Genomic DNA, 57,671 nt, shown 5'->3' on the forward strand with positions numbered 1-57,671 from the left:
AAAAAAAAAGCCCTCCGTAGGAAGGGCTTAAAGCAGGTTAGCTCCAAGAGAAGCTCATTACTTCAGGGTACTGCAGGGGTACTACTTCATCGGTAGTCGCTGCGTACAGCGCTACAACTAAATGACTGCACCTGATCAACTACACCTAGTCAACTACACCTGGTCAGTCTGAATCCGCGTTGCGGGCGACTTTGCCTCGGTATTCAGCGGCCTTGTCTGTCAGGGCTTTTACGCGGTCTTCTGCCTGACGGCGATAGTCCACCAAACGGGGTTTCAGGTTCTGCTCGTAGGTTTCTTCCACCTTGGTCAAGGCATAAGCGCTCAGCATATGGGCGTTCCACGAGAGCTGCTTGCGTGCATCGTAGGTGGCGGCGTCGAGATTGAGCAGGAGCGCTTTCAATGACGGGTTGCGTTCCCGCAACTGGCTGACCAGCTCTGACAGCGAATGGGTTTGTTCGGTATCGGCACCAAGCTGTTTCAGCATGCGCCGCAATTCCTTGCTGGCACGATCAATCTGAGGACGAAACTGTGTTTCCAGTTTGTCTCGCAGGTCGGTGACCTGGCGCAATGAGGGCTGCGATTTCAGTTGTAGCATGGTTCGGACTCGCACGGTGATTCGTCATTGGCGGGTTAAACCCGCAACTGAGTCCGACTCTACGGAAAAAAATTAGAATAATCAGCCTAGCGACATCAGCCCGCTGGTTTGTAGCCCAGCCGGTCCAGTGTCTCGACGATGACCTGTGTCTGGCTGTCGATTTCGAGGTTGATGGTCTCGCCGACTGACAGGTCACCCAAGCAGGTGGCCCGCAACGTTTCCGGAATCAGGTGGACATTGAACCCCTCGTCGTCAACGTCTCCTACCGTCAGGCTGGCGCCATCGATAGCAATAAAGCCCTTTGGAAAGATATAGCGAAGCCACTCGGGTGCAACCTGGAAATAGAAGGTGCGATTGTTTTCGCTGGTGCGGATATCGGCCAGTTTCGCCTGCGTGTGCACATGACCGGAGAGCAGGTGCCCGCCGATCTCGTCGCCAATGCGCGCCGCCCGTTCGAAATTGACCCGGTCGCCGATCTTATAATGCCCCGCCTTGGTAATCCTTAGTGTTTCCTGCATGACATCGAACGTCAGGCAACTGCCGGTCTGGCCGGTAACGGTCAGGCAGGTGCCGTCGATGGAGACCGAAGCACCCCTTTCCACGGCATTGACGGCCTCAGCGGGGAATTCGATAGACAGTGTAGTGAGCCCCGGCCGGGACTCGATGTCAACGATAAGGGCGGTGCCCTGAACGATACCGGTAAACATGCAGATCACCTTCAAGTGCAGTGTGGATCCCGCGGCCCTGTCGATACCGACGGTCGGGGCACACCATACCGGGGTTGTCGCGCCTTGCCAATGTCGAGGCTTCCCTAGATACGGTTTTCCGAGGTCATGCGAATCGCACTCAGGGCCTTCAGGACTTCGGTACGGGTGATGATGCCTACAACGCGTCCGTCTTCACACACCGGGTAGAGCTTGGGGTGGTGCGCCACCATGTCTTCGGCAAGGTGCATGATATCCATGTCGGGCGATACCGAAACCGGTTCCTTCGACATGATATCGGCGGCGATCTGGTGGTCCTGGGAGTAGTAGCTGTCGTTGAGAAGCTGTTCGAGGCAGTCCCGTTGGGTAATGAAACCCAGCATTCGGGAATGCTCGTCAAGGACGGGCGCACCCATAAGATTGTGCCGGGTAAGCTGACCCACCACCTGTTCCAGATTGCTGGTCGGGCTGAAGAAAACCGTCACCGATTTCATGTAGTCGCGAACGAGGATCTTGGGTGTCTGCATGTGCGCGGTCTCCGTGATAAGCCGGTAGCGGATGGGTGCGTCGATGGGCCGCACACGACAGCCTTGTCCGGCAGTGGCACGACAGTGGTTGAGTCCTCTTGTTCAGTATCGTCCCAAATGCGAGCAGGTGCGAGCCCTGCTGGCCGGACCTGCGTCGCTGGCTGGGCCATAATGCACCGGAATGGGCTGGAGGGCTCCGTTTTAGGGCGGGTCTGTGGTTCCCGGTGGACGGCTGAAGCAACCAAAAGGTAAATGCTAATTCCTTGATTAGTAATGTGTTATTTGGAAAATTTGCGCTATTGGCACTAACCCTGCATTGGTAAAACCTGAAACGGGACGAGTCGTCACGACTCGCGACTGAGCACACAGGATGAACACTCAGGCGAACTAGGGTTCCGGTCTGCCACGGCAGATGACTGGTCCGAGAGTTCTCCGGCTTCCAGGAGCGGAAGCTACACGGCGGGACAAAAGCCCGGGAGACCGTCATGACGACGTTGTCCCGTGCCGTGTCCACCTTGTAGGAGTAAAAATCCATGAATGCGTTGCTGCTTGGTCCTCTCCGAAAAGTTCTGGCCGTCGCCTGCCTTTCTGTGGCGACAATGATTCTCCCGCTGGCGGCTCAAGCTGCCGACTCCCTCAAAATTGGAACCGTCGTCTGGATCGGCTATGGGCCATTCTATGTGGCCGATAAACTCGATCTCTATAAGAAATACGGCGTGAAGGTCGACCTGAAATTCTTCAATGATCCCGCGCTGATTCCCACCGCCGTCGCCAGTGGCGCCGTGGATGGCGGCATGCAGACCTATGATCAGGTGATCGGCTCCGTCGCCAAGGGTCTGAAGCAAAAGGTGGTGATGCCCATCGACTTTTCCAACGGTGCCGACGCCATTGTCGCCGACAAGTCGATCACATCTGTTGCCGACTTCAAGGGCAAGAAAGTGGGCTTCAACCCCCTGTCGCCGTCCGACTTCCTGCTCGCCTATGCATTGCAGACCCATGGCATGACCGAAAACGATATCGATGCCATCAACATGACGCCGGAAGCGATTCCCGGAGCCATGGCATCCGGCACGCTGCCGATCGGCGTCACCTATGAACCTAACGTCTCCCAGATCCTGGCCATGGGTAACGGCAGCAAGTTCCATGTGGTGTATTCGTCCAAGGATGCACCAGGCCTGATCACCGATGTGCTGGTCTTCGACCAGAAGATGATCTCGGCACATGGCAAGGAGGTTTCCGCGATTATCAAGGGTTACCTCGCCGGCCTGGACTACATGAAGAAGCATCCCAAGAAGTCCGCCGAAATTATCGGCAAGGTTCTTGGCGTTTCGGCGGCTGAAGTCGATGAGCAGATGAAGGGCGTCTACAACATCCCGCTCAATGAGATGTCCCGCAACTTCGAGAAGTCGAAGGCGACAACCTCCTTCTATGGCAGCGGTGACGTTATTGCCAATCTCCTGGTCAAGAACCAGCAGATTCCGGCAGTTCCAGACTTCGCCAAAACCTTCGATGGCTCCTTCGTAAAAGCCCTGAACCACTAAATCCCCGGCGTGGGCGCCTCGTGCGCCCGCATGCTGTCAGGAGTTGTCATGTCCAAATCCAAGCCTTTGTTTCGCTATGCGGATGGCCGGTTATGGAACAGCTTGGCCATGTTCTACAGCCTCGGCGGGTACCTCTTAGGCATTGGCCTGCTGTTGGCGCCGTTCTGGGGACTGAAACTCGTCGGAACGCTTCTCCTGGGGCATGCCATGGTGATCGGTGCGTACCTGATCCATGAATTTGCCCACGGAACCATCTTCGCCGCCCCCGCGAACAATGCACGAGCCGGAGAGGTGTTCAGCTGGATGACCGGCAGTTGCTATGCCGACTTCCAGAGCTTGCGGCGCAAGCATATGCGCCACCATGTCGATCGCGCCGATGTCATTACCTTTGACAGCAAGGCCTTTATCAACGGCCTGCCGGTTTGGGTCCGCAAACTGATTCTTGTGTTGGAGTGGGCCTACATTCCGGCCGTGGAACTGATCATGCATTTCTATGTGATTGCCATGCCGTTCATCGGGCGTACCGAAAAACAGCGTGCGCGACGCGGCAAGGTACTTGCGATCCTGTTGGTTCGTGGCGCCGCTTTTGCCCTGTTGGGCTGGTATTCGCTCAGTGCTCTGGTGCTATACGGCGTGGCCTGGATGTTGATGTTGACCGTCCTGCGTTTCGCCGATGCCTACCAGCATACCTATGACGCCTTCGCGGTGCTTGAAGAAGGGGATATCCCTGCTGACAAGGTGCGGGATCGCGCCTACGAACAGAAGAACACCTTCAGCAACGTGGTATCGCTGCGTTGGCCCATCCTCAACCTGCTGGTACTCAACTTCAGTTACCACAACGCCCACCACGAAAAGCCTGTTGTGCCCTGGTACCGGCTGCCGAAGTTGCATGAGGAGCTGTATGGCTCAGCTTATAGCCAGGTCGTTCCGATGAAGGAACTCCTGCCCAGCTTTCACCATTATCGGTTGCACCGGGTAGTGAGTGACGACTATGGCGTGTTCGGTGATGGGCCAGCGCGTGCTGAACGCTTTTACGGCGCCGTTGGCGTGTCGTTCCTGACGGCGGTGTAAGGCATGCAGACGCTGGATTATCAAGGTCGTCATGTCGTCATCACTGGCGCAGCCAGTGGTATAGGGCGCGGATTGGCCGAGGCCTTTGCGCGACAGGGGGCTTCCCTGGAATTGCTGGATCGCAATGGTCCCGGGCTTGCAGCGGTCGTTGAGTCGCTTGCTGGGGTGGCGGACGTTAAGGGCACCGTCGTCGACCTGGCCGATGATACCGACGTCGCCCGTTACGCCGCCTCGTTGCGGGAGCGCTGGGAGCGGCTGGATGTGCTCGTGAACAATGCGGGGATGGAACAGCCGACGCCCATTACGGATGAGGGGCCGGAGGCAAATGCCGGCTGGGCGAAGCAGCTGGATAACAACGTCGTCTCCATGGTGCGCCTGACGAGGGCCTTGCTGCCTTTGCTTCAGGCGGGGAGCAGCGTGATCAATCAGTCATCGATTTGGGGGCTGAGTGCGGTGGCAGGATTTTCAGCCTATGTCGCCAGCAAGCATGCGGTGATTGGCGTGACCCGCTCCCTGGCTTGGGAGCTGGGGCCCAAACGGGTACGCGTCAATGCCGTTTGTCCCGGCTGGGTAGGGACGGATGCTGCGATGGCGTCGTTGCGGACCCTGGCGGAAGAAAATGGCCGTTCCGAGGGCGCCGAACTGGCCCATGTGCTGGCCCAGCAGGCGGTTCCTGAACTGCTGCGTCCGGAGGACCTGGCCGGCACCTTCCTGTTTTTGGGCAGTCCCTCGGCCGCGGCAATTACGGGACAGGCTATCGCCGTCAGTCACGGCGAGGTGATGCATTGATGAGGGATTTAGCGTCTTGTCCGCCTGAAGTGCCGGTACGGAACGGCTGGGCGGTCCTTCATGGTTTCGAAGAGGAGTCTCCTACATGACCAGTGTCTACATGGATCAGATCAGTTGGGTGGAATACCAGCAGCGTGTTAACGACGGTACTGTGGTATTCCTGCCATGCGGAGCGACCGAACAGCATGGTCCCCATTTGCCGCTGGGAACCGACGCCTTGCTGTCGACGGCGATCAGCGCTGATGTCGCCGGGCGACTGGGCGGAATCGTGGCGCCGGCGTTGGCCTATGGCTACAAGTCCCAGCCCAAGTGTGGCGGCGGACAGCATTTCTGCGGGACTACCAGTCTCGATGGCGGCACGTTGACGGCGTTGGTACAGGATGCCGTTCGCGAGTTCGCCCGTCACGGCGTTAAACGGCTGGTCCTTGTGTTGGGGCATTACGAGAACCAATGGTTCGTGGCAGAGGGAATCCAGTTGGCGCTGCGTGAACTCGGGCCCTCCTGCGATCTGCGTGTGATGCGCCTGGAGCACTGGGATTTCTGTCAGGAGACGACCTTGACGGATATCTTTCCGGACGGATTCCCAGGGTTCGCCCTGGAGCACGCTGCCGTCATCGAAACGTCGCTCATGCTGCATTACCACCCCAACCTTGTGTCGTTGGAGCGCATTCCGAACGACCCTCCAGCCGACTTCCCGCCCTACGACATTTACCCCTCCAGAACGGAGTGGGTACCCCCGTCCGGGGTGCTGTCTTCCGCCAAGGGTTCTGATGCGGAAAAGGGGCGGCGGCTGGCCAGCGATATCGTCGGCGGCATTGCATCCGCGGTGGCAACTGAATTTGGCCTGGAGTCCTGATCGTGTCCCTTGTGTCGCCTCCCTCACACTGTGCGCTGCTACTGATCGATATGCAGCGCGATTTCTGTGCTCCCGGTGGGTATGCCGATCTGGGTGGGCTCGATATTCAGCGGCTGAGGACGCCTATTCCGGCTCAGCAGGCTTTGCTGGCCAGCGCCCGGCGTCTGGGCATGCTGGTTGTTCATACGCGGGAGGGGCATCGTGCCGACCTCAGCGACCTGCCGGAATGGAAGCGTGAGCGCGCGCAGCGTGCCGGCGCACCTATTGGGTCCCCTGGTCCTATGGGGCGTCTGCTGGTGCGCGGTGAATACGGTCATGACCTGATCGATGAATTACAGCCCGCCGCGGGGGAGCCGGTCATCGACAAGCCGGGATATAGCGCCTTTCCCGCGACGGACCTGGAACTCATTTTGCGCACCCGGGGGATTGAGCAGTTGCTGATAACGGGTGTCACCACCGAGGTCTGTGTCAGCTCGACCTTGCGTCATGCCATCGATCTCGGTTTCCGTTGCCTGACCATCAGCGATGCCTGTGCTTCGTCCGATGCTGATCTTCATGATGCTGCACTACGCATGATTACTGTCGAGGGCGGTATTTTCGGTGAAGTCAGCACCGCCGATGCCGTGTTGAGCGAGCTGGAGGGCAGAGGATGATGACAGTGCCGGCTTCCTACCTGGGTGTTTGGCAACGCACGCTGTTGCGCACATCTGAGGGAGTGGAGGATCGAACCACACGGGTTTTCTGGATGCAGACCAGAATGCTGCATGCCGATATCCGGGTGCCGGATCCTGAGCCTCAGGACGGTGCCGGCAGGGCGCGACTGGCTGGTTTTGCCGGGCTCACCCAGGTTCGCGGCGAGCGCTGTCAATGGCACCGCCTGATCGATTTCCATCCCAATAGCGGTCAGGACATCGGCCGTATGCAGTTCATCAATAGTGAAGAGGTGCACGAGCGCGCCCTGGACGACAGCTATCTGGAAGTGTGGCAGCGACTGCCGGATTCCCGTGGTGAGACCCAGGCGCAATGGTTGCGGGCCGCCGACAAACCGGAGCGTCACGCGTGTCTGCTATTGGCCGGAGACTATTTTCTGTTTGCCGCAGACCGTCCAGAGCCACTGTCGCCGGGTGTGTCCCTCGAAACGCGTTTATCCGTCGTCGATCCGTCCCATAGCGAGAAACTGCTGGCGTTCGAGTTGTCCTTCGGGCGCATCCGGGAGGGGAGCCGTCCATGGCGTATCGATCTGTCGTCGTTGCCGGGGCGCGCCGGTCAAGCACTGGTTTCGCCCGAACCATGCGCGGATTTGAGCCGCTGGCCCTGCGAGGTGTGGGAGACGCTGGGTGTTTATCCGCCGAAGGGGGGGTGGCTGAAATCCGCCCTGCCCAGTGATGTTTTCTCTCAAGCCGATAGTCTGGTTTCCATGTGACGGAACGACCCGCTTGCGGAACGATAACTGAGTGGAATTACAGCTTAACGGAACCACTACTGATTTTGCCGAAAGAGGAGAACCTGGCATGAACGCACCGCTACAGTTGCCTGGTACCCAGGCCGTCGATAAGCCGGTCAGGCGTCGGGCTAGGATCTGGAGGATTCGGGGGGAGTTGTCGTCCCGGACCGTTGTCATTCTCGGGGCTATCGGGCTCTGTGCGCCTTTCCTGGCGTGGTGGTTATACACTGCGTTGGGCTTCGCCGATCCCATCTTTATGCCGGGACCGGGCGCTGTGCTCGAACGGATCTGGCATTGGTGGAACAACGAAGGTCTGTTGGACGATATCGGCATCAGTGTCTATCGGGTCATGGCCGCTTTCGTGATTTCCGCCGTGATTGCCTTGCCCATGGGGCTCTACATGGGCACCTACAGGCCGGTACAGGCGACGCTCGAACCCCTGATAGATTTCATTCGCTACATGCCGGCTGTCGCCTTTATTCCCCTGGTCATGCTCTGGGTGGGAATCGACGAGAGCTCGAAGATCCTGATCATTTTCATCGGAACCTTCTTTCAGATGGTCTTGATGGTCACTGAGGACGTGAGACGAGTGCCCATGGCGCAGATAGAGGCGGCCCAGACGATGGGGGCCACCCGGGGTGAAATCATCAAGCTGGTGATCCTGCCCTCGGCACGCCCCGCATTGCTCGATACGCTGCGTATCACTGTGGGCTGGGCCTGGACCTATCTGGTGGTGGCGGAGCTGGTGGCCGCGAACTCCGGTTTGGGCTACGCCATCCTGCGGGCCCAGCGTTATATGCATACGGATAAGATTTTCGCCGGGATTCTGCTGATCGGTCTGATCGGATTACTGACGGACCAGGCCTTTCGCTGGATTGGGCGGCGCGCATTTCACTGGCAGAAGAGGTGATCCATGGACAAGCCTTGTATCAGTATTCGTCAGGTTGGAAAGCAGTTTGGCACGCGAACCCAGACCATCGAGGCGCTGCGCGGGGTCAATCTCGAGGTCATGCCGAACGAGTTCATTACCTTCGTGGGCGCATCCGGGTGTGGTAAATCCACCTTGCTCCGTATCCTCGCGGGTCTGGAAACCCACACCAGCGGCGACATCCTGTTGCGTGACCAGCCCATCGACGGCCCCGGTGTGGACCGTGCGATGGTTTTCCAGCATTACAGTCTCTACCCCTGGCTGACGGTGATGAAAAATATTCAGTTCAGCCGCAGCCTTAAGGTGACGATGGACAGTATTCAAACCCAGGGCGATGTAGAGCGGGCAAGCGGACGGGCCGACGCACTATTGAACCTGATGGGGCTTAACGCGTTTGCGGATGCCTATCCGAATCAACTGTCCGGGGGCATGCAGCAGCGCGTCGCAATCGCCAGGGCGCTGATGCCGCGACCGGATATTCTGTTGATGGACGAACCTTTCGGGGCGCTGGATGCTCAGACCCGGGAAGTCATGCATGACCTTATCCGGCATGTGCACCGCTTGGAAAAGACCACCATCCTATTCGTAACGCATGACGTCGAGGAGGCGATTTACCTGGGGAGTCGTATTGTGTTGATGGCACCCAGACCGGGGCGGATAGAAAATATCTATGATGTGCCGTTACCGGCGGAGCGAAATCAGGACATGAAGTTGGAGCCGGCCTTTATCGAGCTCAAACGGGAAATACTGTCACGTATTCGCGAAACCTCTGGCGTGCAGACCGATCTCGATCAGCTCTCACGGCTGACCCAGGGGGCAGATAAGTGAGAATGACACTCGACTAGCACATGCTCTCCTGTGAAGATGGGCGTATCGGGCAGGCTTTCTGCCAGGCCGTGCGCCCAGACCTGTAATGCCATTTCCTGACCATTAGGCAGGTTTGTCGCCTCAAGGTTTCCTGCCCGTGAACGCTATAGTTTATAAGAGCACTGTCGGCGACAGGCCGGTGGATGCCAAACGTTCATCAAATGTGACAGGTACATGGCTGATCCCAACCATCCGAGTGTGCGGGTACCCGGCGATCTCCGGCAGGTCAAGCCGGAAGCCACTCCTGTCTTGCGCCAGGGGTCTTCGCCGGAACATGAAGACAGCCCTGAGACCCCAGCGAGCGATCAATTGCACTTTTCCGGCAACGATATCGCTGCCGAGGTTTCCGATGGGCCGACCGAGCGGGATGATCGCGAGCAAGAAAAACTGCTTTTCATGTCCCAGCAGCACCGTCGCCGTCAATTGTTGCGCAGCTGCGAACGTGTACTGATGATCGAGTTCGACGTGTTATCGATGCCGGATTGGCCCGATAACTTCGCGTTGCTGCAAGCCCGTCGCCGCCGCGACTACTGGCTGATGGCCGCTTCGGTATGCGCTGGCCTGTTTCTTCTGGGCATGACCGACCTGGTGCCGGCCTGGCTGGCAGGAACGGGATTTGGTGCCTTTGCTTTGCTGTGTTTGCTGGCACTGCCTCCGGTTCGTCATGTCTTTAGTGAACGCCTGTCCTATGCGGAATTATTGCTCGAACGCTATCGGATATTGCGCCGTGCACGGGAACATGTGCGGCACCTCGAAGGTGTTGAGGGACTGGCTTGGCAGTGTGCGCAGCTATCGGAATTCAATCCGGTTCTGCGGCACTCCCGTTTCGCCGGCCTGTTACGCTTGTCGGAAAGCGGTGCCCTGGCCGGTTCCCTGAAAACCCGCGGTCATATGAGGCTATACCTGATATTTCTACTTGAAGCCGAAAAAGGCTATACGCGCTTGCAGGAGGCTTATCTCCACGGGAGAGACCGTGCCTTGGAAGAGGGCTGGATCGAGACGCCGACGCGACGACCGGTCGGACGTGAGATGGAGCAACCCCGTACCTCGAATATAGAGGGGGCGAGTGATACGGTGGTTCGCAATAAGGATGAATCCTCGCCGTCATCCGGGGAAAGCGGGATTGCAGGCGAGGCGTCTTGATTTTTCTCAGGACCTTGGCGGCTGGTGGCGCCGGTTCCTGCTCCTTGCCAACGGCCGAACCCGCCTGCGCTCAGGGAGGTGTGAGATGACTCGGATTGCGCTCAACGTATTACGTGGGGATATCACCAAGCTCTCTGTCGACGCTATTGTCAATGCTGCCAATGAGCACCTTGTGCCCGGCGGTGGCGTTTGCGGGGCGATTCATCGCGCCGCAGGGCCGGGGCTGGCGGCCGCCTGTCGGGACATAGGATATTGCGAAACCGGCAATGCGGTGATGACCGATGCTTTCGATTTGCCGTGCCGGTATGTGATTCACGCTGTAGGCCCGGTTTGGCATGATGGTGCTCATAGAGAGCCTGAGCGGCTTGCCAGCTGTTATCAGCGCGCCATAGCGCTAGCCGAAGATCGCGGTCTCGCCACTATTGCTTTTCCCGCCATCAGTTGTGGCATCTTTGGCTACCCTCACGAACTGGCCGTGCCTGTCGCGATCCGCGCAGTGACTGCTGCGACGGCGTCCGCGAAGCACCTCCGCGAAGTGACCTTCTGTGTCATGGATGATGCATTGGAATCCTGTTACCGCCGATACCTTTCTCTCTTAACAAGCGCTTCATGATGGTGCGCAATATCATTCTGTGCTTAATAATGGTGCGTTTTTGACGTCGTTATTCATCTTCGATACTGTTTCGAATCCCTTCCAGTGCCTATAAATCCCGACCGTGTTCCATTGTGGAACGCTTTTTGAATGTAGCGCGTCGTTACGGTGCATGCCGACCCGTTCTTTTGCACCAATCATGGGCGGGATGAGGTGAAGGAAAGGCATGCCGCGCCATATAACAGCAACGAAGCGGAGAGTGACACAATCGTGGAAGTCAACAGCGCAGTCCAGAGCCTGATGCAAAGCGCCAACACGCTTTTCATCCTACTCGGTGCCATCATGGTGCTTGCGATGCATGCGGGATTCGCCTTTTTGGAGGTGGGAACCGTTCGGCACAAGAATCAGGTTAATGCCCTGGTCAAGATCATGACCGATTTCGGGGTATCCACATTAGCCTACTTTTTCATTGGCTATCACATCGCCTACGGCACCAGCTTTTTTGTCAGCGCAACGCAACTGACGGCCTCAAATGGCTATGACCTGGTCAAGTTTTTCTTCCTGCTGACGTTTGCGGCAGCGGTCCCGGCTATCGTTTCCGGTGGTATTGCCGAGCGGGCGCGCTTCTATCCCATTCTCTTGGCCTCGACGTTGACCGTAGCCTTTATCTATCCATTTTTTGAAGGGATGGCCTGGCATGGCAATTACGGTTTGCAGGACTGGTTGCAGCACAAATTCGGTGCGCAGTTCCATGATTTTGCAGGCTCCGTGGTCGTACACGCAGTAGGTGGCTGGGTGGCCTTGGGGGCCATTCTGCTGCTGGGGCCTCGCAATGGACGTTACAGAGGTGGAAAGGTGGTGGCCTTTGCGCCGTCCAATATCCCGTTTTTGGCGCTAGGTTCATGGATTCTGACCGTAGGCTGGTTTGGCTTTAACGTAATGTCGGCACAGACCCTGGACAGTATCAGTGGCTTGGTCGCCGTTAATAGTCTTATGGCGATGGTAGGCGGTATCGTTGTGGCGATGTTGGTCGGCCGCAGGGATCCCGGCTTTATTCACAATGGGCCACTGGCGGGCCTGGTGGCGGTTTGCGCCGGGTCGGATCTAATGCATCCCATTGGCGCCTTGATCACGGGCGGAATTGCGGGTGCCCTTTTTGTGTACCTCTTTGAGTGGGCGCAAAACCGGATGCCGAAATTGGACGACGTGCTGGGTGTTTGGCCATTGCACGGTATGTGCGGTGTCTGGGGCGGTATCGCCGCCGGTATTTTCGGCCAGAAAGCTCTTGGCGGGCTGGGTGGGATCAGCTTCATGTCCCAGTTGTTGGGTACGCTGACCGGCGTCGTTATCGCCACGGTCGGCGGCTTTCTGGTCTATGGCGCCATCAAGCGCATTTTTGGCTTGCGGCTGAGCGCCGAGGAGGAGTTTGAAGGGGCGGACCTCAGCATTCACCATATTGGGGCAAACGCTCTGGATTAGACGGATGTCGGACTAACAAGCCCGCCTTTACAGGCTAGACTCCGCGCCCAGGTACTTTCGCGGTGTGTCTGTAAGGGCGGGCTTTGTTGTCTATGCGACCCTTTCTTGACATTGTCACGTATCAAACGTATGTTTTAAACAAATGTTTGTTCCGACCAGTCAGCGGGTAGCAATGGCGCAGTCAGATACGGTGGACCGCATTCTTGATGCGGCTGAAGAGTTGTTCGCAGAGCGGGGATTCTCCGAGACGTCGTTGCGGATGATTACCAGCAAGGCGAAGGTCAATCTTGCCGCAGTGAACTACCACTTCGGGTCCAAGAATGCGTTGATCCATGCGGTGTTCGCGCGCTTCCTGACGCCTTACTGCGAAACGCTGGAGCATTCCTTCGACAATCTGGAGACAACGCTGGGTGGGCAGGCGCCGACTCTGGAAGCGTTGCTCAGCGCCTTGATGGAAAGCGCGATTCGAATGCCTCATCGCAATGCCTATGGCATTTCGATATTCATGCGCCTGTTAGGTCTGGCATACACCCAATCCCAGAGCCACCTGCGTCATTTCCTCGAGAACGAATATAGCGCGACCTTCTCGCGCTTTATGCGCCTGCTGAAAGAAGCCACGCCTCAATTGAGTGCCGTGGACCGCTATTGGCGGATTCAGTTTATGCTGGGTGCTACCGCCTTCACCATGTCGAGCAGCCAGGCCCTGAGTGACATCCTCCAGAATAAGCTGGGTGTCGAGACCCGGGTGGAGGAGATTGTCTCCCGGCTGGTACCCTTCCTTGCCGCAGGAATGCAGGCCCGTCCCAACAGCCCCCTGTCCCAGTCAGCCTGACCGCCGTATAACCGCGCGTTGCGTAGTGGGGGGACTCCGGTCTACCCTTGGCCGGATAGCAGCTTATCCTGAGGCGTCCATGCCACCTTCGGCATCCGATCTGACTGTGTTGATCGATATTTCACAACAGTGCCTGACCGTTCAACAGGACGGTGTCCCCGTGCGCTCGTATTCGGTGTCTACGGCGAGAAATGGCCCGGGAGAACAGATGGGCTCTGGCTGTACGCCTCGTGGTCGGCATTATATCCGCGCCTGTATCGGCGCGGGCCAACCCGAGGGCACAGTCTTTGTCGGTAGACGGCCGACGGGAGAACGTTATTCAGCGGCTCTGGCACAACGATATCCCGAGCGTGACTGGATATTGAGTCGTATCCTCTGGTTGTGTGGCCGGGAGCCGGGTATCAACCGCCTCGGACAGGTCGACTCGCAGCGGCGTTTCATTTACATTCACGGCACGCCGGACGACCAGCCTATGGGCGTCGCTCTTTCGCACGGATGCGTCCGAATGCGTAACCGTGATGTCGTCGAACTCTTTGATCTGGTCCGTCCCGGAACGTCTGTTGTGATCCGGGAGTAAACCGCTCGATCTCCCGGCGTTCGGCACTGGCCGGATCCACACCATTATCGTTTGAGACAGGTTGAGGAGCGACATGCCTACTCCCGGTTCCTTGATGTTAGACCTGCAGGGGCTTGCGCTTACCGATGAGGAAGCAGAGCTGCTGCTCGCGCCGGAAGTCGGCGGCGTTATTTTCTTTAGCCGTAATTTCCAGTCGACAGAACAGCTGGCCGCGCTGGTCGCCCAGGTCAGGGAGCGGCGTCAGGATATTGTGCTGGCGGTGGATCACGAAGGTGGGCGCGTCCAGCGTTTTCGCGAGGGCTTTTCCCGGCTGCCGCCGATGGCGGCACTTGGGCGTTGCTTTGATGCTGCGCCGGGCGAGGCCCTGAGCCTGGCTGCGGAGTGTGGCTGGGTTATGGCTGCGGAACTCCGGGCTTTTGATATTGACCTGAGTTTTGCGCCGATACTGGACCTGGATTACGGCACCTCAACGGTTATCGGTGATCGCAGTTTTCATGCTGATCCACGAGTCATCAGTCAGCTTGCGACGGCGCTGATGGCCGGTATGCATTCTGCCGGCATGGCCGCTACAGGGAAACATTTTCCGGGGCATGGCTATGCCGTTGCTGATTCCCATGTGGCGGTACCGATCGATGAACGGCCGCTTTCAGAGATTCGGCGGGATATCCAGCCATTCCAGACGCTGATTTCCGCAGGTCTCGATGCCGTGATGCCGGCACATGTGATCTATTCGAAAGTCGATGACCGGCCGGCCGGTTTTTCGAGGCTTTGGTTGCAGACGATTTTGCGGGAGGACATGGGGTTCGACGGCGTTATCTTTAGCGATGATCTGAGTATGGCCGGTGCCGGTGTGGTGGGCGGTTTTGAGGCGCGGGCCGAAGCCGCGCTCTCTGCCGGGTGCGATATGATCCTGGTTTGCAATGCCCCGGAGGGTGCCCGCGAGGTTGTACGTTGGCTGCACGCTTCTGCGCATCGGCCGAGCTCCCGCCTTGCAACCCTGCGGGGCGAGCCGACGAAAGTTCTGGGGCTGCAGGCGCTGCAGGCTTCTGATCGTTGGCGTCATGCCCAGGATGCCATTCGGCGTATCGGCGATCTGGCAAGTGCCCACATGAATCCACTCAGAAAAGGTGAGGGAGGCGAATAAATGAAGCAGGGATACCTCGACAAGCTGTTAACGTCGATGGGCATCATGGAAGTGGAAGCCCGGGCGACGCTGTTGATTTTTGGTGTTGTGCTGACCACCGCCCTGACGGCGTTTATCGCGAGCCGGATCGTGCTGTTTCTGGAAAAACGGGCGAGTCACAGCAGGAACCTGTGGGACGATGCCCTTCTACACGCTTTACGTAAGCCAGTGGTGTTGGCCATCTGGCTGGTTGGGCTCTACTCCGCGGCGGAAATCGCTTACCGCTTTTCCAAGGCGGAGATCTTTAAGGCCAATGATGTCGTCTTTCGTGTCGGTGTGATCTGGCTGATCTGCTGGTCTGTCGTCCGTTTCATTCGAGAAGCGGAAAAAATTCTGGTTTCGCCGCAGAAGGTCAAACGACCGATGGACCTGACGACGGTCTCGGCGCTGGGTAAGCTGACCCGCGCCGCGGTAATCATTACCGCGGTGTTGGTGATCATGCAGTCCCTGGGATACAGCATTTCGGGTGTTCTCGCGTTTGGCGGTGTCGGTGGCATTGCCGTGGGCTTTGCGGCCAAGGATCTGCTTGCCAATTTTTTTGGTGGTTTGATGGTCTATATGGATCGCCCTTTCAAGGTAGGGGAATGGATCCGCTCGCCGGATAAGAATATCGAAGGTACCGTCGAGCATATCGGCTGGCGCCTGACCCGAATCCGCACTTTCGATCAGCGGCCGCTGTTTGTGCCTAACTCCACCTTCACGAGCATCTCGGTGGAGAATCCGTCGCGAATGAGCAACCGGCGGATATACGAAACCATCGGGCTGCGTTATGACGATGTGCACTGCATGGGGCAGGTCGTCAGCGACGTCAAGAGCATGCTCGAGGACCATCCGGAGATCGATACCGCTCAGACGTTGATGGTCAATTTCAATACATTCAATGCGTCATCGGTGGACTTCTTTATCTACGCTTTCACCAAGACCACGAATTGGGTCCGTTTCCATGAGATCAAGCAGGAAGTGTTGCTGAAGACTGTGGAGATTATCGACAGTTACGGCGCGCAGATTGCGTTCCCGACCCGTACGCTGCACATGGTCGAATCTTCGTCTGCCGACAAAGAGACGCCCGTGCAGGACAAACAACAGCCCCAACATGCTGGCGAAGACACGGCGAGTCCGATCCGCCAGCGCGATCGTGAGGATCAGCTATGACACAGGAAGCCTTGTTGGCCATTATCGGCGGTACCGGCCTGACCCAGCTGGATGGATTGGTTATCGAGGAAGAGCGTCATTGTGAGACACCCTGGGGGGCGCCATCTGCGCCTCTGCAGTTCGGTCGTCTGGGCGACACGCCGGTGGTGTTTCTCGCTCGCCATGGGAATCCTCACCGGATTCCGCCCCATGAGGTGAATTACCGGGCTAACCTGTGGGCCTTACAGGATGCCGGGGTGCGGCGGGTGATTGCCGTCAACGCCGTGGGCGGTATTCATCCGCAGATGGGGCCGGCACGGGTTGTGGTGCCGCATCAGGTAATCGATTACACCTGGGGGCGTGACCATACCTACTTCGAAGGCAAGATCGATTCGACGACCCATATAGATTTTACCCATCCGTATACGGAGACCCTGCGTCAGCGTCTGTTGCAGACCGCCGGGCGTGAAGGGGTGGCCTGCGTCGATTTCGGCGTTTACGGCGCCACCCAGGGGCCCCGTCTGGAAACTGCGGCGGAAATCGTGCGTATGGAGCGTGACGGTTGTGATCTGGTGGGTATGACCGGAATGCCGGAGGCTGCGTTAGCGGCAGAGCTGAAGCTCGGCTATGCCTGTCTGGCTCTGGTCGTGAATTGGGCTGCCGGTAAGTCGGACCACATCATCACTATGGAAGAAATCGAAGCCGCAATCGACGAGGGCATGGGATACGTCAAGCGTATTCTGCGGGGCATGCTGACCGACGGCTGAATCCATCCCACGGCTCGGCCTGGTGCCGAGCCGGAGTTAACGCCGGTTTTATTGTTGGGCAGGTTGCTGCTGGGGCGTGTCGCTGCTGGCGTCATCCTTCAGCGGCTCGAAGTAGATCAGCAGGCCAAGCGTTGGCGAGTCGAGGTAATGCAATTCCTGACTGCGCATGCGGCGGTTTTCCCGTAGCCATGTGATGACCTGGGGGACCCTCTGATCGGCACTTTGATCGGTCAAAGGGGCGACAACAGGGACGCTGGCGCTATCGCTCTGCATGCCGGATGTCAGCGAGTCCGGCAACGGCGGCGCGAGCGAGGGTTCGATGAATTTCAGGGACGTCAGATTTGCCGTGACATGCAGGTAGCGCTGGCGGGAGATCTGGATATAACCTTCGGTGGCGCTATGTCCATCGGCCTGCTCGCCAATGCGGATCAGTAGTGGTGGGCTTTGATAGCCTGGCGGAAAGGCATCGTCCCATCCGGTGAGCATCAGTACCTTGTAGTTGCCGCTACGCGTCAGACGTTCGGCCGCCTTCTGCAGATACAGGTCCTTGGCATCGACAAGCTGTAAATCCGTCTGCACCTGACCGTCCGGTCCTTCTATCCAGAGATTCTTTGCATCTGTTGTCGGTAGCGTCGGTACCGGCTTGTCAGCCATTTGCTCGGTGAGGGCATTGGGGTCGACGAGGCGCTCGAACAGGAGTATTTCTGCCCGGTAGCGGTCGGAACCCGCGGCATGGGCCGATAGACTGAAAAGGCCGCTGGAGAGCGCCAGAACCAGCAATAGAAGCCAGGTAAGGACAGGACGGTTCGGCAGATGGACTGGCAGACTTCGCACGGGGCTCGTTCTCCGGAATGTCAGGTTCAATGGGATTGCCGGGTTTTGGACTGGGGCTGAAGGCGTTCCAACATCTCTCGCAGCTCCAGGAGTTTACCATCCGCGTCATGACGCTTCAGCCGGAAACGGAACAGATTACCGTTTTCCAGGCGATACTGCAGCGGTGCACCTTGCACCAGTTTTACCAGGGTCAAGGGATCCACCTGAGTCCTTGCTGAAAATTCCAGCTTGGCCCATTCCGGCCCGGCTTCGATCTTCGTAATGCCCAGCGCTTCTGCGTCGAGACGGAGTTGCGTCTGGCGCAGCAGGTTCTTGGTGGCGTTGGGCAGCAATCCGAAACGATCGATCATTTCCACTTGAAGCTCGTCCAGGGCTTCCTGGTCGGCGGCGCCGGCAATACGCTTGTACAGGATCAGCCGGTTGTGGACATCGGGCAGGTAGTCTTCCGGAATCAGCGCCGGGATATGCAGGTTGACCTCGGTGCCGTGCTGCAACGGCATATCAGCGTTGGGCGTTCGGCCCTCACGGATGGCCTTGACCGCTTCTTTTAGCATATCCATGTACAGCGTAAAGCCAATGGTTTCGATCTGACCGCTTTGCTCTTCGCCAAGCAGTTCACCAGCCCCGCGGATTTCGAGGTCATGGGTGGCGAGCATGAAGCCAGCACCGAGATCCTGGGCGGCGGCAATGGCGTCAAGGCGCTTCTGGGCGTCAGGTGTCAGGGTTTTCGGCGGCGGTGTCAGCAGGTAGGCATAGGCCTGGTGGTGCGAGCGTCCAACGCGACCTCGGAGCTGATGCAACTGCGCCAGGCCGAACTTGTCGGCCCTTTCGATGACAATGGTGTTGGCGCTGGGGATATCGATACCGGTTTCGATAATGGTGGTACACACCAGCACATTGAACCGTTTGTGATAGAAGTCGGACATGATCTGTTCGAGTTCTCGCTCGCGCATTTGCCCGTGGGCAACGCCGACCCGCGCCTCCGGCACCAGATCCCGCAGCACCTCGGCGGTACGGTTGATGGTGCTGACTTCATTGTGCAGAAAATACACTTGGCCGCCCCGCAGGATTTCGCGCAGCAAGGCCTCCTTGATAAGGGCCTCTTCACGTTGACGCACAAAGGTCCTGACCGACAGCCGTCGAGCCGGTGGCGTGGCGATGATGGATAGGTCGCGCAGCTGGCCCATCGCCATATTCAGGGTTCTCGGAATCGGCGTCGCCGTTAACGTCAGGATATCCACTTCGGCGCGAAGGGACTTGAGGCGTTCTTTCTGGCCGACGCCGAAGCGGTGCTCCTCGTCGATGATAACGAGTCCGAGATTACGGAATTTGACGTCACCCTGCAGCAGCTTGTGCGTGCCGATGATGATATCCGCTGAGCCGGCAGCAACATGCTCCAGCGTGGTATCGACCTGCTTGCTGGAGCGGAATCGGCTGAGAAGCTCGACCTGGACCGGTGTTTCGGCGAAGCGATCGCGAAAGGACTCGTAGTGTTGCTGGGCGAGTAGGGTGGTCGGTACCAATACGGCCACCTGCTTGCCGGAAAAAGTGGCGAGGAAGGCCGCGCGCATGGCGACTTCCGTCTTGCCGAAGCCGACGTCGCCACAGATCAGGCGATCCATGGGACGTTCGCTGGTCATGTCGCGGATTACCGCTTCGATGGCGGCCAGCTGGTCGGGAGTTTCCTCGAAGGGGAAGCCTGCACAGAACGCCTCGTAGGCTTCATCTGGGGCCTGGAACTGAAATCCTTTGCGGGCCTCGCGGCGTGCATAGATGTCGAGAAGCTCGGCCGCGGTGTCGCGGATTTTTTCCAGTGCTTTCTGTTTGGCCTGGGACCAGCGTTCGTTACCCAGCTTGTGCAGTGGCGCATGATCATCGTCACTGCCGCTGTACCGTGAAATCAGGTGCAGACTGGAGACCGGAACGTAAAGCTTGGCGCCGCCTGCATACTCCAGGGTAAGAAATTCGTTGGGCTGGCCGCCGGCGTCGATGACCTGAAGACCTTTGTATCGCCCGACACCGTGGTCGATGTGTACCACTGGAGCGTCCATGCGCAATTCGGAGAGATCGCGAATAGCAACGTCGGCGCTCTCTGTGGCGCGGGCGCGGCGACGGCGCTGCATGACGCGCTGCCCGAACAGCTGCGCTTCGGTGATCAGGGCAAGTTTTCGATCCGGGAGAACCATACCCTGCTCGAGCAGGGCCGTCGTCAACATCAGTGGGCTGCGGCTGTCGATGAATGCCGGCCAGGAGGTGGCGGCTTCGACTGTCAGGTCATGTTGGCGCAGCAGGTCGTCCAGGGCTTCCCGGCGACCGGCAGATTCGGCACAGATCAATACCCGCCCGTCGAACTGGGTCAGGAAGGCGCGAAGTCGGGCGACGGGTGCAGTGGCGCGACCGTCTATGGCGATATCGGGAACGGCTTCGGTCTGAGCGTTGAACTCGCGGACGCCCGCCTCGCGAGGGTCGGTGTACAGCGAAATCCGGGGCCGCGGTTTGAGGCGCTCAAAAATGGTTTCTTTTCGAAGGAATAGCCTGTCTGGCGCGAGAATAGGGCGGAAACGGTCGTAACGGCGATCTTCGTAACGGGCTTCAATATCGTTTTGGAAATGGTCGATGGCGTTTTCGAGGTCTTCCGGCGTGACAATGAGGGTTTCATCGGGAAGATAGTCGAACAGTGTCGAGGTTTCCTCGAAGAACAGGGGCAAGTAGTACTCGATGCCGGGCGGTTTGATGCCGGAAACAACATCTTCGTAGATCGGGGCCTCCCTCGCCGCCTTGGGAAAGGCATCCAGCCACTGGTTGCGGAAACGGGTTCTCGCTTCTTTGTCCCAGGGATATTCGTGGGCGGGCAACAATTCGATGCGTTCGCACCGCTCAATGGATCGCTGGGTTTCAGGGTCGAAGGTCCGCAGTGATTCGATCTCGTCATCGAAGAGGTCGATCCGATAGGGCGCCGCGGCTCCCATAGGGTAGATGTCGAGGATAGCCCCCCGAATGGCGTATTCGCCGTGCTCGTAAACGTTGTCGACGTGCCGGTAACCCGCGGCTTCGAGGCGCTGGCGCCACCGATCGATATCGAAGGATTGACCGACGGCCAGGACGAGGCTGTTGCCTTCCAGGTAGGCCATGGGGGGGAGCCGGTACATCAGCGTTCGTGCCGGCACCACCAGGATGCCTTGCTGCACGCGCGGAAGACGGTGCAATGATCGGATGCGCTGGGAAACGATGTCCTGATGTGGCGAGAACATGTCGTAAGGGAGCGTCTCCCAATCCGGCAGCGAGAGCACCTCGAGCTCTTGGCCTGCGGCAATGCCGCGATTCCCGTCCGAGATATTCTCCGGCGTGTCCGGGTGTTCCTCTGTGCCATGGGGCGCTTGCCCGAGGAAGAACTCGATCGCCTGTTCCAGTTGCAGTGCCTGCTCGGTGGTGGATGTCACGACCAGGGTCAGACCGGGATGCTGGCGGGCCGCTTCGCAGATCGCCAAGGCCTTGGCGCTCCCTCGCAATCCGGTCCAATAGCGGTGATCTCCGCCTTGTTGCGGGATTTTTGCGTTCAGCAGCGACAACGGGGAAAGCGAGGCAGTCATGGTGTTCGGGCGTATCTCGGCACGGGGTGAACGGGGGCGAATGCTTGGCATCGCGCCATTCTAGCGATCAGGGGACGGGGTGTCATGGCAAATGGCGGGCCATCGGGCCAAAAAATCCCCCTGGAAAGCACCACCGGAGCTCCGTACAGAGATATTCAACCGGGCCTGGATCAAGGTTCGGTTTGTTTCGATTTGCGGTCGATTGCATGACATTGGATAATGTGCGCCCCGTTATTCGTGCTACCAAGAGGTCTGACAACGTGAGTCACGAGCAGATGAACCAGTATTTCGCCGACTGGAAAGACCGGGAAGCCATGGCAGAAGCCATGATTCCTCTGATTGGACGCCTGTATCGCAAGAACAATGTGGTTACGTCCATCTACGGCAAGGCGATCATTAACCAGTCTGTCGTCGGCATTCTTCGGGCTCACCGCTTCGTCCGTCAGATCGAGGCGAATGAACTGGCCGTTAAGGATACGCTGCCTATTTTGCAGGAGCTCGACAAACTCAACCTGGGACGTGCCCATATCGATATCGGCAAGCTTGCGGTCCGTTACCAGGCCGTGAAGGACACCGTATCCCTGAATGACTTCCTGCGAGAGGAAGTGGCGGAGGTTGTCGGCAAAGGCGACGAAGAAGCCAGCGTCGAAGACACCAAGGATATCGTGCTGTACGGTTTTGGTCGTATCGGTCGCATGCTGACACGCATCCTGATCGAAAAGGCCGGGGGCGGCAACAACCTGCGTCTGCGCGCCATTGTGGTGCGCAACGGCGGTGCCGAAAACGATCTCGAGAAACGCGCCAGCCTGCTGCGTCGCGACTCCGTGCATGGCCCCTTCAATGGCACCATCACCATTGACGAAGAGCGCAGTGCGCTGATCGTTAACGGCAATTTTATCCAGGTCATCTATTCCGATGGCCCGGACAAGGTGGATTACACCGAGTACGGCATCAACAATGCCATCGTGATCGACAACACCGGTAAATGGCGCGATGCGGAAGGCCTGGGCCTCCACCTCAAGTCCAAGGGTGTTTGCCGGGTGCTGCTGACGGCGCCGGGTAAAGGCGACATCAAGAACATCGTATACGGGATCAATAACGACTGTATCACCAGCGATGACCACATCCTGTCGGCAGCGTCCTGTACCACCAATGCGATTACGCCCGTTCTCAAGGCGATCAACGACGAGTTCGGTATTATCGACGGTCACGTCGAGACGGTGCACTCCTACACCAATGACCAGAACCTGATCGACAATTACCACAAGGGGTCCCGTCGTGGTCGTAGCGCACCCCTGAACATGGTTATTACCGAGACGGGTGCTGCCAAGGCTGTCGCCAAAGCCCTGCCGGAGCTGAAAGGCAAGCTCACCGGCAATGCGATTCGTGTGCCGACCCCGAACGTCTCCCTGGCAATCCTCAACCTCAACCTGAAGGCTGATGTCACCAGCGAGCAGATTAATGAATATCTGCGCGAGATGGCACTGCATTCGGAGCTTCAGCGTCAGATCGATTTTGTGAACTCGCCAGAAGTGGTTTCAACGGACTTCGTCGGGTCTCGTCGCGCAGGTGTTGTCGATGCCCAGGCAACCATCGCTAATGGCAATCGCGCCGTCCTGTATGTTTGGTACGACAACGAGGCCGGCTATAGCGCCCAGGTCATCCGTGTCGTCAATCAGATGGCCGGTGTGACGTATCCGATCTTTCCCAAGCGCGGTCGCTAAGGTCGCTCGCCGGCACGGTTGATACCTCAGCCGTGTCGGTTTGGGTGTTCATCGTCGGTTGTTCTGCCCGGACTATGGCCAGCGGAACCCCGGCGGTGGCGCCTATCCCCTCTATCTTCAAGGCGGAATCCGGGCCTGTCCGGTTGCCGGCCTGAACTCGAAATACTCCCGATTGTGTCAGCTTTTGCCTTGTTACTGCTGGGGTTTCAGGTCTTTTGCGGTCTGGCAATAGGGGACTTTGATCTCTATAATTGGAACGCTTTTTCCGATCGTCGACAGGCATTCCGGTGCTTTTGTTGAGCATGCGTCGCGCTAAAGGGCTGACCTGCGTCCGCAAGACCCCCTTAGGTCCGCCGAAGCCGTTGATCCAGCGTCGACGATTCATTTTTCGCTTTCAAAATGTGGTTAGGGCTGATGATAAAGATCAAGAAAGGCCTGGATCTTCCCATTCGTGGTGCCCCAGAGCAAACGATCACCCCGGCCAATCCTGTTCGCCATGTCGCTTTGGTTGGTTTTGATTACAACGGCCTGAAGCCAACCATGGCGGTTCAGGAAGGGGATCGCGTCAAGCGCGGATCGTTGCTGTTCACGGACAAGAAGAACGAGGGCGTGCGCTTCACGTCGCCGGCGGCGGGAACGGTCAAGGCTATTCTTCGTGGTGAGCGCCGTGTATTTCAGTCGCTCGTTATCGAGGTGAATGATGACGAGGCTGAACGTTTCGCACAGTACAGCGACTCTGATATTGCCAATCTCCAGCGCCAGCAGGTCGTGGATAATCTTGTCGAATCGGGGCTTTGGACCGCGTTTCGCACCCGTCCTTTCAGCAAGGTGCCGGCCATTGACAGTGTGCCGCACTCGATCTTCGTGCCGGTTATCGATACCCAGCCCCTGGCTGCTGACCCGATTGTGGTCGTCAACACCGACAGCGAGGCCTTCAAGCGAGGGCTTCAGGTCATTCGTAAGCTGACTCAGGGGAAGGTCTTCGTCTGTGCGGCTCCGGATGCAACTCTGCCGCTGCCGAACGACGATTCCGTCGAGCAGGTGTCGGTAGCGGGCCCGCATCCCGCGGGTAATGTCGGGACCCATATCCATTTCCTGGATCCTGTCAGTGCGACAAAAACGGTCTGGCATATTGGTTATCAGGATGTCATGGCCGTCGGCAAACTTTTTGTGACTGGCGAGCTTCCCGTCGAGCGAATCGTGGCGATCGGGGGCCCCAAGGCCCGCAAGCCGCGCCTGGTGAAGACCCGTTTGGGTGCCAGTTTCAACGAGCTGCTGCAGGGTGAAGCGGAAGAAGGCGCAGATGTCCGTGCGATCTCGGGTTCCGTTTTTGGCGGTCGAACCGGACGCGACTCTTGTGCCTATCTCGGTCGCTATGCCAACCAGGTCAGCCTGTTGGAAGAAGGGACGCACCGGGATTTTATGGGCTGGCTGTCGCCGGGTACACAACGCTTTTCCGTGTTGAATATCTACCTTTCCAAACTGATGTCTGGACGTCTGTTCAATTTCACCACTTCCACCAATGGCAGTGAGCGTGCCATGGTGCCGGTGGGAACCTACGAGCGTGTCATGCCCCTCGACATCCTGCCGACCCAACTGTTGCGTTCGCTGATCGTGGGCGATACCGAAACGGCGCAGAAACTGGGGGCGTTGGAGTTGGATGAAGAGGATCTGGCGCTCTGTACCTTCGTCTGCCCGGGCAAGTATGAATACGGTCCGATCTTGCGTGACAACCTGACCCGTATCGAGATAGAGGGCTGATCATGGCGCTACGCAAATTCCTTGACCGGATCGAACCCCATTTCGTGAAAGGGGGACGCTTCGAGAAATGGTTCGCGCTCTACGAAGCGGTGGATACCATTTTCTACTCTCCCGGCAAAGTGACCGGGACCACTGCGCATGTGCGTGACGGTATCGATCTGAAACGGATCATGATTACCGTTTGGCTGTGTGTTTTCCCCGCCATGTTTTTCGGGATGTACAACGTCGGCCTGCAAGCCAACAGCTTCCTGGCGGAGGGACATGCGCCTGCGATGCTCGATTGGCATCAGCGGCTTATCTCTGCGCTGGTGGGGCATGATCCTGCGAGCATCTGGGATAACTTCGTCTATGGCGCGGTTTACTTCGTACCGATCTACGTCGTCACCTTTATTGTGGGTGGTTTCTGGGAAGTGCTGTTTGCGACTGTCCGCCGCCACGAGATCAACGAAGGATTCTTCGTCACCTCTATCCTGTTTGCCTTGATCCTGCCGCCGACGATTCCGTTGTGGCAGGTGGCTTTGGGCATCAGTTTCGGTGTGGTGATGGGTAAGGAAGTCTTTGGCGGTACCGGCAAGAACTTCCTCAACCCGGCATTGGCCGGACGTGCCTTCCTGTTTTTCGCCTACCCGGCCTATATGTCTGGCGATGCGGTTTGGACGGCTGTGGACGGTTTCAGTGGCGCGACTCCGCTGAGTGTGGCTGCGAGTGGCGGTATGCAGGCGTTGCAGGGGCATCTGACCTGGATGGACGCGTTCCTCGGCTTCATGCAAGGCAGTGTCGGTGAAACGTCGACATTGGCGATCCTTATCGGTGGCGCTGTGTTGCTGATCATGCGCATTGCCTCCTACCGAATTGTCGGTGGCGTGCTGCTGGGCATGATTGCGATGTCGTTGACCTTCAACCTGATCGGCTCCGACACCAACCCGATGTTTGCCGTGCCGGCTTATTGGCATCTGGTGCTGGGTGGTTTCGCCTTCGGCATGATGTTTATGGCGACCGATCCTGTTTCTGCAGCGATGACCGACACAGGAAAGTGGGTGTTCGGGATACTTGTCGGTGTGATGGTCGTTCTGATCCGGGTCGTGAATCCGGCTTATCCGGAAGGCATGATGCTGGCGATTCTGTTTGCCAACCTCTTTGCGCCCTTTATCGACCACATTGTGGTCCAGGCCAATATCAAACGGAGGCTCGCACGTGTCTGAACAACATGAGAGCGTCAAACGCACCGTCATCGTCGCGTTGGCACTGTGTATCGTCTGTTCGGTAGTGGTGTCGGCAGCCGCTGTTCTGCTCAAACCGCTCCAGGTCAAGAACCAGAAGCTCGATATCCGCACCAGTGTCCTGCGTACGGCGGGTATGTTGAAGCCGGGTGAGAGCGCTGACGAGATCGAAAAGGACTTCGCCCGCTTTCAGGTGAAACTGGTACGACTCGATACCGGCGACTATGTGGATCCCAAATCCCTGGGGCTCAAGGATGCGGCAGCGTTCGATCAACGCAAAGCCGCGAAGGACCCTGCCTTGTCCCGCGCATTGAGTGGAACCGAGGACATTGCCAGTATCAAGCGCGAGGCAAACATCGCCAAGGTTTATATCCTGCACGAAGACGGTAAGCTGAAGCGTGTCATACTGCCGATCCATGGCTACGGCCTTTGGTCGACCCTGTGGGGCTTTATCGCCCTTAAGGGCGATGCCAACACCGTTGCCGGCCTGGGCTTTTACCAGCAGGCGGAAACGCCGGGACTGGGGGGCGAGGTGGATAATCCCAAGTGGAAAGCCCTCTGGCCGGGCAAGAAGATCTACGGCGACAATGTCGAGGACCCGTTGATTCATCTGGTCAAGGGTGGCGTAGACCCCGCCTCGCCCCAGGTGGATCATGAAGTCGACGCCTTGTCGGGTGCGACCCTGACCAGCCGGGGGGTCACCAACCTCCTGCAGTTCTGGCTGGGCAAGGAAGGTTTCGCACCCTATCTCAAGAAACTGCGTGCAGGGGAGGTGTGATATGTCGGAAGTGACAGCCAGACAGGTTCTGCTGGAGCCGATTCTCAACAACAACCCGATCGCGTTGCAGATCCTCGGTATCTGTTCAGCGCTGGCGGTGACGAGCCAGCTGAGTGTCACGCTGGTTATGGCGATTTCCGTCACACTGGTTACGGCGTGCTCCAGCTTTGCCGTTTCCCTGATCCGAAAGCAGATCCCCAGCAGCATCCGGATCATTGCCCAGATGACCATCATCGCCTCCATGGTTATCGTGGTGGATCAGGTACTGCGCGCCTATGCCTACGAAATCAGCAAGCAGCTTTCCGTCTTCGTCGGCCTGATCATCACCAACTGTATCGTTATGGGGCGGGCCGAGGCCTTCGCCATGAAAAACGGGCCAATTCTGAGTTTTCTCGACGGTATCGGTAACGGCATGGGCTATAGCGCCATGCTGATCTGCCTGGCCATTATCCGCGAACTCTTCGGCTCCGGTAAGTTGCTGGGATATACCATTCTGCCGCTGGTGAAGAATGGTGGATGGTATGTGCCTAACGGCCTGTTGTTGCTGCCGCCGAGCGCCTTCTTCCTGATCGGCCTGCTGATTTGGGCGCTGCGCAGTTGGAAGAAAGAACAGAAAGAGGCTGGTGAGTTCAAGCTGGCAGCACACAAAGTGAAGGAGGCCTTCTGATGTTCGAGCATTATCTCAGCCTTGCGGTTAAGGCGATCTTTGTCGAGAACATGGCGCTGGCGTTCTTCCTGGGCATGTGTACCTTCCTGGCCATCTCCAAGAAGATGGAGGCGGCTATTGGCCTGGGTATCGCTGTAGTTGTGGTCCAGACGCTGACCGTGCCGGTCAACAACCTGATCTATAACGGCTTGCTCCGTGAAGGCGCTTTGGCCTGGGCCGGACTGCCGAACGTCGATCTCAGTTTCCTTGGTCTGATTACCTACATCGGGGTTATCGCCGCGATCGTACAGATCATGGAAATGGTGCTGGATAAGTATGTGCCGGCGCTCTACAACGCGCTGGGCGTCTTTCTACCATTGATTACAGTTAACTGCGCCATCATGGGGGCATCGCTGTTCATGGTGGAGCGGGATTACACCTTCGGCGAAAGTGTGGTCTACGGTTTCGGTGCCGGCGCTGGCTGGGCCTTGGCGATTCTGGCATTGGCCGGAATTCGTGAAAAGCTCAAGTACAGTGATGTTCCGGAAGGCCTGCAGGGCCTGGGCATTACCTTTATCACCGTGGGACTGATGTCGCTCGGTTTCATGTCCTTTTCCGGCATTTCGCTGTAATCCGGCGGACAGATTTCTGAGGCGTAACGATGGGTATTCAGATTATTCTCGGCGTCGTCATGTTCACGGTCATTGTACTGTCGCTGGTGGCCGTCATCCTGGCGGCTCGGTCGCGGCTGGTGAGCACCGGCGACATAGTGATCGACATCAATGACGATCCCGATCATCGGGTGAAGGCGGCGGGTGGCGGCAAATTGCTGCAGACACTGGCGTCAAACGGCATTTTCCTGTCCTCAGCCTGTGGTGGCGGCGGCAGCTGTGCCCAGTGTAAGTGCAAGGTTGTTGAAGGCGGCGGGAGTATGCTGCCGACGGAAAAGGCGCACTTCACCAATCGTGAGGAGCGGGAGGGGTGGCGTCTGGCTTGCCAGGTACCCGTCAAGCAAGACATGAAGATCGAGGTGCCGGAGGAATTCTTCGGCGTCAAGAAATGGGAGTGTACCGTCCAGTCCAACCATAACGTTGCTACCTTTATCAAGGAGCTGGTGCTGGAACTGCCGGCCGGCGAGGAAGTGAATTTCCGGGCCGGTGGCTATGTGCAGCTGGAGGCACCGACCCACGACGTCAGCTTTACCGATTTTGAGGTCGAGGAGCGTTTCCGGGAGGATTGGGATAAGCACAATCTATGGCGGTTCAGGTCAGTTGTCCGTGAGCCTGTGATCCGGGCCTATTCGATGGCGAACTATCCGGACGAAAAGGGCGTGCTCAAGTTCAATATCCGGATTGCAACACCACCGCCGGGTACCGATGTACCCCCAGGTCAGATGTCTTCCTGGGTCTTCAGCCTGAAGCCGGGTGACAAGGTTACCGTTTATGGCCCCTTCGGCGAATTCTTCGCCAAGAAGACCGACGCCGAGATGATCTTTATCGGTGGCGGCGCCGGGATGGCACCGATGCGGGCGCATCTATTCGACCAGTTGCGCCGACTGCATTCCAATCGCAAGATCAGCTTCTGGTACGGAGCGCGTAGCCGTCGTGAGATGTTCTACGTAGAGGATTTCGATGCCCTGGCCGCCGAAAACGAGAATTTCGAATGGCATGTGGCGTTGTCGGATCCGTTACCCGATGATAACTGGACGGGCTATACCGGCTTTATTCATAACGTACTGTATGAGAACTACCTGAAGGATCATCCGTCTCCAGAGGACTGCGAGTTCTACATGTGTGGACCCCCCGTGATGAACGCCGCCGTGATCAGGATGCTCAAGGATCTGGGCGTGGAAGAGGACAATATCCTGCTGGATGATTTCGGCAGCTGATGTTGACGCGGGGTGACCGAAGGGTTGCCCCGCGTACGTTTGGACATCCTAATTGCTTGAATTTGTTCCTTAGTCTCCTATCAATGTCGAATTGCGTCTATCGGAGAATCCGGGGAGACTGTATGCAGTCCCAGACGCGGTGATGACAGGAGGATACCGATGAGTACCTTTATTCTGGTTTTCCTGGTCTTTTGCGTCATGATCGCAGCCATGTCGATTGGTGTCATGTTTGGCCGCAAGCCGCTCAAGGGCTCCTGCGGCGGCATGAGCGCCCTGGGTATCGACACGGCGTGCGAGATTTGCGGCGGCAATCGCAGCAAGTGCGAAGAAGTTAATGCCCGTGCGGCTTCCCCGAGTGATCTGGCTTACGACGCAACGAAGCAGACGGGAGCCGGGCAGGAGTAATAGTGTTTTTTCTTAGCGTGCCGATGACGGACGTCCCCGGTGGGCGTCGTTGTACATCGGCCGTGTCCTATTGTCCTTCGGTAATGGAGTCCTCATGGCGGAATACCACTACGACGTTGTTGTGATCGGGGCCGGTCCGGCCGGTGAGGGTGCGGCGATGAATGCCGCAAAACACGGCAAGCGTGTTGCCGTTATTGAGGATAAGGATATGGTGGGTGGCAACTGCACCCACATGGGCACCATCCCTTCCAAGGCGTTGCGCCACGCAGTCAAACAGATCATCACCTTCAATACCAACAGCATGTTCCGCGATATTGGCGAGCCACGGCTGTTTTCATTTCCCCGGGTACTGAAAAGCGCAGAGCGCGTTATCAACAAGCAGGTCAAACTGCGCACTCAGTTCTACGCGCGTAACCGCATCGACCTGTTCAATGGTCAAGCCTATTTCCTTGACGAGAACCGCATCGAAATTCGTGGCGGAAAGCATGCAAACGAAATTCTGCATGCACGTAGCGTCGTTATCGCAACCGGATCGCGGCCTTATACACCGGAAGACGTCAATTTCCGCCATCGCCGGATTTATAGCAGCGACACGATCCTGCGTCTGTCCCATACGCCCCGGACGCTCATCATATACGGGGCGGGTGTTATCGGTAGCGAGTATGCCTCGATCTTCTCCGGCCTGGGCGTCAAGGTCGACCTGATCAACCCGGGGAGTCGTCTGCTGTCCTTCCTGGATGATGAGATTTCCGATGCCCTTAGCTATCACCTGCGTAACAACGGGGTCCTGGTCCGTCATAACGAGCAGTATGAGAAAGTCGAAGGTGACGACCACGGGGTGGTGCTGACGCTGAAATCCGGTAAACGCATCCGTGCCGATGCGTTCCTGTGGTGTAACGGGCGTACCGGTAATACGGATAAGCTGGGCCTGGAGAACATTGGGCTGGAGACGAACTCCCGGGGACAACTCAGTGTCGACCAGCACTACCGGACCTCGCTCGAGCATATCTATGCCGCGGGCGACGTCATTGGCTGGCCGAGTCTGGCCAGTGCTGCCTATGACCAGGGCAGGGCGACGCTATCTGACGAAATCGAGGAAGTTGCCTGTCATTTCGTCGATGACGTACCGACGGGTATCTATACCATTCCGGAAATCAGTTCGGTCGGACGTACCGAGCGCGAACTGACCGAAGCGCGGATTCCCTATGATGTGGGCCAGGCGTTCTTCAAACACCTGGCCCGTGCGCAGATTACCGGCGAGGCCGTCGGTATGCTGAAGATTCTGTTCCACCGGGAAACCCGCGCCATTCTGGGTATTCATTGTTTTGGTGACCAGGCGGCGGAAATCGTTCACATCGGCCAGGCCATCATGAAGCAGCCGGGTGAGGCGAATACGCTGAATTACTTCATCAATACGACCTTCAACTACCCGACGATGGCCGAAGCCTACCGCGTCGCGGCCCTCAATGGCCTGAATCGGATATTCTGAGAGAGAGGTTGTGGCGCCGGTGTTTCAGGCGCCACTCGCTTCCGGGTCGAATTGGCCGGTGCTGATACGGTTAAGCGGAGCACCGGCGACCTTCAGGCGGTTATCAAAATAGATCTGGGTGCTGGTGGGGAAGTCGGTAATGATGCTATCGACACCCTTCTCCTCCAACTGCAGCATGTCGTGGATGCGGTTTACGGTCCACACCGAGACGTGCATCCCCCGCGTACGTGCGGCTGAAACCAGTGGCGCCGTGCAGAGCTTCCAACTGAGGCAGAGATAGTCGCAGTTGAGGCGGGAAGCGAGGGTTACGGCATTCGGAAAGCGCTTTTCGGCGACGAGGCCAATGCTGATATGGCGATCCCGTCGTTTGACCTCCTGCAGGAACCAGGTGTCGGATGAGGTGATGGTCACCCGTTCGAACCAATGGTGCCGTTGGATCAACTCCACCAGGCGATTGCAGAGTACATTGAGCCTTTGCCGTCCATCGGCTTTCACCTCCAGCTGTAGGTGATGAAAGTCCGGACAGGCCTCAAGCATGTCTGCGAGACGGGGGATGCCGGTTTGATTGGGCCACGGTGCCGTGTCGTGGCGGGCGTCCATGACGGCCAGCTGCTTTGTCGTATAGGCGGAGACTTTTCCACTTTGGCGGGTGGTACGGTCGACCGTGAGGTCGTGTATCACGACCGGCTCGCCATCCTTCGACAGTTGCAAGTCCATTTCAAAACAGCGGATGCCATGCCGATAAGCATGGACGAATCCTGCCAGGGTATTCTCCGGGGCCTCGCCCTTGGCGCCTCTATGGCCATAAATGATCATGCGATGAAATCCTGTAACGTCCCTTTGGCAGATGTTGGTTCTTGCGTTCTAGCGCGCCGCTTGCCGGGTTTCGGCCCGCAGGCGGCATTCGATATATTCGCGATGGTTGAGGTGAAACAGGTCCGCGATACGGCGGATCAGGTGTTCTTCGTATTTATCCACGTGCTCATCGGCTAAGGCGACACTCCAGATATCGGTCAGCAGGGCCTGCTTCTGATCATGATCAAGATGGTCGTTAAGGTAGCCGGTGAACTCGTAAAGTGACGTCGCTTTGTCCGCCTCGGCATGAGCAACCTGTAACAGCTCGGCGCTATCCTCTTCGGAGAGACCATGAATCTCTTTCGCGCTACGCATGATGGCCGCAATCTCTCGGGGGTCTTCTTCGTTATCGACCCTTGCCAGCTGAATCATCAGGGCGGTCGCCGCCAGTGCCAGTTGTTCCTCCGGCGAGCGGCGGCTGCGCCCGCCCGGCTCGCCGGTAAGCGCTAACTGGAAAAAGTCTTTCAGTCTTTCGATCATATGAGGTCTGCCGAAAAGCGATTATGCGGCCTGTGCAAACTGACGAATCTGCTGTTCCAGCGTTATCTGGTCTGCGGTAAAACGCCTTATGCCGTCAGCCAGTTTTTCGGTGGCCATGGCGTCTTCGTTCAGCCCCCAGCGGAAGCCGGGCTCGTCGAGCTGTAGCCGTGCGTCGTCTGAATGTGCGTGGTCGGGTGACAAGCGGCGCGCTAACGGGCCCTGATCTTCCGATAGCGTTTGCAATAGGGCGGGGCTGATCGTTAGTCGGTCGCAGCCGGAGAGCATTTCGATTTCACCGGCGTTGCGGAAACTGGCGCCCATGACCACGGTTGGATACTGATGTTGCTTGAAGTAATTATAGATTCTCGTGACGGACAGTACACCGGGATCTTCATCTGGAGCAAACTCCTGGCGGCCGCTGTTGGCTAAATGCCAGTCGAGAATCCGGCCAACGAAGGGAGACACGAGAAAGGCGCCAGCGTCGGCGCAGGCTGCGGCCTGGGTAAAGGAGAACAATAGCGTCAGGTTGCAGCGTATACCTTGTCGCTCCAATACTTCGGCTGCACGAATGCCCTCCCAGGTTGAGGCAATCTTGATGAGGACGCGAGACGGGTCGATGCCCACATCCTCATACAGATGAATCAGCTTGTGGGCGCGGCTGATGGTCGCCTGCGTGTCGAAGGAGAGTCGGGAATCCACTTCAGTGGAAACCACACCGGGAATCAGGCCAAGGATCTGCTGGCCGATCAGAACGGCCAAGCGATCTGTCGCATGCGCCAGCATTTCCTGGGCGCTGCCGCCTTGCTGTTGTGCCCAGAGAATGGATTGCTCAAGGATAGGGCGATAGGCCTCCTGAGCCGCAGCCTTAAGTAGCAGAGATGGGTTGGTCGTTGCATCCTGCGGGCGCCATTGGCGAATGGCTTCAATATCGCCGGTATCGGCGACCACGGTGGTCATCTGTGAAAGTTGATCGAGTTTCGACGTCATCTGCTGTTCCCGATAATGCATTGTGCTCAGGCTCGGAGAGCCATTCTTATATCCCAGGTTCTAACATAACGGGCGACGATGACGTCCACAAGACGGCGAGGGTCTGTATTGTGACGTATACCAGGGGCTGCTGGACCTTGGATCAGGCTGTCTCAGCTGCTGATGCCTCGGCGTCTTCTGGTACCAGGGCCATAGCGTCCAATAGCACCTTCAGGTCCGCGCCGGGCTTGTGCGCCTGTTCACTGAGATGACGGCGGAAGCGGCGTCCCCCCGCGCATCCATGAAACAGGCCGAGTAAATGCCGGGTGATATGGTTGAGCGCCACGCCTCGGGAAAGTTCCGCTTCGATGAACGGTAACATGGCTCGGAGTGCATCGTGGCGGCTGGTGAACGGGGCAGCTTCCCCATACAGCAACGGATCGACCCCAGCCAGCAACCAGGGATTCTGGTAAGCCTCGCGGCCGACCATGACTCCGTCCAACACATCGAGCTGTTCTCGGCATGCGTCGAGGCTCTTGAAGCCACCGTTGATGATGATTTCCAGTGAGGGAAATTCCCGCTTGAGTTGATGGACCCAATCGTATTTTAACGGCGGGATCTCTCGGTTTTCCTTGGGGCTGAGGCCTTCCAGTATGGCGATGCGCGCATGCACGATAAAGGTTCGGCATCCCGTGGCGGCGACGGTATCCACGAATTCGCAAAGTTCGGCATAGGACTCGCGCCCGTTGATGCCCAGCCGGTGTTTCACGGTGATGGGTACGTGGGTGGCATCCTGCATGGCGGCAACCGCGTCGGCAACCTTGCGAGGCTCTGCCATGAGACAGGCGCCAATGGCATTGTTTTGCACGCGATCGCTTGGGCAGCCGACGTTCAGGTTAATTTCGTCGAAGCCGGCGGCTTCACCAAATCGGGCGCAAGCAGCTAACTCCTTCGGGTCACTTCCGCCCAACTGCAGTGCCACCGGATGTTCTATGGCATCGTGAGCCAGAAAGCGTTCGCGATCACCATGCAGCAGCGCGCCCGTGGTTACCATTTCGGTATAGAGGAGACACTGACGCGACAAGAGGCGCGCCAGGTAGCGGTAGTGCATGGTTGTCCAGTCCATCATGGGCGCGATGGAAAAACAGCGATCAAGACGACGCAACGGCTGGGTTTCGGTCATGTAGCTTCAGTATTCTCTCGATAGAGAGCGGCATTATAGCGATGACGTTGGTGCTGGCCAAATGTCGAACGATGGGAAAGGGGAGAGATACTGGGCCGGCCATGGTGACCAGCCCAGTGACAAGCGTCAGGAAAGGTGCAGTGCCGTGATGCCGGCGTCACGAATCAGGTCGATGATCGGCTGCGGGAAAATACCCACGATCAGCACGACAGCTGCCAGGGCCAGGACCATAATGCCGCCGGCGCGCTGACCCCAGTCGAGACGGGCATCGTGTTGCACCATGCCGGGTTCTGGCAGGTACAGGGCGACGACGACGCGCAGGTAATAGTAAAGGCCTACGCCGCTACCCACCACCAGTGCTCCCAGGAGCCACCAGAGTTTGGCGTCGACACCTGCGGCTATGACATAGAATTTCCCGATGAAACCCGCCGTCAGCGGGATACCGGCAAGCGACAGCATCATCACCGTCAGCACCGCCGTCAGGTAAGGGCGACGCCAGAACAGTCCGCGGTAATTGAAGATCGCGTCGGCATCATGCAAGCGTCCGGCATCGGACATCAATGCGACAACGCCAAAGGCACCCAAAGTGGTAGCGATATAGGTGACCAGATACATCGCAACCGCTTCACTTTCCAGGTGGTTGGCGGCCACGACGGCAACCAGCACATAGCCCAGGTGGGCAATGGACGAATAGCCCAGCAGACGCTTGATATTGGTCTGTGTCAGTGCGAGGAAGTTGCCGACCAGGATGGAGAGGAAGGCAATGACGCCCATGGCTTCACGCATCGCCAGCTCATTTTCGGCGGAAGCTTCCAGCAGGAAACGCACCAGCACAGCCAGGACAGCGGTCTTGCTGGCTGTCGCCAGGAAGGCGCCAACCGGAGCCGGGGCACCCTCGTAAACATCAGGCGTCCACATATGGAAGGGCGCAAAGGACAGTTTGAAGCCGAGGCCGATGAGTATCATCAGCGCGCCTACCACAAGCAGCGGGCTGTGCAGGCCGGCCATGTGGAACTGACCGCTCAGACCCTTGAAGGACAGGGTGCCGCTATGGGCATACAGCAGTGCCATACCAAACAACAGGAAGGCGGACGCAGCTGCGGAGAGCACCATGTACTTGATGCCGCCTTCCAGGGAGCGGTGGTTGCGGAAGGTGTAGGCCACCATACCGTAAATAGGCACGGAAAGGAGCTCGAGGCCGATGAACAGCGATGCCATATGGCGGCTGCTGACGAGCACCATGGCGCCTGATGCGGCCAGGGTGAGAAGGAGGTAGATCTCCTCCCGGTTACCCGCAAAATCTTCCATATAGGCATGGGCCAGGGTGGCACAGGCCAAGGTGATGACAAGAATCAACGCCATGTAGAAGCATGAGTAGCCATCGATCACCAACAGCGGTGTGACGGTCTGCGGCGCGACACGAGCGGCCAGTATGATGGATGCCAGCGCCAGGTTCAGGCCGGCAACCGTCAGCGTGGCGTTCCACCAGTGATTACGGGCAAAGGCGATGGCCAGCATGACCACCACTGTAGTCGCGCCGGTGATCAGTATCGGCAGCAGCGCGATGAATTGTTGTTCGTTCAATGTCATGGCGATCCTACTGTGCGATGTTCTGGGGGGCGGAGAGGGCGGTCGAATACCAGTGCTGGACTCCAGCCATGGCGCCAGAGGATGTGTCGAGAACCGATTGTGGATACAAGCCCAGATAGAGCAGTATCGCAACCAGACTCAGCATCATGGCGATTTCGCGCATGTTCAGGTCTTTCAGTTTTTCGGGCGAATGGGCCGGACCATGCAGGGCTCTTTGAATCAGGATGAGCCCATAGACTGCCGCCATGATCAAACCGCCCGCGGCAACAACGGTCACGACGGGGGCTACTGGGAAGCTACCCAGAAGAATCAGGAATTCGCCAACGAAGTTACCCATGCCCGGCAGACCCAGTGAGGCGACCGCAAAGAACATGGATAGCGGTGGCAGATAGGAAAAGCGTGACCAGAGGCCACTCATCTGCCGCATATCCCGTGTTTTAAGCCGCTCGTAGATTTCGCCGCTGAGAATGAACAGGGCGCCGGCGGAAATGCCGTGTGCAACCATCTGCAGTACCGCACCTTGCAGGGCGATATGGGTTCCCGCATAAATGGCGATCAGCACAAAGCCCATGTGGGAAATACTGGTATAGGCAATCAGGCGCTTGATGTCGGTTTGCGCGAACGCCAGGATCGCCCCATAGAAGATACTGATGACCCCGAGCCACATGGCTATCGGTGCGAACTCATGGGACGCGTGCGGAAAGAAGGGCAGGGAGAACCGCAGCAGGCCATAACCCGCAGTCTTCAGCAACAGGCCCGCAAGGTCGACGCTACCCGCGGTTGGCGCCAGCGAGTGGGCGTCTGGCAGCCATGAATGGAACGGCACCACCGGCAGCTTGACCGCAAAGGCAATGAAGAAGCCGAGCATCAGCATATATTCGACATGCGGGCTCATCTTGGTACCCAACAGGTCGCCGTAATCGAAGCTGAGCTGACCGGTACCCTGGAAGTGCACGAACACCAGGCCAAGGATTGCCAGCAACAGTATCAGACCGCTGGTCTGGGTATAGATGATGAACTTCATCGCGGCGTGGATACGACCCTTGCCAGTCGGCGGGTTGTGGCCCCAGAGCGCGATCAGGAAGTAGGTCGGAACCAGCATCAGTTCCCAGAAAGTGAAGAACAGGAACATGTCGAGGGCGAGGAAGACGCCGATGACACCGCCCAGACTCCACAGCAGGTTCAGGTGGAAGAAACCAATATGGTCGGAAATTTCCTTCCAGGAACAGATAACGGCCATCACGCCCAGCAGGCCGGTCAGCATCACCATCAGGAGTGAAAGACCGTCGAGTCCGAGGTGAAAGCTGATGCCAAAACGGCTGATCCAGGGAACCTGGAACTCGCTTTGCCAATGGGCCGCACCGTGCTGGGTCAGTGTTGCAAGGCTATAGTCGCCCTGCGACCAGAGAATGAGTGACAGGACGAAAACCAGTGCCATGGTGAACAACGCCACCCAGCGGGGAACGCCAAGTCCGAAGCGCTCCCCTTGCCAGCACAGGAGTCCGCCGATGAAAGGTATCAGAATGAGCCAGGGCAGAATCATGTCGATCCGTATCTCTTCAACTGTGAAAATCCGTTCAAGCCAGCATCATGGCGGCCATTACCGCAATAGCACCGGCCGCTATAGAGGCGGCATACCAACGCACACGACCATTTTCCGTAGCGCTCAGGATGTCGTGGGACCAGCGGGCGACAGCCGGAATAATGCCGGCAGTGAAATCCACCAGGTCACGTCGGTTGATGGCAACGAGAGCCAGGAAAGGCTTCTCGAACAACCAGCGGTATAGCCAGTCGAAGCCCCAGGCATAGAACCACCAGCGCCGGAGCAGACGGGCCGGGCCGGTATTGGCAATGGCGGTGACCAACTTGCGTTCGCCGAGGAAAAGGCCGGCCGCAATCAGGATGCCGATGATCGAGAGACTTCCGGAGATCAGAGCCAGCGTCTCCTTGCCATGACCGCCCGCCTCGCCAGGGCTGGCTGGCAGGACATTGGCGAGCGGCGGATGAATCAGGGCGCCGATAAAGGTCGAAAGCACCATCAGTACAACCAGCGGTAACCAGTAGGAAACGCCTTGACCGCGGTGCGCCTGGAGCTTCGCTTCACCATGGAAGGCGACGAAGATCAGGCGGAACGTATAGATTGGGGTCAGGAAGGCACCCAATACGCCGGCTGCAAGCAGCCACATATGGTGGCTGGCCAGAGCTTCCCAAAGGATCTCGTCCTTACTGTAGAAGCCGGCGGAGATCAGGGGCAGGGCGGCAAGGGCAGCACCGCCAATCCAGAAGCTTGCGTAGGCAACCGGCAGTTGCTTGCGCAGCCCGCCCATCTTGAAGATGTCCTGCTCATGGTGGCAGGCGTTGATCACGCCGCCTGCGGCAAGGAATAGCAGTGCCTTGAAGAAGGCGTGCATCATCAAGTGGAAAATGGCGGCACTCCAGGCTCCCACGCCCAATGCGAGGAACATGTAACCGATCTGGCTCATGGTCGAATAGGCGAGGATCCGCTTGATGTCCGTTTGTACCAGGGCAGAGAAGCAGGCGATCAGCAGGGTCACCGCGCCAACGACGCCCACCAGTTCCAGCGCGATGGGCGCCAACTGGAAAATGGTGTGGGTTCGTGCGATCAGATAAACGCCCGCAGTGACCATGGTGGCCGCGTGAATCAGGGCTGAAACCGGAGTAGGGCCGGCCATGGCGTCTGGCAACCAGGTTTGCAGGGGCAGCTGGGCGGACTTACCGACAGCGCCCAGCAGCAGCAGGATGGCGGCCAGCTCACAGGTAGCGTTACCCACCTGCCAGTGCTGGGGTGCGAGGGTCAGGATCTCCTGAATATTCAGGGTGCCCAGCTCGCGGAACAGCAGGAACAGGCCGATCGCCATAAAGGTGTCGCCGACACGGGTAATGACGAAGGACTTACGTGCCGCGTAGCCATTGGCCGGGTCCTTGTAGTAGAAACCGATCAAGAGATAACTGCACAGGCCCACGCCTTCCCACCCGAAGTACAGGAACAGCAGGTTGTCTGCCAGGACCAGGAACAGCATGCTGGCGACAAACAGGTTCATGTAGGAGAAGAAGCGTTCATAACCCTCTTCACCACGCATGTACCAGGAGGCGAACAGGTGAATGAAGAAGCCTACGCCGGTGATGACGCCCATCATCGTCAGTGACAGACCGTCCAGACGAAGGGCAAAGGGCGCGTGGAAGCTGTCGACGGACATCCAGGTCCAGAGCACCTGGCTGTAAGCGCCACCTGCCGGAGGATGCAGCAGGAACTGGCTGCCCACCCAAATGGCCGACAGGAACGACAGGCCAAGCGACCCGACGCCGACGACCGCCGCGGTATTTTCGGAAATACGACCCCGGCCGAACGCCAGGATCAGGAAGCCCACCAGGGGAAACAGGAAGGTCAGGAAGAGCAGGTTCATCCGCGCATCTCGCTGGCCGAGTCAATGTCGAGGGTGTGGAAACGGCGATTCAGCTGGAGCACGATTGCGAGGCCGATACTGGCCTCCGCTGCCGCCAGACTGAGGATCAGGATAAACATGATCTGGCCGTCCGGTTGCGCCCATCGGCTACCCGCGACCACAAACGCCAGCGCAGCGGCGTTCATCATGATTTCCAGACTCATCAGAACAAACAGGATATTCCGCCTTACCAGCAGCCCTGTAAGCCCGATGGCGAATAATGCTGCTGCCAGCATCAGACCATCTTCCATCGGTATCATGGTTTTCCCGTTCAATCGTTAAGGCGTCAGACGCCCGTTTTAAATGTCAGGCAGCCGAAGCTGCGGCCCTTTTTATCAAAAGCTTTCACGATGCCCCGGAGCATCTGAGCTCCCTGGCCCCCCGGTGGGAGGGCCGGGGCGAATTACTGGTCTTTTCGTTCCGGACGGCCCAGGTGATAGGCGGCGACCAGGGCTGCCAACAGCAGCATGGACGCCAGCTCAACCACCAGAAGATAGGGACCGTACAATGCGATGCCGACCTGCTTTGCCGAGACGGTGATGGCCCCGGCGGGGTGAGCACCTGATTTAGACAGGGCATAAAGCAGCTCGACGAACAAAACGGACGAGAGCAGGGTAGGACCGATCCAAACCCCGGGCTTCAGCCATCGCCGCTCCTGGGCAACCGATTCCTGTCCGAGATTCAGCATCATGATGACAAAGACAAACAGGACCATGATGGCGCCGACATAGACGACGATTTCCATGATGCCTGCAAACGGAGCTCCGACCATGAAAAAGATCATGGCAACGGACAGGAGCGATACGATCAGGTAGAGCAGGGCATGCACCGCGTTGGTGTTGGTCACAACCCTGAACGTAGCGATAACCGCGATTGCGGCGACAATGAAAAAGACATACTCCACGACAGATCCTTGACGCTTTCGCCTGAAATTATTGGAATTTCTTTTTAACCTTCCGGTGGGACGGTGTCCCTGCCGGAGGGTGCTTCTGTCTTCGGACGAGATACCGAACGCTAAGCTATTCCCGACTCGATCAGGGCATCAGGCCCTTGACGTTGATCGGTTGAGCCTCGTTCTGCGCTTCGCCCTTATCCTTGCCGGCGATCGACATACCGGCAACGCGATAGAAGTTATAGTCGTGATATTTGCCCGTACCGGAAATCAGCAGGTCTTCCTTTTCGTAGACCAGGTTCTGGCGGTTGAACTCGGCCATTTCGAAGTCCGGGGTCAACTGAATTGCGGTGGTCGGACAGGCCTCCTCGCACATGCCGCAAAATATGCAGCGCGAGAAGTTGATTCGGAAAAACTCCGGATACCAGCGACCGTCTTCCTTCTCCGCTTTTTGCAGGGAAATGCAGGCGACGGGGCAGGCAACGGCACAGAGGTTACAGGCTACGCAACGCTCTTCGCCGTCCGGGTCGCGGGTCAGGACGATGCGCCCGCGGTACCGGGGTGGCAGGTAAACCTCCTGCTCCGGGTACATGATGGTGTCGCGCTTACGGAAGGCATGGGTAAAGATCATCCACACCGTCCGGACCTGGCTCCAGGTCGCGCTCAGAATATAACCGATAGAAGAAAAGAGTTTGGACATGGTGTTGTGACCTCTAGCCTGCGTGCGCCGCGCCGGAATGAAGAAGAACGACCGCCCCGGTGATGACCAGGTTGACCAGCGTCAGCGGCAGGCAGACTTTCCAGCCTGCATCCATCATCTGGTCATAACGCGGCCGCGGCAGGGCGGCACGAAGCAGAATAAACATCATGATAAAAAATCCGGTCTTCAACAAAAACCAGACAATCGGCGGAAGGAAGGGACCGTGCCAGCCGCCCAGGAACAGGGTCACGAGCAGCGCCGACACCAGCACAACGCCTACGTACTCGCCGACGAAGAACATGCCCCATTTCAGGCCGGAATATTCGGTGTGGTAACCCGCGGCCAGTTCCTGTTCCGCCTCCGGATAGTCGAAGGGGCTCCGGTGCGCTACAGCGACGCCGGCAATGGCGAAGGTCACGAAACCGAAGAACTGCGGAATAATGAACCAGACATGGGTCTGTGCAGCGACGATGTCCCGCATATTGAACGAACCGGCAACGGCCACGACGCCCATGACCGAAAGACCCATGAAAACCTCATAGGCGACGGTCTGCGCGGCGGAACGAAGGCCACCCAGCAGGGAGTATTTGTTGTTGCTCGACCAGCCGGCGAACATGACGGCATAAACGGCGATGCCGGCCATGGCGAAGAACAACAGGATACCGATATTCAGGTCCGAGATACCCCAGGTCGGTGTAATGGGGATGATCGCAAAACTGATCAGCAGGGCGCTCATGGCAATCGCTGGCGCCAGCCAGAACGTCAACTTGTCGACGAAGGGCGGCGTCCAGTCTTCCTTGAAGAACATCTTGAGCATGTCGGCGCCCAGCTGAAAGGCACCGAAGGGGCCAACCCGGTTGGGACCGTAGCGGTCCTGCCACAGGCCGAGCAGACGGCGTTCTACCCAGCTGAGCAGGGCGGCCGAAATTACGACCACCAAGAGGATCACAATGGCTTTGACCACCCCCAAAAGAATGGCGGTGACTTCTGGCGTCAGCCAACTCATTAGCGCGCCTCCTTAGTCAGCTGTGCCCAGGATTCCCCGTTTGTCGGGAGCGTATTGGTCAGGCCCACAGGGATGCCAACGGTGCCGGATGGCAGGGTTTCACTCAGCTTAATCGCCAGTGATGAGGTTTTGCCGTCCAGGGTCAGCGTCACTTCGGCGCCTTCCGTCACACCCAGGCGTTCTGCGTCGGCCGGTGCGAGTGCCAGATAAGGATCCGGAATACGGCTTTCCAGCGGTGCCGCGCGAGAGGACAATTCTTCGCTGCCGAAAATATGGTGCAGTGGAAGGATACGCCACTGACCATCCCTGACGGAGAAGGCGTCAGGAATCTCGCTGAAATAGCGGCCGTCGGAGGACTGTGCCGGCTCGATCAGGCGCACGCCGGGATCACCGGCCTTGAGATGGCCCCCGACTTCGTCCTGGAACTTGTTCCAGGCCTGCGGCGAATTCCAGCCCGGAGACCAGGCGAAGGGCACCAGCGAAGACGGTTCGTTCGTACCGGAGTAGCCCTCCATGGAGAACGACAGTGCGGTGTCGATATCCTGGGGCGCTCGGGGTTCATGCACTGAGATGTTGGCGCGCATGGAGGTACGGCCGCTATAGCGGTTCGGCTCACGAGCGATCCGCAGTCCCTTGATACGGAACGAAGCCGCCGGTGCGGCGTCACGAATACCGGCGAGAGCCGGGATGCCGTCGGCGCAGTGGGCGGTGACTTCGTCCAGCTGAGTCCAGTTAACGGCCTGACCCTGCAAGGTGCAGTGCAGGGCATGCAGCCAGCGCCAGCTTTCGCGAATCTGGCAATCGGCTTCGTAATAGGTCGGGTCATAGACCTGGAAGAAGCGTTGGGCGCGGCCTTCGCTGCTGACGACTGTGCCATCGCCCTCGGCGAAAGAGGCAGCGGGGAGCAGGAAGGCGGCCTTATCTGATGTGGCTGTCGCCTGATGGTCTACAACAACCGCTTTCACTTTCTCAAGGACCCGGTCGACCAGCTCGGAATCAGCGCGGCGATAGAGGTCATTCTCGAGAATAACCACGCCGTCCGCCGAACCGTCGTCAAGACATTGCAGTGCTGTTTCCAGGGGCATGCCCTGCAGCAGGGCGACGCCGATACTGTTGGTTTCTGCCACGGCATAGCTCTGAGCTACAGGCTTACCGCGCTTATGCAGGGCCAGGGCAATATTGGCTGTGGCCTGAATCACGGCATCGGAACCCGCACCCGTACCGGAAACCAACAATGGGCGTTTTGACGCCAGCAGCGCTTCCGCGATGCGAGCAGCTTGCTGTTGGGTCTCGTCGTCCAGTCCGGAAACCACGGGAGCGTCCGGGTCGATGGCGTGAGCCACGGCAAAACCGAGACGCGCCAGGTCTTCAGCGGTCGCGTGCACGGTTTCGGTGGCTACATCGTCCAGGCGTGTGCTCTGGAAGCTACCGATAAACAAGGGATTGCGCTCATGCTGGCCGATGTTGCGGATGGCTTCGGCCTGCCAGTCCTGAATATTCTTCTCGGCAGCCATATCGCGCGCCTTACCGCGAACGGCCTGGCGCAGCGCCAGCGCGATGCGCGGCGCCGTCTGGGTAACGTCTTCACCCAGCACAAAGATGGCATCGCGGTCTTCCATTTCCCGCAGAGAGGGCGTCCTCACCGGGCTTTCCCGCAGGACATCAAGAATACGCTGAACCAGTGTTTGCTCTGCGTCGGCCATGCCGCTCGAGAAATTGTCGGCACCGACCAGTTCCCGCAAAACATGATTCGCCTCGACACTGGCCCGTGGCGAGCCGATACCGATAATCCGCTTGGCGCCGCTCAGTGCACCGGCGGCTGCATCGAGAATGCCGTCGATGGAGGCCGGTTGCAGCTCCCCATTGCGATCGACCAGTGACGCCTGCCGCGGTCGGTCCTTGCGGTTGACGTAGCCATAACCGAAACGGCCCCGGTCGCAAAGGAAGTAATGGTTGACCGATCCGTTGTAACGGTTCTCGATACGACGCAACTCCCCGTAGCGCTCACCGGGGCTGGTATTACAGCCCAGTCCGCATTGCTGGCAAACGCTGGGTGCGAATTGCATGTCCCATTTGCGGTTATAGCGGTCGGAGTGGGTCTGGTCGGTAAACACACCTGTCGGACAGACTTCCACCAGGTTGCCGGAAAACTCGTTTTCCAGGACGCCGTCTTCGGTCCGGCCGAAATAGACGTTGTCGTGGGCGCCGTAGACCCCAAGATCGGTGCCGTCGGCGTAATTGTTGTAGTAGCGCACACAGCGGTAGCAGGCAATGCAGCGGTTCATCTCATGCGCGATGAACGGCCCCAGGTATTGGTTCTGGTGTGTGCGCTTGGTGAAGCGGTAACGGCGCATGTTATGACCGGTCATGACGGTCATATCCTGCAGGTGGCAGTGGCCGCCTTCCTCGCACACCGGGCAGTCGTGCGGATGATTGATCATCAGCCATTCGACGACGCTTTCCCGGAAGGCTTTGGCTTCCTCGTCCTCGATGGAAATATAGGATTCGTCGGTCGAAGGGGTCATGCAGGACATGACCAGTCGACCGCGCTTATCGTCCGCGTTCTGGTACTGTTTTACCGCGCATTGCCGGCAGGCGCCGACGCTGCCCAATGCCGGGTGCCAGCAGAAATAGGGGATATCGAGCCCCAGCGACAGGCAGGCCTGCAAAAGGTTATCTGCGCCGTCGACCTCGTATGTCTTGCCGTCTACGTGAATCGTGGCCATGAGTGACTTCAACCGAAATTGCTGAAAAATCGTTGTCCGCGCAGACCCGTGTCTGCGCGGCGGAAATCAGTTTGCGGCCTGAGGCTGTCGAATGCCTTTTTCAAATTCGCCGCGGAAATATTTCAGGGCACTCTGCAGTGGCTCCATCGCACCGGGAGCATGCGCGCAGAATGTCTTGCCCGGGCCCAGGAAACGCGTCAACTGGTCCAGGGTTTCCAGATCGCCGGGTTGCCCTTCACCTTTCTCCAGTGCCCGCAACAATTTGACGGACCAGGGCAGGCCGTCGCGGCAAGGGGTACACCAGCCGCAGGATTCCCGGGCGAAAAATTCTTCGAGATTGCGCACGACGGACACAATGCTCTGCTTGTTATCCACCGCCATGATCAGTCCAGTGCCCATACGGCTGCCGGCTTTGCCGATCGAATCGTAATCCATCGGCAGATCCAGATGTTCTGGCATCAGGAAATCCGTTGAGGCGCCACCCGGCAACCAGGCCATCAGCTCAAGTCCGTCCTGCATGCCGCCAGCGTGTTCTTCAAGGATTTCCCGTGCCGTTGTGCCTATCGGCAATTCCCACAAGCCGGGTTTGCGGACCCGGCCGGACATGCCGTAAATCTTGGTACCGGCGTCGCCGCTTTTCCCCTGGGATAACCCTTTGAACCATTCGGCTCCACGCAAGACGATATGCGGCACATTGCACAACGTCTCTACGTTGTTGACGACAGTGGGTTTGCCCCAAAGGCCCGCAATTTGCGGGAAGGGCGGCTTGGCACGCGGGTTGGCGCGCCGGCCTTCCAGGGAGTTGATGAGCGCAGTTTCCTCACCACAGATATAACGCCCTGCACCGGTATGAACGGTCAACTCCAGGCTCCAGCCGCTGCCCAGGATGTTTTCACCCAGATAGCCGGCGGCTTTGGCTTCGGCAATGGCGCGGTTGAGTCTTTCAGCGGCCAGGACGTATTCGCCACGCAGGAAGATGTACGCTTTTGATGCCTGGATGGCATAGCCCGCGACGATCATGGCTTCGACCAACTGGTGGGGCAACTGCTCCATCAGTAGGCGGTCCTTAAAGGTACCCGGCTCCATTTCGTCCGCGTTGCAGACGAGGTATTTCTGTTTGGGCGCATCGTCGCCCATGGGAATCAGGCTCCACTTGATACCGGCAGGGAAGCCGGCACCGCCCCGGCCGCGCAGGTTGGCGTCTTTCACCAACTGGCTGACGTCGGCAGGAGACATGTCCTTCATCGCCTTGCGCAGGGCAGCGTAGCCGTCGAGCGCCTCGTAGCCCTTGATATCAAGAGGCGACTGGTCCGCCGCGTCCAGCCGGTAGGTCAGGGGGCGGGTTTCGGCCAGGTTCGCAGCGCTCGTGCTCATGCATACTGCTCCAGTAGCTGATCGATACCTTCGACGGTCAGGTTGCCGTGGGTATCGTCGTCAATCATCAGAACGGGGCCTTTGTCGCAGGCGCCAAGACAGCAGATCGGCAACAACGTGAAGCGGCCGTCCGGTGTGGTTTCGCCGAGGCCGATGCCCAGTTTGCGGCTGATCGCTTCGCAGACCGTTTCGTAACCGGTCAGGTAGCAACCCACGCTGTCACAAATCTTGATGACGTGACGGCCAACGGGCTGGCGATAGATCAGGTTGTAGAAGGTGGCGACACCCTCGACATCGACCGCCGAGATACCCAGCACCTTGCCGATTTCGGCAATGGCACCGTCAGGGACCCAGCCATGACGCTTCTGAACGATCTTCAGCGCTTCAATGGACGCTGCGCGCGGGTCGTCGTAGTGACTCATTTCATGCTCAATGGCTTCACGGTCCTCTGGGGCGAGGATGAAGCGCTCGGCTTCCGGACGATCACTGCCGATGAGCGCGTTGTCGGATGATTGTGGATTAACGGTCGACATCTGCCATCACAAAGTCAATGCTAGCCAAATAAGCGATGAGGTCGGGAATCATGCTGCCCCGAATCACCGACGGAATTTGTTGCAAGTGGGTAAAGCTCGGTGTCCTGATCCGGGTGCGGTAGCTCATGGTGCTGCCGTCACTGGTCAGGTAATAACTGTTGATGCCCTTGGTCGCCTCAATCAACTGGCTGGTTTCGCCAGCCGGCATAATCGGCCCCCAGGATACGCCCAGGAAGTGATTGATCAGGGTATCGATATCCTTCAGCGTCCGCTCCTTGGGCGGAGGGCAGGTCAGGGGATGATCTGCCTTGTAGGGACCCGCCGGCATGTTATCGAGACACTGGCGAATAATGCGCAGGCTCTGACGCATTTCCTCGACGCGCACCATACAGCGGTCATAGGCGTCGCCGTTGTGGGCGATCGGCACTTCGAACTCGAAGTTTTCGAAGCCGGAGTAGGGGCGGGCTTTACGCAGGTCGTATTCAACGCCGGTCGCACGAAGACCAGGGCCGGTAACACCCCAGGCCAGGGCTTCCTCTGTGTTGTACTGGGCGACGTTAATGGTACGGGCCTTGAGGATACTGTTCTTTAGCGCCGCTTTAACGTATTCGTCGAGCCGCTTGGGCATCCAGTCGACGAATTGACGGACAAGCCGGTCCCAACCCTTGGGCAGGTCGTGGGCAACGCCGCCGATACGGAACCAGGCCGGGTGCATACGGAAACCGGTGATCGCTTCGATCACGTCATAAGCTTTCTGGCGATCCGTAAACATGAAGAAGATAGGGGTCATTCCACCGATATCCTGGATATAGGTGCCCAGGAACAGCAGGTGGTTGGCGATGCGGAAGAACTCCGACATCATGACGCGTATCGTCTTCACGCGATCGGGAACCTCGATCCCAGCCAGTTTCTCGACGGACAGGACATAGGGCAGGTTGTTCATGACCCCGCCGAGATAGTCGATCCGGTCGGTGTAGGGGATATAGCTGTGCCAGGATTGGCGCTCAGCCATCTTTTCGGCGCCGCGGTGGTGATAGCCGATATCCGGAACGCAGTCGACGATTTCCTCGCCGTCCAACTGCAGTACGATACGGAAAGCACCGTGTGCACTGGGGTGGTTCGGGCCGAGGTTGAGGAACATGAAGTCCTCTTCGTTGTTACCGCGCTTCATGCCCCATTCTTCGGGGTTGAAACGAAGGGCTTCCTGCTCGGCATCCTGCTTGGCCGCATCCAGCATGAACGGATCGAACTCGGTGGCCCGTGCGGGGTAATCCTTGCGCAGGGGATGACCTTGCCAGGTCGGCGGCATCAGAAGACGGGTCAGGTGAGGATGACCCTCGAAGACAATACCGAACAGATCCCAGACTTCCCGTTCATACCAGTTAGCGTTGGGCCAGATGGCTAACGCTGTCGGCAGCTTCAGGCTATCGGCGGAGAGCGCCACCTTGATGCGGATGTCGCTGTTACGCTCGATGGACAACAGGTGGTAGAAAACGGTGAAGTCCGAATCCGGCAACCCCTGACGGTGCGTCCGCAGTCGCTCATCAATGGCGCTGAGATCGTAGAGCATGACATAGGGTTTGGGGACATTCCGCAGGAAGCGGAGTACATCGAGAAGTTTTTCTCGGGCCACCCACAGGGTAGGTACATCGTCCTTGGTGGCTTGGAGTACGAAAGCGTCTTCGCCGAAGTGGGCCTGCAACTCCCCAACGACGGAGTGTCCCGTTCCGGACTCCTTGTGCATGATCGCGGCGGTATCTGGCATCGTGTTAGTGTCGTTACCCTGCGGTTAGATGAAAACGGTCAGTGCTGACCCCGTGGACCTGAACTTACACCTCGTCGGGTGAGCGCAGTTCGGTCACCTGGATTCGTTTGTCGTGTTTGACGTCACGCTGTGCCGGCATTTCCGCCTTGTAGACGCCCTGATCACCAACGACCCAGGACAGCGGGCGGCGCTCTTTTCCAATGGAGTCTTGGAGCAGCATCAAACCTTGCAGGAACGCTTCCGGTCGCGGAGGGCAACCTGGCACATAAACGTCAACCGGCAGGAATTTGTCGACACCCTGAACCACCGAGTAAATGTCGTACATGCCGCCGGAGTTGGCGCACGAGCCCATGGAGATAACCCACTTGGGTTCCAGCATCTGCTCGTAGAGGCGCTGAACGACGGGGGCCATCTTGATAAAACAGGTTCCCGCAACGACCATCAGGTCAGCCTGGCGGGGGGAGGCGCGAATAACTTCAGCCCCGAAGCGGGCGATATCGTGGGGCGCGGTGAACGCCGTCGCCATTTCAACGTAGCAGCACGAAAGACCGAAGTTATAGGGCCAGAGCGAGTTCTTGCGGCCCCAGTTAACAGCGTCGTGCAGTATGTTTTCGAGTTTGCCGAGGAAGATGTTCTTATGAACGTGTTCTTCCATCGGGTCGCGGACGGTTTCGCTCTTTTGCATAGGGTAGCGGCCGTCAGCGGCATTCGGGTCGACATGGGTCAACGTATATTTCATGGTGTCGCCTTAATGCAATGCCTGCAGTGTCCCTGAAAGGGGCACCGGGAAAGTGAAACTGGCGCGCCGCATAGTAAGGTGCAGCGCCTGAAACGTCTATTCCGCTTCTTTGATGTGCGTCATTTTTGACGCTTGCATCTTACGTCGTCTCGATTCGGGTGCCCAATCAAGCGCGCCAATGCGCCAGAGGTAAACCAGCCCGATCAGCAGTATGGTGATAAAAACGACGGCTTCGATGTACCCGGTCCAGCCGGCTTCCCGCAGGGAAACGGCCCAGACGTAGAGAAAGAGTGCTTCAACGTCAAAGATGACGAAGAACATGGCGATTAAATAGAATTTGGCTGAAAAGCGTAAGCGTGCTCCGCCAACGGAGCTGACGCCAGACTCGAAAGGCTCGTTTTTGGCTCGCCCCCAGTCTCGCCCGCCCAACAGATAGGAAACGCCGAGCATAAAGGCGCATAGCAGACCCACTGCGCCGAGATAAACGGCCAGCGACCAGTGTTCAGCAACGGTCTGAATGCTAGATGACACGCGAACGTTCCTCCAGGACTGACAGCAAGAAGACTATTTAGAGTGGGAAATGTGCCGGGCGACGAGTGGCCTTCGCATCGGCACCCCGCATGATAGGGCACTTATGGGACCACTGTAAATTTTACGAAAAGCTAATTGATGATCGAGATTATCCTGTTTTTCCCGGAAAACTGTGCAATCTGGTTGTTTTGTCGCCGCTTTTCCTGGAGCGGCGAATGTCGGTTATGCGCTTTGCCCACTCCCTCGTTATAATAAGCGACCCTCGAACCGGCACTTCGTCTTAAGGCGATAAGCTGCCGATCTGATTTTGCTGATACCCGATCTACAGGATGACCTGATGACAGTCCGCACCCGTATCGCGCCTTCCCCTACTGGTGACCCTCACGTGGGCACCGCCTATATCGCGTTGTTTAACCAGTGCTTTGCACGGCAACACGGTGGCCAGTTCATTTTGCGGATCGAGGATACCGATCAAGTGCGCAGTACCGAGTCGTCAGAGCAGGATATTCTCCGTGCGCTGCGTTGGCTGGGATTGCAGTGGGATGAAGGCCCGGATGTGGGTGGACCCCATGCACCCTATCGCCAGTCGGAGCGTGGCGACATCTATCGTGAGCACGCGATGCAGCTCGTGGAAAAAGGGTATGCCTTTTACTGTTTCCGGTCGCCTGAAGAGTTGGACGAGATTCGCGAAACACGTAAGGCGCAAGGCCTGAATCCCGGGATCAAGGGTGATCTGGAACTTCCTGCCGATGAGGTGGAGCGTCGTTTGGCGGCGGGTGAGCCTTTCGTGATTCGCATGAAAGTGCCGGATGAAGGTGTTTGTGTCATTGAAGATATGCTGCGCGGACGCATCGAAATAGATTGGGCGCAGGTGGATTGCCAGGTGCTTCTCAAGTCTGATGGGATGCCGACATATCACCTTGCGAACATCGTTGACGACCATCTCATGGGTATCACGCATGTTATTCGCGGAGAGGAGTGGATCCCGTCTGCGCCCAAGCATCAGCTGCTCTACCAGTATTTCGGCTGGGATATGCCGGTCCTGTGCCATATGCCGTTGTTGCGTAACCCCGATAAGAGCAAGCTGTCCAAGCGTAAGAATCCCACCAGCATCAATTTTTATGAGCGGATGGGCTTTCTGCCAGAGGCTGTGCTGAACTATCTCGGGCGAATGGGATGGTCTATGCCGGATGAGCGTGAAAAGTTCTCTCTCGACGACATGATCACGCATTTCGATATCAATCGGGTGTCCCTGGGCGGCCCCATCTTCGATGTCGAGAAGCTGCGCTGGTTAAACAGCGTTTGGATTCGCGAGAGCCTCGATGACGAACAGTTTGTTGCCCGGATCAAGGCGTGGTGGTTGAATCGGGAGCGGATGATGCCGCTGGTGCCCCATATCAAGAGTCGGGTGGATGTCTTTAGCGACATAGTGCCGCTGTCCGCGTTCATGTTCTCCGGCATGCTGGAACTGACGCCCGCACATTTCGAGCAGTCCAAGCTTGAGGAGGCTGAGTTGCGGCGGGTTCTACAGTTTTCCCTGTGGAAGCTCGAAGCGTTGCGTGACTGGACCAAGGACAATATCTTTGGCGACATTAAAGGTCTGGCCAAGGGGATGGGGCTCAAATTGGGGGACTTCATGTTCCCGATCTTCGTGGCCATCGCCGGCACGCCCAATAGCTGGTCGGTAATGGAATCCATGGAAATGCTGGGGCCCGATATGACTCGGGCGCGTCTGCGTCATGCACTGAATGTGGTGGGCGGTTTCTCCAAGAAGGAAACCAAGAAAGTGGAGAAGGAGTACGCGTCGCTGATCGCTTCTTGATCGGTTTTTACACCTTGTTGAAAAAGTCGAATTTTTTCTAAAATAAAGGCTTGACGCTTGGGGGCGATCTCACTAACATACGCCCCCGTTAATGCAGTGGGGCCATAGCTCAGCTGGGAGAGCGCAACGCTGGCAGCGTTGAGGTCAGGAGTTCGATCCTCCTTGGCTCCACCATTTTTCTCTAGTCCCCTTCGTCTAGAGGCCTAGGACACCGCCCTTTCACGGCGGTAACAGGGGTTCGACTCCCCTAGGGGACGCCATCTTTTCTGCTCGGTTCCGAAGATGTGTGGTTTAGCTGAACTGCAGAGAGATAAGCAGGTTCAGCTGACAGTTTTACATTTTCCTCTTTGCTGTTTTCCTTCCTCTCGCCCTATTGCGCCTGATGATTGCCGTGCGTCTACTCTGCCTCCCTGGCTTTTACCTGGCGTCGGTCCTGCTACCTTTGCGTTTGTTCGTTGTCACGGGGAAGTTTTAGCGAGGTTGGGGCGCCAGATCGCGGTTCGGCTGTCGCTTGGCATGCGTCAGCCGTATTATCGTTCGGCGATAGCGCCTTTGCCGACACCTTCGTAAGCTTTGACGCGAATAGTGGAGCCCGGAAACTGCTTTTTGCAGCTCTCCGCGAGGTGATTGGCGATCCATTCCACCGTTGAATCGGTATCGATCAGATAGACCTGTGACTCCGGAAGCGATAGCTCGAACTCACCTTGTTCCGATTCATAAGCGAAATGCACGTATGAAACGCCGTCTTTCGCGAAGTGATCGGTGATATCTTCGCGGGTTCCGATATAGATATCACGCCAGCGTTCTGCCCATTCGTTCTCGAGAGCGGTGTCCCGTTCACCGTCGCGCCAGATGCCGATCGGTGATCGGTGTCCGTGGGCGATCCGCTGACAGTTGCCAAGGTGCTTCTTTAGGCCGTGCACGTATTGGTAGCTGGGGCCGGGGATCTCTTCTTCCCGCAGCTGAATATGTACGCTACTGACATTCTCCGGCAGGATGGCTTTCAGTTCGGTTTCCAGCCAGGCTGCGACGTCGCTCAGGGTAACCTCTGCGGCGGCCAGGAACATCAGTGCCTGCCGGGGTGAGCGTAGCTGGATGGTACTCTTGTCCGCGTTGTGCCAGGTCAGTGATACCGGATCCCCTTCGGTATGTATCGATAATCCTGACGTCTGTACGGGAATGACCAGCCGATGGTCGATTTCTTCGTCGATCAGTTGCTTGATGACCCGTTTGACATGGCTGAAATCAAAGAGCATGCCTTGTTCGTCCAGCTCTCCACCCAACTCCAGATCGACGATCCAGCTTTGACCGAGCAGGCCTCTACGGGTGTCGAGGTAGGCGAAATCAATTACAGTGAGGCTATCAACGAACAGTCGGTTCATAAGAGGCGTTGGGGCTCAAGGACATCAATGGTGACGCGCATTTTACCAGAACTCACTCGACGTCGGGCGACGCATTTTGCAGGGCGGGCCCATGCGGTCTGATATTCCGGTGCTGATATTGGCCGCAGGTGCCTCTTCCCGCATGGGATGCCCCAAGCAGTTGTTGACGCTGGGAGGAAGGACATTGCTTGACTCTGTGATTGCGCTGGCCAGGGGCGTGAGTTGTTCGGTTTGGGTTGTCACCGGGTGCCGGGGCCCTCTGATTCGCTACCGTACCCAAGTGCGACCACATCATTGGGTGCACAATGCTGAATGGGCCTCGGGTATGGCGTCGTCGCTGCAAGCCGGGCTGAAGGCGCTGCCGGTGAAAAGTCCCGGCGTGCTGGTGTTGTTGGTGGATCAGCCTGGAGTTGCGCAGGCCCATCTGCGGGACCTGCTTGCAGCGGCTGAACGTAAACCGGACAGCGCCATCGCTTCGGGACTGAACGGGCGCCCGGTCGTCCCGGCGTATCTGCCGTCCAGGATGTGGCCCTCGATAGCGTCACTGCGGGGTGACGTTGGCGCCAGAGCTCTCTTGTCGAAGGTTGATCCTTACATTATCCCTTGTCCGGCTGCCGGGCTTGATCTGGATACACCCTCGGATTGGAGGGCGATACGTTACAGTAGTTCACAGAGTGAAATTGCACGTCCGGACGATTCATTGGCTACATTGGATAAGGATAGCTCAGATAAGTCCTTAAAAGCGGGCCATCCGTATAGGGATAAAGGGAAGTCAGGCGGCAGCGAGTGCTTACCCTGCCATTGATGCTGGCTTTCGAATGATAACAATAAATTCCGGCTCTAAGGCGTTGATCATGGTTCAGCTGTTGCAGCTTTTTGCCGCAGTGCTTTGGGTGGCGGTTATTGTCGCTGCTCTGAGGCAGCTTTGGAAAAGTCCCGATGGTTGGGTCAAGAACCGTTGGTTGGTGCTGGAAGCGCTGACGCCACCTCTGGCGATGGTGCTGGTTGCCGCCGTCACCAAGGAGCGGTTGGTGGTCGATCTGGCTTTCGCCCTCGGGCTTCTGGCGAATCTGTTGGTGTGGCGTCGGCAGGCGTCGTTGTTGTCCCGCGCCGTGGCAGCCGGGTCGGCGCAGGAACGCTTGGAGTGGCTCGACCACCTGGTCGATAGCGCCTACGAAGGCGTCTATCTGGTCGACCCTGAAGGGATGTGTTACGTCGACGTCAATCCCAGCGGTGCTGCGGCATTGCAGTACCGTACCGAACAAATGCGCAATATGGCCATCAGCGTGGTGCACCCGCGGGAGGACGAGCCGGTTTCGGCGGCGATTCGGCAGGTTGCCGAATCCGGTCTGAGGCACACGATCTCTACCTATGCCACGCGTCGTGACGGTCGGGAATCATTCGTTGAGATTACGTTGTCACGGATTTCCCGGAATGGTCGCGGCCTGGTGTTGGCCGTCGGGCGAGATCTGACACGATGGCAGGTTCACAGCCAGAAGGTTGAGCGTCTCAATCGTCATCTTCTTCTCAGTAGCCAGGTCAATCGAGCCATCAACCGGGAGGCTGACGAGGCAGAACTTTTTCAGCGTGTTTGTGATATCGCCGTGGAATACGGTGAATGTCAACTGGCTTGGTTTGGCTGGCTGAAGGACGGTGAAGTCGAGCCGGTCTGTTTCTCTGTTGCCGGTAACGAGGCCGTTGAATTGCAGTCACTTGCGGTACGCGTTGGAAATCAAAGCCTGATACCGCTGGATCGTGCGCTGAGCAGTCTCAATGTTGCCTGGGAGAATACGAGCCGGGGGTTAGGCTCTTTCCCCTTGGCCCAAGAGGTTCAATCTGTGGCCGCGCTACCTATTGTCCGGCGCCAGGAGGTGGTTGCTGCACTGGTTTTGTGCGCCAGGGTCGAGGATACCTTCGGCGACGATATGAGAAAGCTGCTCCAGAACCTGAGCGAGGATCTGAGTCGCGCTGTTCAGGCTCGCTATGTCGAACGTCAGCGGCGACTGGCAGATCGTCAGGTGCGCCTATTGTCCAGTGCGGTGGAGCAGAGCGCAGATGCTGTGTCGATGCTCGATGTCGATGGCGTTATCCAGTACGTTAATCCGCGGTTTACTGACTTGACGGGGTATTCCGATACAGAAATTGTCGGTCATTCCCCCAGAATGCTTTGTTACGACGAGGAAGAGGCCGCTAAGTTCGACAAGATCTTCGATGACCTCAAGCAGGGGCGTCAGTGGCGAGGGGAGTTGCGCAAACGGCGTAAGAGCGGTCAGGAGTTCTGGTGTATGGATACGCTGTCGCCGATCCGTGACCGGGAAGGGGTGATTACCCAGTATGTCTCGACCTCTGAAGACTACACGGCGCTTAAACGGGCCCAGGAAAAGATCCAGGAACTCGTCTTCTACGACCCCCTGACGGAATTGCCGAATCGGCGTTTGCTGCTTGAACGCCTGCGTGCCGCCGTGATCTCCACCGGCCGCGAAGGGGGTGTCATGGCCGTATTGCTGCTGGATATGGACCGCTTCAAGACATTGAACGATACCTTGGGGCATCACTATGGGGATCGGCTGCTGAAAGTGGCAGCGCAGCGCTTGCAAGGGCTCTTGCGGGATAACGACACCCTGGCCCGGCTCGGCGGGGATGAGTTTGCACTGGTGCTGGGGCGCCTGGAGCACAGCCATGATGCCGCCTATGTTGCCGAGCGGGTTCTTGAGGTCATGCGGGAGCCGGTCGAACTGGATAATCTGGTATTTTCCGGCTCGGTGAGCGTTGGGGTGGCGATTTGTCCCATGGATGGCGTGGATGCCGGGGAACTGCTGCGCAAGGCCGACATTGCCATGTACCACGCAAAATCCCAGGGACGGGATAATTTTCAGTATTTCACCGCTGACATCAATCGTACGGCCGTCGAACTTGTGGCGCTTGAACACCGCCTAAAACATGCTGTGCGCACAGAACAGCTGCAACCCTACTATCAGCCAATTTGGGATGTCCGGGGACAGGTAATCGGTGTCGAAGCGTTGGCGCGCTGGCGGGACAGCGATGGCGAGATGGTGTCTCCGGCGGTCTTTATTCCAATGGCCGAGGAAGTGGGGTTGATGGAAGCGCTGGGGGCAATGATTCTGCGGCAGGCCTGCCGGGATATTGCGGCGCTACAGCCTGAGCCCGGTGCGCCGCCCCTGTTTTTGTCGGTGAATCTTTCTACTCACCAATTCAAGCGGGCGGACCACCTTCTGGAAGTCCTTCATCAGGCGCTGGCAGAGTCGGGGCTGGATCCGACCCGTCTTGAGCTTGAAATCACCGAGAGTATGTTGGTGCAGGATGTGGATCAGGCCTTGAGCGTCATGGAGCGGGTGAGGGCGTTGGGTATACGCTTGGCGATTGACGACTTCGGTACCGGTTATTCCTCGCTGAACTACTTGAGCCGGTTCCCGGTTGACAAGTTAAAGATTGATAAGAGCTTTGTCGATGATGTTCTTGAATCCAGAGGGAAAATGATTGCATCGGCAATCATAGCGCTGGGCAGCCGGCTGGGTATGCGCGTGGTGGCGGAAGGTGTGGAGTCTGAACGGCAGATGGTACTTTTGCACGAAGAGGGCTGTGAGCAGTTCCAAGGCTTCCTGGTGGCACCGGCCCTGGAAATTGAGGAACTGAAGGCGTTCCTCGCGTCCCGTGAGCTGTTCAGTTAGCGCTGGAAAGCGTTCCGGCGCTAACTGAAAGTCAAGCTTAGAGAATCCCCGCCAGCCAGGCGATACCTACCGAGAATATCCCGATACTGATAGCCAGGGCGATGGTATAGGCTTTCGTCGTGGCTGAACGCTGCTGCTTCAGGTAGAGATCGATGGTGCGCTGCGAAATCTCCTCGGCAGTTTCCCGGGAAATATCGTGGGCCTGCTGGATCGCCTCCGACTGCAGCGTTTGCCAAAATTCGGTGTCGATCGTCTGAACAGCGGTTATGTGGTCTTTCAGTTGATCCAATGATTCCTGGCTGAACCCACCGCCACCACCTTGTTTGGCAAGGTCGCGCCGAAACTCCTCAAGCTGACCGGCAATGCTGACGGAGACGTCGGCGGCAATCTCATCCTTGAGTGTTGCGGTACGGCGCTCGAAATCGTCCCTTATTTCATCCAGTCGCGTTTGCAGTTCTGTGTCACGTTTGCGCTCGGCATCCTCGAGGATGCGCTTGACGTGATCGTACTGTTCATCGAACAGACTGCTCAGCAGTTCGTGCAACCGGTTGTTGATATGCGTTTTAACCGCGGAACGCGCAATCTGTTCGATCAGGTCGGAGGTCAGGGGCAC

52 protein-coding genes, 2 tRNA genes and 1 riboswitch (1 of these 55 running past the window's edge) are annotated in these 57,671 nt (G+C 57.9%); of the genes, 30 read left to right on the forward strand and 24 right to left on the reverse strand.

What is annotated here, in order from left to right; all coding sequences use genetic code 11:
* Positions 1-163: 163 nt before the first annotated feature.
* The 3 genes from CLR77_RS12585 to CLR77_RS12595 all read right to left on the reverse strand — a co-directional run bounded on the left by CLR77_RS12585 (position 164) and on the right by CLR77_RS12595 (position 1,826).
* Positions 164-595: a hypothetical protein gene (locus CLR77_RS12585; RefSeq protein ID WP_097461028.1), complete on the reverse strand. Its 432-nt coding sequence runs from the start codon at positions 593-595 to the stop codon at positions 164-166.
* 95 nt (positions 596-690) lie between these two features.
* Positions 691-1,302 (reverse strand): riboflavin synthase subunit alpha, encoded by a 612-nt coding sequence (locus tag CLR77_RS12590; RefSeq protein ID WP_097461029.1) that lies wholly within the window; start codon positions 1,300-1,302, stop codon positions 691-693.
* 104 nt (positions 1,303-1,406) lie between these two features.
* Positions 1,407-1,826 carry a CBS domain-containing protein gene (locus CLR77_RS12595; RefSeq protein ID WP_097461030.1) on the reverse strand — a complete coding sequence of 140 codons (420 nt, stop codon included), beginning with the start codon at positions 1,824-1,826 and terminating at the stop codon, positions 1,407-1,409.
* A gap of 376 nt (positions 1,827-2,202) precedes the next feature.
* Positions 2,203-2,307, forward strand: a riboswitch (guanidine-I (ykkC/yxkD leader).
* 52 nt (positions 2,308-2,359) lie between these two features.
* Between CLR77_RS12595 and CLR77_RS12600 the strand changes: the two genes are divergently transcribed.
* The 16 genes from CLR77_RS12600 (at position 2,360) to CLR77_RS12675 (ending at position 17,026) form a co-directional block, all read left to right on the forward strand.
* Positions 2,360-3,367 carry an ABC transporter substrate-binding protein gene (locus CLR77_RS12600; RefSeq protein WP_097461031.1) on the forward strand — a complete coding sequence of 336 codons (1,008 nt, stop codon included), beginning with the start codon at positions 2,360-2,362 and terminating at the stop codon, positions 3,365-3,367.
* Positions 3,368-3,415: 48 nt separating this feature from the next.
* The gene (locus CLR77_RS12605; protein WP_097461032.1) at positions 3,416-4,438 is read left to right on the forward strand and encodes a fatty acid desaturase family protein; all 1,023 of its coding nucleotides are present in this window, start codon (positions 3,416-3,418) and stop codon (positions 4,436-4,438) included.
* Between the two features lie 3 nt (positions 4,439-4,441).
* Positions 4,442-5,227 (forward strand): SDR family NAD(P)-dependent oxidoreductase, encoded by a 786-nt coding sequence (locus tag CLR77_RS12610; RefSeq protein WP_097461033.1) that lies wholly within the window; start codon positions 4,442-4,444, stop codon positions 5,225-5,227.
* Positions 5,228-5,312: 85 nt separating this feature from the next.
* Positions 5,313-6,083 carry a creatininase gene (locus CLR77_RS12615; RefSeq protein WP_097461034.1) on the forward strand — a complete coding sequence of 257 codons (771 nt, stop codon included), beginning with the start codon at positions 5,313-5,315 and terminating at the stop codon, positions 6,081-6,083.
* 2 nt (positions 6,084-6,085) lie between these two features.
* Complete coding sequence (locus tag CLR77_RS12620) at positions 6,086-6,736, forward strand: cysteine hydrolase family protein (protein WP_198962758.1); 651 nt, start codon at positions 6,086-6,088, stop codon at positions 6,734-6,736.
* Positions 6,733-7,506 (forward strand): hypothetical protein, encoded by a 774-nt coding sequence (locus CLR77_RS12625; RefSeq protein ID WP_097461035.1) that lies wholly within the window; start codon positions 6,733-6,735, stop codon positions 7,504-7,506. Before CLR77_RS12620 ends, CLR77_RS12625 begins: the two co-directional genes overlap by 4 nt.
* Before the next feature lie 88 nt (positions 7,507-7,594).
* Complete coding sequence (locus tag CLR77_RS12630; RefSeq protein ID WP_097461036.1) at positions 7,595-8,437, forward strand: ABC transporter permease; 843 nt, start codon at positions 7,595-7,597, stop codon at positions 8,435-8,437.
* 3 nt (positions 8,438-8,440) lie between these two features.
* Complete coding sequence (locus CLR77_RS12635) at positions 8,441-9,283, forward strand: ABC transporter ATP-binding protein (RefSeq protein WP_097461037.1); 843 nt, start codon at positions 8,441-8,443, stop codon at positions 9,281-9,283.
* Between the two features lie 213 nt (positions 9,284-9,496).
* Positions 9,497-10,465, forward strand: a complete 969-nt coding sequence (locus CLR77_RS12640; protein ID WP_097461038.1) for a hypothetical protein — start codon at positions 9,497-9,499, stop codon at positions 10,463-10,465.
* Positions 10,466-10,550: 85 nt separating this feature from the next.
* Positions 10,551-11,078, forward strand: a complete 528-nt coding sequence (locus CLR77_RS12645; RefSeq protein ID WP_097461039.1) for a macro domain-containing protein — start codon at positions 10,551-10,553, stop codon at positions 11,076-11,078.
* Between the two features lie 246 nt (positions 11,079-11,324).
* Positions 11,325-12,536: an ammonium transporter gene (locus CLR77_RS12650; protein ID WP_227519936.1), complete on the forward strand. Its 1,212-nt coding sequence runs from the start codon at positions 11,325-11,327 to the stop codon at positions 12,534-12,536.
* Between the two features lie 172 nt (positions 12,537-12,708).
* Complete coding sequence (locus CLR77_RS12655; protein ID WP_097461040.1) at positions 12,709-13,368, forward strand: TetR/AcrR family transcriptional regulator; 660 nt, start codon at positions 12,709-12,711, stop codon at positions 13,366-13,368.
* Positions 13,369-13,447: 79 nt separating this feature from the next.
* Positions 13,448-13,945: a L,D-transpeptidase gene (locus CLR77_RS12660; protein WP_097461041.1), complete on the forward strand. Its 498-nt coding sequence runs from the start codon at positions 13,448-13,450 to the stop codon at positions 13,943-13,945.
* A 73-nt stretch (positions 13,946-14,018) separates the two neighbouring features.
* Entirely contained in the window at positions 14,019-15,089 is a 1,071-nt protein-coding gene (gene nagZ, locus CLR77_RS12665; RefSeq protein ID WP_198962759.1) for a beta-N-acetylhexosaminidase, read from the forward strand.
* The gene (locus CLR77_RS12670; RefSeq protein ID WP_097461043.1) at positions 15,090-16,280 is read left to right on the forward strand and encodes a mechanosensitive ion channel family protein; all 1,191 of its coding nucleotides are present in this window, start codon (positions 15,090-15,092) and stop codon (positions 16,278-16,280) included.
* Positions 16,277-17,026 (forward strand): S-methyl-5'-thioinosine phosphorylase, encoded by a 750-nt coding sequence (locus CLR77_RS12675; RefSeq protein WP_097461044.1) that lies wholly within the window; start codon positions 16,277-16,279, stop codon positions 17,024-17,026. Before CLR77_RS12670 ends, CLR77_RS12675 begins: the two co-directional genes overlap by 4 nt.
* A gap of 48 nt (positions 17,027-17,074) precedes the next feature.
* Here CLR77_RS12675 and CLR77_RS12680 read toward each other — a convergent pair whose 3' ends face one another.
* Positions 17,075-17,860 (reverse strand): CsiV family protein, encoded by a 786-nt coding sequence (locus tag CLR77_RS12680; protein WP_158227192.1) that lies wholly within the window; start codon positions 17,858-17,860, stop codon positions 17,075-17,077.
* Positions 17,861-17,886: 26 nt separating this feature from the next.
* Positions 17,887-21,450 carry a transcription-repair coupling factor gene (gene mfd, locus CLR77_RS12685; RefSeq protein ID WP_097461046.1) on the reverse strand — a complete coding sequence of 1,188 codons (3,564 nt, stop codon included), beginning with the start codon at positions 21,448-21,450 and terminating at the stop codon, positions 17,887-17,889.
* A 275-nt stretch (positions 21,451-21,725) separates the two neighbouring features.
* Between mfd and CLR77_RS12690 the strand changes: the two genes are divergently transcribed.
* From CLR77_RS12690 to sthA, 9 genes are all read left to right on the forward strand, one after another.
* Positions 21,726-23,174: a glyceraldehyde-3-phosphate dehydrogenase gene (locus tag CLR77_RS12690; RefSeq protein ID WP_198962783.1), complete on the forward strand. Its 1,449-nt coding sequence runs from the start codon at positions 21,726-21,728 to the stop codon at positions 23,172-23,174.
* A gap of 414 nt (positions 23,175-23,588) precedes the next feature.
* Entirely contained in the window at positions 23,589-24,935 is a 1,347-nt protein-coding gene (locus tag CLR77_RS12695; RefSeq protein ID WP_097461048.1) for a Na(+)-translocating NADH-quinone reductase subunit A, read from the forward strand.
* A 2-nt stretch (positions 24,936-24,937) separates the two neighbouring features.
* On the forward strand, positions 24,938-26,137 hold the full coding sequence (locus CLR77_RS12700; protein WP_097461049.1) for an NADH:ubiquinone reductase (Na(+)-transporting) subunit B: 1,200 nt from the start codon (positions 24,938-24,940) through the stop codon (positions 26,135-26,137).
* Positions 26,130-26,933 (forward strand): Na(+)-translocating NADH-quinone reductase subunit C, encoded by an 804-nt coding sequence (locus CLR77_RS12705; RefSeq protein ID WP_097461050.1) that lies wholly within the window; start codon positions 26,130-26,132, stop codon positions 26,931-26,933. Before CLR77_RS12700 ends, CLR77_RS12705 begins: the two co-directional genes overlap by 8 nt.
* Before the next feature lies 1 nt (position 26,934).
* The gene (locus CLR77_RS12710; protein ID WP_097461051.1) at positions 26,935-27,600 is read left to right on the forward strand and encodes an NADH:ubiquinone reductase (Na(+)-transporting) subunit D; all 666 of its coding nucleotides are present in this window, start codon (positions 26,935-26,937) and stop codon (positions 27,598-27,600) included.
* Positions 27,600-28,211 (forward strand): NADH:ubiquinone reductase (Na(+)-transporting) subunit E, encoded by a 612-nt coding sequence (gene nqrE, locus CLR77_RS12715; protein ID WP_097461052.1) that lies wholly within the window; start codon positions 27,600-27,602, stop codon positions 28,209-28,211. The genes CLR77_RS12710 and nqrE overlap by 1 nt, the downstream gene beginning before the upstream one ends.
* Before the next feature lie 29 nt (positions 28,212-28,240).
* Positions 28,241-29,467 carry an NADH:ubiquinone reductase (Na(+)-transporting) subunit F gene (nqrF, locus tag CLR77_RS12720; protein WP_097461053.1) on the forward strand — a complete coding sequence of 409 codons (1,227 nt, stop codon included), beginning with the start codon at positions 28,241-28,243 and terminating at the stop codon, positions 29,465-29,467.
* Positions 29,468-29,626: 159 nt separating this feature from the next.
* The gene (gene nqrM, locus CLR77_RS12725) at positions 29,627-29,872 is read left to right on the forward strand and encodes a (Na+)-NQR maturation NqrM (protein WP_097461054.1); all 246 of its coding nucleotides are present in this window, start codon (positions 29,627-29,629) and stop codon (positions 29,870-29,872) included.
* A gap of 94 nt (positions 29,873-29,966) precedes the next feature.
* Entirely contained in the window at positions 29,967-31,361 is a 1,395-nt protein-coding gene (gene sthA / locus CLR77_RS12730; protein ID WP_097461055.1) for a Si-specific NAD(P)(+) transhydrogenase, read from the forward strand.
* A 24-nt stretch (positions 31,362-31,385) separates the two neighbouring features.
* Here the strand turns inward: sthA and CLR77_RS12735 are convergent, their stop codons facing one another.
* From CLR77_RS12735 to CLR77_RS12815, 17 genes are all read right to left on the reverse strand, one after another.
* Positions 31,386-32,177, reverse strand: coding sequence for a glycerophosphodiester phosphodiesterase (locus CLR77_RS12735; RefSeq protein WP_097461056.1), 792 nt, complete (start codon positions 32,175-32,177; stop codon positions 31,386-31,388).
* Between the two features lie 48 nt (positions 32,178-32,225).
* Complete coding sequence (locus CLR77_RS12740; protein WP_097461057.1) at positions 32,226-32,696, reverse strand: tellurite resistance TerB family protein; 471 nt, start codon at positions 32,694-32,696, stop codon at positions 32,226-32,228.
* Positions 32,697-32,717: 21 nt separating this feature from the next.
* Positions 32,718-33,683, reverse strand: a complete 966-nt coding sequence (tal, locus tag CLR77_RS12745; protein WP_097461058.1) for a transaldolase — start codon at positions 33,681-33,683, stop codon at positions 32,718-32,720.
* A 142-nt stretch (positions 33,684-33,825) separates the two neighbouring features.
* Positions 33,826-34,845: a tRNA dihydrouridine(20/20a) synthase DusA gene (gene dusA / locus CLR77_RS12750; protein ID WP_097461059.1), complete on the reverse strand. Its 1,020-nt coding sequence runs from the start codon at positions 34,843-34,845 to the stop codon at positions 33,826-33,828.
* A gap of 126 nt (positions 34,846-34,971) precedes the next feature.
* Entirely contained in the window at positions 34,972-36,435 is a 1,464-nt protein-coding gene (nuoN, locus tag CLR77_RS12755) for an NADH-quinone oxidoreductase subunit NuoN (RefSeq protein WP_097461060.1), read from the reverse strand.
* A gap of 7 nt (positions 36,436-36,442) precedes the next feature.
* A complete protein-coding gene (gene nuoM / locus CLR77_RS12760; RefSeq protein ID WP_097461061.1) occupies positions 36,443-37,978 on the reverse strand; it encodes an NADH-quinone oxidoreductase subunit M in 1,536 nt (511 codons plus the stop codon).
* 34 nt (positions 37,979-38,012) lie between these two features.
* Positions 38,013-39,860, reverse strand: coding sequence for an NADH-quinone oxidoreductase subunit L (gene nuoL / locus CLR77_RS12765; RefSeq protein WP_097461062.1), 1,848 nt, complete (start codon positions 39,858-39,860; stop codon positions 38,013-38,015).
* Positions 39,857-40,159: an NADH-quinone oxidoreductase subunit NuoK gene (nuoK, locus tag CLR77_RS12770; RefSeq protein WP_097461063.1), complete on the reverse strand. Its 303-nt coding sequence runs from the start codon at positions 40,157-40,159 to the stop codon at positions 39,857-39,859. Before nuoK ends, nuoL begins: the two co-directional genes overlap by 4 nt.
* A 143-nt stretch (positions 40,160-40,302) precedes the next feature.
* Positions 40,303-40,803 carry an NADH-quinone oxidoreductase subunit J gene (gene nuoJ / locus CLR77_RS12775; RefSeq protein ID WP_097461064.1) on the reverse strand — a complete coding sequence of 167 codons (501 nt, stop codon included), beginning with the start codon at positions 40,801-40,803 and terminating at the stop codon, positions 40,303-40,305.
* Positions 40,804-40,933: 130 nt separating this feature from the next.
* Positions 40,934-41,491 carry an NADH-quinone oxidoreductase subunit NuoI gene (nuoI, locus tag CLR77_RS12780; protein WP_097461065.1) on the reverse strand — a complete coding sequence of 186 codons (558 nt, stop codon included), beginning with the start codon at positions 41,489-41,491 and terminating at the stop codon, positions 40,934-40,936.
* Positions 41,492-41,504: 13 nt separating this feature from the next.
* Entirely contained in the window at positions 41,505-42,497 is a 993-nt protein-coding gene (gene nuoH / locus CLR77_RS12785; RefSeq protein WP_097461066.1) for an NADH-quinone oxidoreductase subunit NuoH, read from the reverse strand.
* Positions 42,497-45,223: an NADH-quinone oxidoreductase subunit NuoG gene (gene nuoG / locus CLR77_RS12790; RefSeq protein WP_097461067.1), complete on the reverse strand. Its 2,727-nt coding sequence runs from the start codon at positions 45,221-45,223 to the stop codon at positions 42,497-42,499. Before nuoG ends, nuoH begins: the two co-directional genes overlap by 1 nt.
* 66 nt (positions 45,224-45,289) lie before the next feature.
* Entirely contained in the window at positions 45,290-46,597 is a 1,308-nt protein-coding gene (nuoF, locus tag CLR77_RS12795; protein WP_097461068.1) for an NADH-quinone oxidoreductase subunit NuoF, read from the reverse strand.
* Complete coding sequence (gene nuoE / locus CLR77_RS12800; RefSeq protein WP_406564959.1) at positions 46,594-47,091, reverse strand: NADH-quinone oxidoreductase subunit NuoE; 498 nt, start codon at positions 47,089-47,091, stop codon at positions 46,594-46,596. The genes nuoF and nuoE overlap by 4 nt, the downstream gene beginning before the upstream one ends.
* 25 nt (positions 47,092-47,116) lie before the next feature.
* Complete coding sequence (nuoC, locus tag CLR77_RS12805; protein ID WP_097461070.1) at positions 47,117-48,895, reverse strand: NADH-quinone oxidoreductase subunit C/D; 1,779 nt, start codon at positions 48,893-48,895, stop codon at positions 47,117-47,119.
* Between the two features lie 64 nt (positions 48,896-48,959).
* Complete coding sequence (locus CLR77_RS12810) at positions 48,960-49,634, reverse strand: NuoB/complex I 20 kDa subunit family protein (RefSeq protein WP_097461071.1); 675 nt, start codon at positions 49,632-49,634, stop codon at positions 48,960-48,962.
* A gap of 96 nt (positions 49,635-49,730) precedes the next feature.
* The gene (locus CLR77_RS12815; protein ID WP_227519915.1) at positions 49,731-50,165 is read right to left on the reverse strand and encodes an NADH-quinone oxidoreductase subunit A; all 435 of its coding nucleotides are present in this window, start codon (positions 50,163-50,165) and stop codon (positions 49,731-49,733) included.
* Positions 50,166-50,499: 334 nt separating this feature from the next.
* Here CLR77_RS12815 and gltX point away from each other — a divergent pair, with 334 nt between their 5' ends.
* The 3 genes from gltX to CLR77_RS12830 all read left to right on the forward strand — a co-directional run bounded on the left by gltX (position 50,500) and on the right by CLR77_RS12830 (position 52,247).
* On the forward strand, positions 50,500-51,987 hold the full coding sequence (gene gltX, locus CLR77_RS12820) for a glutamate--tRNA ligase (RefSeq protein WP_227519937.1): 1,488 nt from the start codon (positions 50,500-50,502) through the stop codon (positions 51,985-51,987).
* Between the two features lie 98 nt (positions 51,988-52,085).
* Positions 52,086-52,161: transfer RNA gene (locus CLR77_RS12825), tRNA-Ala, on the forward strand.
* 10 nt (positions 52,162-52,171) lie between these two features.
* Positions 52,172-52,247 (forward strand) — tRNA-Glu (locus tag CLR77_RS12830).
* A gap of 270 nt (positions 52,248-52,517) precedes the next feature.
* Here the strand turns inward: CLR77_RS12830 and CLR77_RS12835 are convergent.
* Positions 52,518-53,369, reverse strand: coding sequence for a 6-pyruvoyl trahydropterin synthase family protein (locus CLR77_RS12835; protein WP_097461073.1), 852 nt, complete (start codon positions 53,367-53,369; stop codon positions 52,518-52,520).
* Positions 53,370-53,460: 91 nt separating this feature from the next.
* Here CLR77_RS12835 and CLR77_RS12840 point away from each other — a divergent pair, with 91 nt between their 5' ends.
* Both CLR77_RS12840 and CLR77_RS12845 read left to right on the forward strand, forming a co-directional pair.
* Positions 53,461-54,174, forward strand: a complete 714-nt coding sequence (locus tag CLR77_RS12840; protein ID WP_097461074.1) for a nucleotidyltransferase family protein — start codon at positions 53,461-53,463, stop codon at positions 54,172-54,174.
* Between the two features lie 49 nt (positions 54,175-54,223).
* Positions 54,224-57,058: a sensor domain-containing protein gene (locus tag CLR77_RS12845; RefSeq protein WP_158227193.1), complete on the forward strand. Its 2,835-nt coding sequence runs from the start codon at positions 54,224-54,226 to the stop codon at positions 57,056-57,058.
* Between the two features lie 37 nt (positions 57,059-57,095).
* Here CLR77_RS12845 and CLR77_RS12850 read toward each other — a convergent pair whose 3' ends face one another.
* Positions 57,096-57,671 carry the 3' portion of a response regulator gene (locus CLR77_RS12850; RefSeq protein ID WP_097461076.1) on the reverse strand. 504 nt of this gene lie beyond the right edge of the window, so only the last 576 of its 1,080 coding nucleotides appear in the window; its start codon lies off the right edge, out of view — the gene reads right to left on this strand; its stop codon occupies positions 57,096-57,098.

Origin of the sequence: Mangrovitalea sediminis (assembly GCF_002514725.1) — a bacterium.
GTDB lineage: Bacteria > Pseudomonadota > Gammaproteobacteria > Pseudomonadales > Oleiphilaceae > Mangrovitalea > Mangrovitalea sediminis.

What these genes read in the sequence shown, in the direction of transcription:
- CLR77_RS12585 (WP_097461028.1), bottom strand. Translation starts at nt 595, where the DNA reads ATGCTACAACTGAAATCGCAGCCCTCATTGCGCCAGGTCACCGACCTG.
- CLR77_RS12590 (WP_097461029.1), bottom strand. Translation starts at nt 1,302, where the DNA reads ATGTTTACCGGTATCGTTCAGGGCACCGCCCTTATCGTTGACATCGAG.
- CLR77_RS12595 (WP_097461030.1), bottom strand. Translation starts at nt 1,826, where the DNA reads ATGCAGACACCCAAGATCCTCGTTCGCGACTACATGAAATCGGTGACG.
- CLR77_RS12600 (WP_097461031.1), top strand. Translation starts at nt 2,360, where the DNA reads ATGAATGCGTTGCTGCTTGGTCCTCTCCGAAAAGTTCTGGCCGTCGCC.
- CLR77_RS12605 (WP_097461032.1), top strand. Translation starts at nt 3,416, where the DNA reads ATGTCCAAATCCAAGCCTTTGTTTCGCTATGCGGATGGCCGGTTATGG.
- CLR77_RS12610 (WP_097461033.1), top strand. Translation starts at nt 4,442, where the DNA reads ATGCAGACGCTGGATTATCAAGGTCGTCATGTCGTCATCACTGGCGCA.
- CLR77_RS12615 (WP_097461034.1), top strand. Translation starts at nt 5,313, where the DNA reads ATGACCAGTGTCTACATGGATCAGATCAGTTGGGTGGAATACCAGCAG.
- CLR77_RS12625 (WP_097461035.1), top strand. Translation starts at nt 6,733, where the DNA reads ATGATGACAGTGCCGGCTTCCTACCTGGGTGTTTGGCAACGCACGCTG.
- CLR77_RS12630 (WP_097461036.1), top strand. Translation starts at nt 7,595, where the DNA reads ATGAACGCACCGCTACAGTTGCCTGGTACCCAGGCCGTCGATAAGCCG.
- CLR77_RS12635 (WP_097461037.1), top strand. Translation starts at nt 8,441, where the DNA reads ATGGACAAGCCTTGTATCAGTATTCGTCAGGTTGGAAAGCAGTTTGGC.
- CLR77_RS12640 (WP_097461038.1), top strand. Translation starts at nt 9,497, where the DNA reads ATGGCTGATCCCAACCATCCGAGTGTGCGGGTACCCGGCGATCTCCGG.
- CLR77_RS12645 (WP_097461039.1), top strand. Translation starts at nt 10,551, where the DNA reads ATGACTCGGATTGCGCTCAACGTATTACGTGGGGATATCACCAAGCTC.
- CLR77_RS12655 (WP_097461040.1), top strand. Translation starts at nt 12,709, where the DNA reads ATGGCGCAGTCAGATACGGTGGACCGCATTCTTGATGCGGCTGAAGAG.
- CLR77_RS12660 (WP_097461041.1), top strand. Translation starts at nt 13,448, where the DNA reads ATGCCACCTTCGGCATCCGATCTGACTGTGTTGATCGATATTTCACAA.
- nagZ (WP_198962759.1), top strand. Translation starts at nt 14,019, where the DNA reads ATGCCTACTCCCGGTTCCTTGATGTTAGACCTGCAGGGGCTTGCGCTT.
- CLR77_RS12670 (WP_097461043.1), top strand. Translation starts at nt 15,090, where the DNA reads ATGAAGCAGGGATACCTCGACAAGCTGTTAACGTCGATGGGCATCATG.
- CLR77_RS12675 (WP_097461044.1), top strand. Translation starts at nt 16,277, where the DNA reads ATGACACAGGAAGCCTTGTTGGCCATTATCGGCGGTACCGGCCTGACC.
- mfd (WP_097461046.1), bottom strand. Translation starts at nt 21,450, where the DNA reads ATGACTGCCTCGCTTTCCCCGTTGTCGCTGCTGAACGCAAAAATCCCG.
- CLR77_RS12690 (WP_198962783.1), top strand. Translation starts at nt 21,726, where the DNA reads ATGAACCAGTATTTCGCCGACTGGAAAGACCGGGAAGCCATGGCAGAA.
- CLR77_RS12695 (WP_097461048.1), top strand. Translation starts at nt 23,589, where the DNA reads ATGATAAAGATCAAGAAAGGCCTGGATCTTCCCATTCGTGGTGCCCCA.
- CLR77_RS12700 (WP_097461049.1), top strand. Translation starts at nt 24,938, where the DNA reads ATGGCGCTACGCAAATTCCTTGACCGGATCGAACCCCATTTCGTGAAA.
- CLR77_RS12710 (WP_097461051.1), top strand. Translation starts at nt 26,935, where the DNA reads ATGTCGGAAGTGACAGCCAGACAGGTTCTGCTGGAGCCGATTCTCAAC.
- nqrE (WP_097461052.1), top strand. Translation starts at nt 27,600, where the DNA reads ATGTTCGAGCATTATCTCAGCCTTGCGGTTAAGGCGATCTTTGTCGAG.
- nqrF (WP_097461053.1), top strand. Translation starts at nt 28,241, where the DNA reads ATGGGTATTCAGATTATTCTCGGCGTCGTCATGTTCACGGTCATTGTA.
- nqrM (WP_097461054.1), top strand. Translation starts at nt 29,627, where the DNA reads ATGAGTACCTTTATTCTGGTTTTCCTGGTCTTTTGCGTCATGATCGCA.
- sthA (WP_097461055.1), top strand. Translation starts at nt 29,967, where the DNA reads ATGGCGGAATACCACTACGACGTTGTTGTGATCGGGGCCGGTCCGGCC.
- CLR77_RS12735 (WP_097461056.1), bottom strand. Translation starts at nt 32,177, where the DNA reads ATGATCATTTATGGCCATAGAGGCGCCAAGGGCGAGGCCCCGGAGAAT.
- CLR77_RS12740 (WP_097461057.1), bottom strand. Translation starts at nt 32,696, where the DNA reads ATGATCGAAAGACTGAAAGACTTTTTCCAGTTAGCGCTTACCGGCGAG.
- tal (WP_097461058.1), bottom strand. Translation starts at nt 33,683, where the DNA reads ATGACGTCGAAACTCGATCAACTTTCACAGATGACCACCGTGGTCGCC.
- dusA (WP_097461059.1), bottom strand. Translation starts at nt 34,845, where the DNA reads ATGACCGAAACCCAGCCGTTGCGTCGTCTTGATCGCTGTTTTTCCATC.
- nuoN (WP_097461060.1), bottom strand. Translation starts at nt 36,435, where the DNA reads ATGACATTGAACGAACAACAATTCATCGCGCTGCTGCCGATACTGATC.
- nuoM (WP_097461061.1), bottom strand. Translation starts at nt 37,978, where the DNA reads ATGATTCTGCCCTGGCTCATTCTGATACCTTTCATCGGCGGACTCCTG.
- nuoL (WP_097461062.1), bottom strand. Translation starts at nt 39,860, where the DNA reads ATGAACCTGCTCTTCCTGACCTTCCTGTTTCCCCTGGTGGGCTTCCTG.
- nuoK (WP_097461063.1), bottom strand. Translation starts at nt 40,159, where the DNA reads ATGATACCGATGGAAGATGGTCTGATGCTGGCAGCAGCATTATTCGCC.
- nuoI (WP_097461065.1), bottom strand. Translation starts at nt 41,491, where the DNA reads ATGTCCAAACTCTTTTCTTCTATCGGTTATATTCTGAGCGCGACCTGG.
- nuoH (WP_097461066.1), bottom strand. Translation starts at nt 42,497, where the DNA reads ATGAGTTGGCTGACGCCAGAAGTCACCGCCATTCTTTTGGGGGTGGTC.
- nuoG (WP_097461067.1), bottom strand. Translation starts at nt 45,223, where the DNA reads ATGGCCACGATTCACGTAGACGGCAAGACATACGAGGTCGACGGCGCA.
- nuoF (WP_097461068.1), bottom strand. Translation starts at nt 46,597, where the DNA reads ATGAGCACGAGCGCTGCGAACCTGGCCGAAACCCGCCCCCTGACCTAC.
- nuoC (WP_097461070.1), bottom strand. Translation starts at nt 48,895, where the DNA reads ATGCCAGATACCGCCGCGATCATGCACAAGGAGTCCGGAACGGGACAC.
- CLR77_RS12810 (WP_097461071.1), bottom strand. Translation starts at nt 49,634, where the DNA reads ATGAAATATACGTTGACCCATGTCGACCCGAATGCCGCTGACGGCCGC.
- CLR77_RS12835 (WP_097461073.1), bottom strand. Translation starts at nt 53,369, where the DNA reads ATGAACCGACTGTTCGTTGATAGCCTCACTGTAATTGATTTCGCCTAC.
- CLR77_RS12840 (WP_097461074.1), top strand. Translation starts at nt 53,461, where the DNA reads ATGCGGTCTGATATTCCGGTGCTGATATTGGCCGCAGGTGCCTCTTCC.
- CLR77_RS12845 (WP_158227193.1), top strand. Translation starts at nt 54,224, where the DNA reads ATGGTTCAGCTGTTGCAGCTTTTTGCCGCAGTGCTTTGGGTGGCGGTT.